43 protein-coding genes and 2 riboswitches are annotated in these 50,887 nt (G+C 70.5%); of the genes, 22 read left to right on the top strand and 21 right to left on the bottom strand.

Translation table 11 applies throughout. The features are described from left to right. Window positions 1-1,615: zinc-dependent metalloprotease (locus ACTH43_RS06745; protein WP_441444158.1), on the bottom strand; the 1,615-nt coding region annotated here is incomplete at its 3' end. A 101-nt stretch (window positions 1,616-1,716) separates the two neighbouring features. Between ACTH43_RS06745 and ACTH43_RS06740 the strand changes: the two genes are divergently transcribed. From ACTH43_RS06740 to ettA, 3 genes are all read left to right on the top strand, one after another. Continuing rightward, window positions 1,717-2,850: a YlbL family protein gene (locus tag ACTH43_RS06740; protein ID WP_441444157.1), complete on the top strand. Its 1,134-nt coding sequence runs from the start codon at window positions 1,717-1,719 to the stop codon at window positions 2,848-2,850. Next, window positions 2,847-3,539, top strand: a complete 693-nt coding sequence (locus ACTH43_RS06735) for an HAD family hydrolase (RefSeq protein ID WP_441444156.1) — start codon at window positions 2,847-2,849, stop codon at window positions 3,537-3,539. The genes ACTH43_RS06740 and ACTH43_RS06735 overlap by 4 nt, the downstream gene beginning before the upstream one ends. A 342-nt stretch (window positions 3,540-3,881) precedes the next feature. Further along, a complete protein-coding gene (gene ettA / locus ACTH43_RS06730; RefSeq protein WP_441444155.1) occupies window positions 3,882-5,564 on the top strand; it encodes an energy-dependent translational throttle protein EttA in 1,683 nt (560 codons plus the stop codon). Between the two features lie 94 nt (window positions 5,565-5,658). On the opposite strand, the gene ACTH43_RS06725 is transcribed toward ettA, so the two are convergent. Next, a complete protein-coding gene (locus ACTH43_RS06725) occupies window positions 5,659-7,215 on the bottom strand; it encodes an RNA polymerase sigma factor (protein ID WP_441444154.1) in 1,557 nt (518 codons plus the stop codon). Between the two features lie 299 nt (window positions 7,216-7,514). Here ACTH43_RS06725 and glgP point away from each other — a divergent pair, with 299 nt between their 5' ends. From glgP to ACTH43_RS06690, 7 genes are all read left to right on the top strand, one after another. Beyond that, a complete protein-coding gene (glgP, locus tag ACTH43_RS06720; protein ID WP_441444153.1) occupies window positions 7,515-10,079 on the top strand; it encodes an alpha-glucan family phosphorylase in 2,565 nt (854 codons plus the stop codon). A 37-nt stretch (window positions 10,080-10,116) separates the two neighbouring features. Beyond that, window positions 10,117-11,436 (top strand): extracellular solute-binding protein, encoded by a 1,320-nt coding sequence (locus tag ACTH43_RS06715; protein WP_441444152.1) that lies wholly within the window; start codon window positions 10,117-10,119, stop codon window positions 11,434-11,436. A 64-nt stretch (window positions 11,437-11,500) separates the two neighbouring features. Next, window positions 11,501-11,594: riboswitch (TPP riboswitch) on the top strand. Then, complete coding sequence (locus ACTH43_RS06710) at window positions 11,586-13,220, top strand: bifunctional hydroxymethylpyrimidine kinase/phosphomethylpyrimidine kinase (RefSeq protein ID WP_441444151.1); 1,635 nt, start codon at window positions 11,586-11,588, stop codon at window positions 13,218-13,220. Its footprint overlaps the riboswitch before it by 9 nt. Then, window positions 13,217-14,605 (top strand): MFS transporter, encoded by a 1,389-nt coding sequence (locus ACTH43_RS06705; protein ID WP_441444150.1) that lies wholly within the window; start codon window positions 13,217-13,219, stop codon window positions 14,603-14,605. Before ACTH43_RS06710 ends, ACTH43_RS06705 begins: the two co-directional genes overlap by 4 nt. Beyond that, the gene (gene thiM / locus ACTH43_RS06700) at window positions 14,602-15,378 is read left to right on the top strand and encodes a hydroxyethylthiazole kinase (protein ID WP_441444149.1); all 777 of its coding nucleotides are present in this window, start codon (window positions 14,602-14,604) and stop codon (window positions 15,376-15,378) included. Before ACTH43_RS06705 ends, thiM begins: the two co-directional genes overlap by 4 nt. Beyond that, window positions 15,375-16,016: a thiamine phosphate synthase gene (locus tag ACTH43_RS06695; RefSeq protein ID WP_441444148.1), complete on the top strand. Its 642-nt coding sequence runs from the start codon at window positions 15,375-15,377 to the stop codon at window positions 16,014-16,016. The genes thiM and ACTH43_RS06695 overlap by 4 nt, the downstream gene beginning before the upstream one ends. 63 nt (window positions 16,017-16,079) lie before the next feature. Continuing rightward, the gene (locus ACTH43_RS06690) at window positions 16,080-16,421 is read left to right on the top strand and encodes a TfoX/Sxy family protein (RefSeq protein ID WP_441444147.1); all 342 of its coding nucleotides are present in this window, start codon (window positions 16,080-16,082) and stop codon (window positions 16,419-16,421) included. A gap of 120 nt (window positions 16,422-16,541) precedes the next feature. On the opposite strand, the gene ACTH43_RS06685 is transcribed toward ACTH43_RS06690, so the two are convergent. After that, entirely contained in the window at window positions 16,542-17,471 is a 930-nt protein-coding gene (locus ACTH43_RS06685; protein WP_441444146.1) for an acyl-CoA thioesterase, read from the bottom strand. A 40-nt stretch (window positions 17,472-17,511) separates the two neighbouring features. On the opposite strand from ACTH43_RS06685, the gene ACTH43_RS06680 reads away from it, so the two are divergent. Then, window positions 17,512-18,042 carry an acyl-CoA thioesterase gene (locus tag ACTH43_RS06680; RefSeq protein ID WP_441444145.1) on the top strand — a complete coding sequence of 177 codons (531 nt, stop codon included), beginning with the start codon at window positions 17,512-17,514 and terminating at the stop codon, window positions 18,040-18,042. A 7-nt stretch (window positions 18,043-18,049) separates the two neighbouring features. Here the strand turns inward: ACTH43_RS06680 and ACTH43_RS06675 are convergent, their stop codons facing one another. The 6 genes from ACTH43_RS06675 to ACTH43_RS06650 all read right to left on the bottom strand — a co-directional run bounded on the left by ACTH43_RS06675 (window position 18,050) and on the right by ACTH43_RS06650 (window position 26,115). Further along, window positions 18,050-18,499 (bottom strand): globin, encoded by a 450-nt coding sequence (locus ACTH43_RS06675; RefSeq protein WP_441444144.1) that lies wholly within the window; start codon window positions 18,497-18,499, stop codon window positions 18,050-18,052. Between the two features lie 54 nt (window positions 18,500-18,553). Next, entirely contained in the window at window positions 18,554-19,504 is a 951-nt protein-coding gene (locus ACTH43_RS06670; RefSeq protein WP_441444143.1) for a mechanosensitive ion channel family protein, read from the bottom strand. A gap of 163 nt (window positions 19,505-19,667) precedes the next feature. Then, on the bottom strand, window positions 19,668-22,217 hold the full coding sequence (gene pepN, locus ACTH43_RS06665) for an aminopeptidase N (RefSeq protein WP_441444142.1): 2,550 nt from the start codon (window positions 22,215-22,217) through the stop codon (window positions 19,668-19,670). 70 nt (window positions 22,218-22,287) lie between these two features. After that, complete coding sequence (locus tag ACTH43_RS06660) at window positions 22,288-22,941, bottom strand: DUF402 domain-containing protein (protein WP_441444141.1); 654 nt, start codon at window positions 22,939-22,941, stop codon at window positions 22,288-22,290. A 139-nt stretch (window positions 22,942-23,080) separates the two neighbouring features. After that, a complete protein-coding gene (locus ACTH43_RS06655; protein ID WP_441444140.1) occupies window positions 23,081-24,214 on the bottom strand; it encodes a fatty acid desaturase family protein in 1,134 nt (377 codons plus the stop codon). Between the two features lie 62 nt (window positions 24,215-24,276). Further along, window positions 24,277-26,115: a sensor histidine kinase gene (locus ACTH43_RS06650; protein WP_441444139.1), complete on the bottom strand. Its 1,839-nt coding sequence runs from the start codon at window positions 26,113-26,115 to the stop codon at window positions 24,277-24,279. Between the two features lie 38 nt (window positions 26,116-26,153). Here ACTH43_RS06650 and ACTH43_RS06645 point away from each other — a divergent pair, with 38 nt between their 5' ends. Then, on the top strand, window positions 26,154-26,834 hold the full coding sequence (locus ACTH43_RS06645; RefSeq protein WP_441444138.1) for a response regulator: 681 nt from the start codon (window positions 26,154-26,156) through the stop codon (window positions 26,832-26,834). A 15-nt stretch (window positions 26,835-26,849) separates the two neighbouring features. On the opposite strand, the gene ACTH43_RS06640 is transcribed toward ACTH43_RS06645, so the two are convergent. After that, window positions 26,850-28,133, bottom strand: coding sequence for a serine/threonine-protein kinase (locus ACTH43_RS06640; RefSeq protein ID WP_441444137.1), 1,284 nt, complete (start codon window positions 28,131-28,133; stop codon window positions 26,850-26,852). Between the two features lie 111 nt (window positions 28,134-28,244). On the opposite strand from ACTH43_RS06640, the gene ACTH43_RS06635 reads away from it, so the two are divergent. Next, window positions 28,245-29,585 (top strand): hypothetical protein, encoded by a 1,341-nt coding sequence (locus ACTH43_RS06635; protein WP_441444136.1) that lies wholly within the window; start codon window positions 28,245-28,247, stop codon window positions 29,583-29,585. Here ACTH43_RS06635 and ACTH43_RS06630 read toward each other — a convergent pair. Then, complete coding sequence (locus ACTH43_RS06630; protein WP_441444135.1) at window positions 29,582-31,414, bottom strand: ABC transporter ATP-binding protein; 1,833 nt, start codon at window positions 31,412-31,414, stop codon at window positions 29,582-29,584. The genes ACTH43_RS06635 and ACTH43_RS06630 overlap by 4 nt on opposite strands. Next, window positions 31,411-33,240, bottom strand: a complete 1,830-nt coding sequence (locus ACTH43_RS06625; RefSeq protein WP_441444134.1) for an ABC transporter transmembrane domain-containing protein — start codon at window positions 33,238-33,240, stop codon at window positions 31,411-31,413. The genes ACTH43_RS06630 and ACTH43_RS06625 overlap by 4 nt, the downstream gene beginning before the upstream one ends. Window positions 33,241-33,336: 96 nt before the next feature. On the opposite strand from ACTH43_RS06625, the gene ACTH43_RS06620 reads away from it, so the two are divergent. The 5 genes from ACTH43_RS06620 to ACTH43_RS06600 all read left to right on the top strand — a co-directional run bounded on the left by ACTH43_RS06620 (window position 33,337) and on the right by ACTH43_RS06600 (window position 37,184). Beyond that, window positions 33,337-33,957 carry a mycothiol-dependent nitroreductase Rv2466c family protein gene (locus tag ACTH43_RS06620; RefSeq protein WP_441444133.1) on the top strand — a complete coding sequence of 207 codons (621 nt, stop codon included), beginning with the start codon at window positions 33,337-33,339 and terminating at the stop codon, window positions 33,955-33,957. A gap of 93 nt (window positions 33,958-34,050) precedes the next feature. Next, complete coding sequence (locus ACTH43_RS06615; RefSeq protein ID WP_441444132.1) at window positions 34,051-34,533, top strand: ribose-5-phosphate isomerase; 483 nt, start codon at window positions 34,051-34,053, stop codon at window positions 34,531-34,533. Continuing rightward, window positions 34,533-35,600: an Fpg/Nei family DNA glycosylase gene (locus ACTH43_RS06610; RefSeq protein ID WP_441444131.1), complete on the top strand. Its 1,068-nt coding sequence runs from the start codon at window positions 34,533-34,535 to the stop codon at window positions 35,598-35,600. Before ACTH43_RS06615 ends, ACTH43_RS06610 begins: the two co-directional genes overlap by 1 nt. Further along, the gene (locus tag ACTH43_RS06605; protein WP_441444130.1) at window positions 35,597-36,646 is read left to right on the top strand and encodes an alpha/beta fold hydrolase; all 1,050 of its coding nucleotides are present in this window, start codon (window positions 35,597-35,599) and stop codon (window positions 36,644-36,646) included. The genes ACTH43_RS06610 and ACTH43_RS06605 overlap by 4 nt, the downstream gene beginning before the upstream one ends. Window positions 36,647-36,656: 10 nt before the next feature. Continuing rightward, window positions 36,657-37,184, top strand: coding sequence for a GNAT family N-acetyltransferase (locus ACTH43_RS06600; protein ID WP_345077883.1), 528 nt, complete (start codon window positions 36,657-36,659; stop codon window positions 37,182-37,184). Between the two features lie 74 nt (window positions 37,185-37,258). Here the strand turns inward: ACTH43_RS06600 and ACTH43_RS06595 are convergent, their stop codons facing one another. Beyond that, window positions 37,259-37,687: an ankyrin repeat domain-containing protein gene (locus tag ACTH43_RS06595; RefSeq protein ID WP_345077886.1), complete on the bottom strand. Its 429-nt coding sequence runs from the start codon at window positions 37,685-37,687 to the stop codon at window positions 37,259-37,261. A gap of 52 nt (window positions 37,688-37,739) precedes the next feature. Between ACTH43_RS06595 and ACTH43_RS06590 the strand changes: the two genes are divergently transcribed. Then, a complete protein-coding gene (locus ACTH43_RS06590; protein WP_441444129.1) occupies window positions 37,740-38,186 on the top strand; it encodes a hypothetical protein in 447 nt (148 codons plus the stop codon). A gap of 93 nt (window positions 38,187-38,279) precedes the next feature. On the opposite strand, the gene ACTH43_RS06585 is transcribed toward ACTH43_RS06590, so the two are convergent. The 5 genes from ACTH43_RS06585 to ACTH43_RS06565 form a co-directional block, all read right to left on the bottom strand. Further along, the gene (locus ACTH43_RS06585; protein ID WP_441444128.1) at window positions 38,280-40,358 is read right to left on the bottom strand and encodes an ATP-binding cassette domain-containing protein; all 2,079 of its coding nucleotides are present in this window, start codon (window positions 40,356-40,358) and stop codon (window positions 38,280-38,282) included. Next, entirely contained in the window at window positions 40,355-41,002 is a 648-nt protein-coding gene (locus tag ACTH43_RS06580; protein ID WP_441444127.1) for an ECF transporter S component, read from the bottom strand. The genes ACTH43_RS06585 and ACTH43_RS06580 overlap by 4 nt, the downstream gene beginning before the upstream one ends. Window positions 41,003-41,047: 45 nt before the next feature. After that, a riboswitch (TPP riboswitch) is annotated at window positions 41,048-41,153 on the bottom strand. Between the two features lie 90 nt (window positions 41,154-41,243). Then, complete coding sequence (locus tag ACTH43_RS06575) at window positions 41,244-41,810, bottom strand: hypothetical protein (protein WP_441444126.1); 567 nt, start codon at window positions 41,808-41,810, stop codon at window positions 41,244-41,246. Beyond that, window positions 41,807-43,831 (bottom strand): M13 family metallopeptidase, encoded by a 2,025-nt coding sequence (locus ACTH43_RS06570; protein WP_441444203.1) that lies wholly within the window; start codon window positions 43,829-43,831, stop codon window positions 41,807-41,809. The genes ACTH43_RS06575 and ACTH43_RS06570 overlap by 4 nt, the downstream gene beginning before the upstream one ends. Window positions 43,832-43,905: 74 nt before the next feature. Continuing rightward, window positions 43,906-44,700 carry a hypothetical protein gene (locus ACTH43_RS06565; RefSeq protein WP_441444125.1) on the bottom strand — a complete coding sequence of 265 codons (795 nt, stop codon included), beginning with the start codon at window positions 44,698-44,700 and terminating at the stop codon, window positions 43,906-43,908. 81 nt (window positions 44,701-44,781) lie between these two features. Between ACTH43_RS06565 and ACTH43_RS06560 the strand changes: the two genes are divergently transcribed. Together ACTH43_RS06560 and ACTH43_RS06555 are read left to right on the top strand one after the other, a co-directional pair. After that, on the top strand, window positions 44,782-45,840 hold the full coding sequence (locus ACTH43_RS06560) for an ADP-ribosylglycohydrolase family protein (protein ID WP_441444124.1): 1,059 nt from the start codon (window positions 44,782-44,784) through the stop codon (window positions 45,838-45,840). Window positions 45,841-45,845: 5 nt separating this feature from the next. Next, a complete protein-coding gene (locus ACTH43_RS06555; RefSeq protein ID WP_441444123.1) occupies window positions 45,846-46,589 on the top strand; it encodes an endonuclease/exonuclease/phosphatase family protein in 744 nt (247 codons plus the stop codon). 67 nt (window positions 46,590-46,656) lie between these two features. Here ACTH43_RS06555 and ACTH43_RS06550 read toward each other — a convergent pair whose 3' ends face one another. Continuing rightward, window positions 46,657-47,526, bottom strand: coding sequence for a PIG-L family deacetylase (locus ACTH43_RS06550; protein WP_441444122.1), 870 nt, complete (start codon window positions 47,524-47,526; stop codon window positions 46,657-46,659). After that, window positions 47,523-48,857: a glycosyltransferase gene (locus ACTH43_RS06545; protein WP_441444121.1), complete on the bottom strand. Its 1,335-nt coding sequence runs from the start codon at window positions 48,855-48,857 to the stop codon at window positions 47,523-47,525. Before ACTH43_RS06545 ends, ACTH43_RS06550 begins: the two co-directional genes overlap by 4 nt. A 177-nt stretch (window positions 48,858-49,034) precedes the next feature. Here ACTH43_RS06545 and ACTH43_RS06540 point away from each other — a divergent pair, with 177 nt between their 5' ends. Then, window positions 49,035-49,634 (top strand): class I SAM-dependent methyltransferase, encoded by a 600-nt coding sequence (locus ACTH43_RS06540; protein ID WP_441444120.1) that lies wholly within the window; start codon window positions 49,035-49,037, stop codon window positions 49,632-49,634. A 54-nt stretch (window positions 49,635-49,688) separates the two neighbouring features. On the opposite strand, the gene ACTH43_RS06535 is transcribed toward ACTH43_RS06540, so the two are convergent. Then, window positions 49,689-50,774, bottom strand: coding sequence for an FAD-dependent monooxygenase (locus ACTH43_RS06535; protein WP_441444119.1), 1,086 nt, complete (start codon window positions 50,772-50,774; stop codon window positions 49,689-49,691). Window positions 50,775-50,887: the final 113 nt, after the last annotated feature.

The raw sequence follows: 50,887 nt of genomic DNA, 5'->3' as shown, positions 1-50,887 counted from the left end.
CGGAGCCCTCGGGGCCGTCGGAACCCTTGGGGCTGTCGGAGCCCTCGGGTCCGGCAGGGCCGGCAGAGCCCTCGGGTCCGGCAGGGCCGGCAGAGCCCTCGGGTCCGGCGGGTCCGGCAGAGCCAGCGGGGCCGGGGCCTCGCAGCCCGCCCTGCTCATCCTCACGTGGTGCCTGCTCCTGGCCATCACCGGAGAGCAGCTTCGCCAGCTCGGCGTCGAAGTCCTCCGGGATCGCGACCTGTGCAAGCCCCTCGGCCTCCTCCTCGGAGGCGGCCTGCTGGGGTGCCCGCGGGCGGCCGGAGAGCACCTCGGCGCTGGGCAGCAGGTCGGGATGATCCCACTTCGCCTCGCGTCCGGACTCGCCCTCGGTGGCCAGCACGCTGTCCCACCAGGAGAGGGCTTCGCGCACCCGCCGTGGACGCAGCTCGATGCCGACGGTCTTCGAGAGCATCTGCTCGGCAGGCCCGCCAGCGGCACGGCGCCGCCGCAGCACCTCGCGCATGGCCTCGAGATCAGGCAGCTTGCCCTCGAGCGCCTTGGTGGTCACGTGGTCCACCCATGCCTCGATCAGGGCCAGGGTGGTGGCGAGCTCCTCGAGAGCGCGCTCCTGCGAGGCGCGGCGGGTGAAGACGAACATGTCCTCGGGGCGCCGGGCCTGCATCGCGGCCGGGTCGGAGAGGTCCAGATCCCGGACCATCTCATCGAGCGCGTCGAGGTCCAGGGTGATGCCGCGGGAGTAGTCCTCGATCGCGGAGAAGAGCGCCTTGCCCAGCCAGGGCGCGGCGCTGAACAGCGCGGTGTGCGCGATCTCGCGGGCGGCGAGGAAGATGCGCGCAGCGGCAGGGTCCAGGGAATGCGCGGAGATCAGGTCCTCGACGTTCGCGGCGACCAGGGCGGGCTCCCCGTCCCGGCCCAGCGGCATCCCGAGATCGGTGGTGCCGGCGGCCTCGCGGGCCAGGGCGCCGATGGCGTGACCGAACTGGACGCCGAACATGGTCCCGCCGATCCGCTCCATCATCGCGGCCGGATCGCCACCGGGCAGTGGCATCCCAGCACCCATGTCACCCATCTGCCCCAACTGGGCGGCGATCGCCTCGCCGATCGCGCCGGCCATGTACTTCGCGACCGGTTCGACGATGGGCTTCCAGTGCGGAAGGGTGCGATGCAGCCAGGTACCGCGGCTGTAGACGCCGAGCTCCGCGGTGGGCACGTCGATCGCGATCACCGGATCCAGCCACAGCCGCGCCACCTGCGCAGCCTGCCGGAGGTCCGCGATCGCGGTGTCGCCGGGCGAAGGATCGCCGGGAGTCCCTGCCGGCGACTCGGCGCCGGGGATCCCGGCCTGCCCGGCGGCGGTGCGCCGGGCGATGTCCTCCGCCATCTGCCAGTTCACAGGGTCATCGCCCTGTGCGGCGAACATGTGCTGCATCTGGGCGGCAGCCGCCCGCAGCTGGGCGGGGTCCTGGGGGAGATCGGCCTGCTGCGCGAGCGCAGAGAGGTCCAACCCGTCCAGGGCACCCTCGGGGAGGGCGTCTCCGAACGTCTCTTTCAGGAAGCGCTTCAGCGCCTCCTCGTCCATATCACCGGGTCCACCCGGGATCGGGGAATCACTCATGGCCACCTCCAGCTGTGCGTGGGTCCCCAGCCTACCGACCGCGCCTGATCGTCGCTCCGCGCGCCGCGAGGAGCATGCGGACGGTGGGGCACAATGTCGGGGTGACAGAAGACCCCACCGCCCCGTCGCCCGCCCGCAGGGTGCGCAAGCTGCTCGCCCGGTCCGTCGACGACGCGCAGCTCGCACGCCCGGTGCTGGCGCTGGTCTCGCTGCTGCTGCTGTGCGTGATGATCCTGGGCGGCTCCTTCATCCCGGTGCCCTATGTCATCGAGCGTCCGGGGCCCGCGATCGATGTGCTCGGCGAGTACGACGGCGAGCAGATCCTGGTCATCGACGGGGCGGAGACCCATCCGACCGATGGCGCGCTGATGATGACCACGGTCTCCGTCGACGGCGGGCCGGGATACCGGGTGACTCCGGTGGAGGTCGTCGCCGCCTGGTTCGACCGCTCCAAGATGGTGCTGCCCAAGGAGGCGGTGTTCCCCGAGGGGCAGACCCGCGAGCAGACCGTGCTGAACAACACCGCCGCGATGAGCACCTCCCAGCAGGGTGCGGTCGCCGTGGCGCTGGACGAGCTCGGTCTCGAGTACGAGTCCGTGGTGATGATCGCGGGAGTCGAGGAGGGGGCGCCGGCCGACGGCACCCTGGAGGGCGGGGACGTGATCGTCTCCGTCGGCGGCGAGACGGCGAGCTCCCTCGAGGGCTACCGCGAGCTGATCCGGGCCACGCCCGAGGGTGGGACGGTCCCGATGCGGGTGCGGCGCGCCGGTGAGGAGCTGGACCTCGAGGTCCCCTCCGAGATGGCCGACGGATCACCCCGGATGGGCGTGGTGCTCGCCGCAGGCTATGAGTTCCCGATGGACGTCCAGATCGCGGTCGGGGACATCGGCGGACCCAGCGCCGGAATGATCTTTTCGCTGTCCGTCTATGACGAGCTCACCCCCGGCGCCCTGACCGGCGGCCACCAGATCGCCGGCACCGGGACCATCGCCGTGGACGGCGCGGTCGGCCCCATCGGAGGGATCCGCCAGAAGATGGTGGGCGCCGACGAGTCCGACGCCGAGTTCTTCCTCGCGCCGAGCGCCAACTGCGACGAGGTCGTCGGCTACGAACCCGAAGGGCTCGAGGTCGTCGCCGTGACGGACTTCGAGGACGCGCTCGACGCCACCGAGACCATTGCCGAGACCGGCAGCGCCGAAGGCCTGCCCACCTGTGAGGACGTGAACAACGAATGAGCAAGCGCAATCGACGCCGCACTCCGCCGAAGCCGACAGTGGTGTTCGACTACGGGGGTGTGCTGAGCGCCGGGCATGACCCGGTGCCGGACCTGCATGAGCTGCTCGGCGGCGAGCCGTCGGTCCTCGAGGAGGCGCTGTGGCGTGAACGGGGTGCCTACGACCGCGGGGACACCACCCTCGCCGAGTACTGGGCCGCAGTGGCCGCCGCCGTCGGGGTCGAGGAGCTCTCCGAGGACGAGATCGCCGAGCTGCAGAAGGCGGACAACCGCTACTTCCTGCGGATGGACCCCGAGTCGAGGTCGCTGATCCACGATCTCGCCCGCAACGAGGTGCGCCTGGCCCTGCTGTCCAACGCGTCGGTGTCCTTCGCGGAGGAGGTGCGCCGTGCGGACTGGTTCGAGGCGTTCACCCTCGCCGTTGTCTCCGGCGAGGAGCGAGCGGCCAAGCCGGAACGCGAGATCTACGAGGTGATGCTCGACGTCCTCGCCCACGAGACCGGGGGAGTGTCCATCCCCTCGGCCGTCATCTACTTCGACGACCGCCAGGAGAACGTGGACGCCGCGAAGGAACGCGGCATCGACGCCCACTTCTGGCCCCGCAACGGCGATGTGCACCCCGAGGGGACCGAGCACGGCGCGGTGACGGCACGCCGGCTGCTCGCCGAACGCGGCGTCCCGCTGGACTGAGCGCTTGGACCGAGCGCTTCCGACTGGGCTGAGCTCTTGGATCGAGCGCTTCCGACTGGACTGGGCGCTTGGACCGAGCGCTTCCGACTGGGCTGAGCTCTTCCGCCTGGACTGCTCGACTGGACTGTTCAACTGGACTGAGCGCGTGCGACCCGTGTCCGACGGGGACCGATCCGGCGCCGCACGGGCGTTACGGGTGGCACGCGTCTATCTCGGCCCCGCCATCGGGGGTCAGAGGCCCGGATGCGGGTAGAGTCGGGCAGTGCGACACATCCCGTGCGGCACCGCTCTGCGGCGCGCCGGTGAGAATCCCCAGAACCCCTCTCCGAACAGGAACACGAGTTGGCTGAATTCATCTACTCCATGTACAAAGCCCGGAAGGCCGTGGGCGAGAAGGTCATCCTCGATGACGTCTCCATGAGCTTCTACCCCGGTGCGAAGATCGGCATGGTCGGCCCCAACGGCGCCGGCAAGTCCACGATCCTGAAGATCATGGCGGGGCTGGACCAGCCCTCCAACGGCGAGGCGAAGCTCTCCCCGGGCTACAGCGTCGGCATCCTGCTGCAGGAGCCGCCGCTGGACGAGTCCAAGACCGTCCTGGAGAACGTCCAGGAAGGCATGGGCGAGCTGTTCCAGAAGGTCCAGCGCTTCAACGCCATCGGCGAGGAGATGGCGGAGCCCGACGCCGACTTCGACGCGCTGATGGAGGAGATGGGCAAGCTCCAGACCGACATCGACGCCGCCAACGGCTGGGACCTCGACTCCCAGCTCGAGCAGGCGATGGACGCCCTGCGCTGCCCGCCCGGCGACGAGAAGGTCACCCACCTCTCCGGTGGTGAGCGCCGTCGCGTGGCGCTGTGCAAGCTGCTGCTGGAGAAGCCCGACCTGCTGCTGCTGGACGAGCCCACCAACCACCTCGACGCCGAGAGCGTGCTCTGGCTCGAGCAGCACCTCAAGCAGTACGAGGGCGCCGTCATCGCCGTCACCCACGACCGGTACTTCCTGGACCACGTGGCCCAGTGGATCGCCGAGGTCGACCGCGGCCACCTGTACCCCTACGAGGGCAACTACTCCACCTACCTGGAGAAGAAGGAAGAGCGCCTCAACGTCCAGGGCAAGAAGGACCAGAAGCTCGCCAAGCGCCTCAAGGAGGAGCTGGAGTGGGTGCGGTCCAACGCCAAGGGCCGCCAGGCGAAGTCCAAGGCCCGTCTGGCCCGCTACGAGGAGATGGCCACCGAGGCCGAGCGCACCCGCAAGCTCGACTTCGACGAGATCACCATCCCGCCGGGCCCGCGGCTGGGCAACCAGGTCATCGACGCCAAGGACCTCAAGAAGGGCTTCGGGGAGCGCGTGCTCATCGACGGGCTCTCCTTCACCCTGCCGCCCAACGGCATCGTCGGCGTCATCGGCCCCAACGGCGTCGGCAAGACCACGCTGTTCAAGACCATGGTGGGCCTCGAGCCGCTGGACGACGGCGAGCTGAAGATCGGCAAGTCCGTCCAGATCAGCTACGTCGACCAGAACCGCGAGAACATCGACCCGGAGAAGAACCTCTGGGAGGTCGTCTCCGACGGGCTGGACTACATCCAGGTCGGCAAGGTCGAGATCCCCTCACGCGCCTACGTCAGCCAGTTCGGCTTCAAGGGCCCGGACCAGCAGAAGAAGGCGGGGATCCTCTCCGGCGGTGAGCGCAACCGCCTGAACCTCGCGCTGACCCTCAAGCAGGGCGGCAACGTGCTGCTTCTCGATGAGCCCACGAACGACCTGGACGTGCAGACCCTCGGCTCGCTCGAGAACGCGCTGCTCGAGTTCCCCGGCTGCGCCGTGGTCGTCTCCCACGACCGCTGGTTCCTGGACCGGGTCGCGACCCACATCCTGGCCTATGAGGGCACCGAGGAGAACCCGGCGAACTGGTACTGGTTCGAGGGTAACTTCGAGTCGTACCAGACCAATAAGGTCGAGCGCCTCGGCGAGGACGCCGCACGTCCCCACCGCGTGACCTACCGCCGCCTGACCCGCGACTGAGACAGACGCTCCGACAGACGATCTGCCGGACGCGCCCGCACGACACGCCGCCCCGCTCGCCATCGCGAGCGGGGCGGCGTCATGCTCAGAAGGATCAGACCCCGGAGACGGCGGGGTCCAGGCTCGCCACCACACGCTCGGAGGGTGTCCCGGACTCATTCCCAGGGGGCATCTCGCGGGTCACGAAGAGACGCTCATCGCTCTCCTCGGTGGTGAACCTGATAGAGCCGTCGTCGGCGAGATCAAGCACCCCCAGACTGCGCTGCACCCCATCGGTCTCGCCCCAGAGCTCGAGGACCTCGTCCTCCCAGCCCACGACCCCTTCGGCGCGCAGTGAGATGCCGTCCTCGGTGATGACCGCGCGCCAGGTCCCGTTGTCGCTGACTCCGGGGACCAGCTGGGCGCCGGCGGTCATGGTGTGGTTCGCCCAGGCTGAGGCGAGGCGCTCGGACTCCTCGAGCTGATGGTGGACATCCGACAGCAGATAGCCGAGCACCAGCAACGCGGCCACTGCAGCTGCTGCGACGGTGCGGGAGAACCACGGGACGCCGCGGCGCCCCTGCTCAGTGCGCCGCTTCTCGCGCCGGCGGTCGCGACGCGAACGCTGCTTCTCATCGGTGGCGCGGAAGGAGAAGGCGGGGGACGAGGCGCCCTCCGGAGCGCCCGTCGGCAGAGCCGCCTCGCTGCTGGCGGCCATCGACGAGCCGTCCTGTGGCTCCACGGCGCTGGAGTGGCGTCCGCCCGCCATCGCCGGCGGGCCGACCATCCGACGCTGCGAGTCGGTTCCGAGCACCGGAGTGGCGTAGTCGCCCCGATAGCTGGGCTCGGGCTCTGCGGCGCCTGCAGGACGGGCCGAGAGCGGACTCGAGCTGGCGCCATCGGTCCGCACTGCACCGAAGCCCTCGAGCACGGCGAGGCGCAGATCGCGAGACGGCGGGACCGTGGTCAGCAGCGCGAGACGCGCCGCGGCCTCGATGGCATGGCGATGAATCCCTGCCGTCTCCGGATACCGGGTCAGCTCGCGCAGTCGGAGCCGCTCACCCTCCTCGGCGAGGGCCAGGGCATCGAGTGCGGCCAGCGCTCGAGTCTCCACATCGGGCGGACCGCCGAAGGGGACCAGCTGATCCAGTGCCTGGGAGAGGATCACGGCGTTCTGCTGGCGAGGCTGCCCCGTGTAGGAGAACCGCCCCTGGGCGGCGGATTCGACCAGCGCACGATGTGCCGGCGGCAGCTCCAGCAGCACGCGCAGCACCTCCACCTCCCGTCGGTCGCGGGTGCGGTCGTTGACCAGGTCCGGTGCGACCAGGGAGCGCACGTCACCGCTGGGGTTGGTGGCCACTGCGGCCCGTCGGGCCCGGTCCAGCACCGCCGCCTCGCCCGGCAGCCCGCTCGCGGCGAGATCGCCGGCCTCTCGAAGGCAGGAGCGCAGCACCGTCACGGCGAGCTTCTCCGCCCGCGCCGAGGAGCCCGTCACATGCACGGAGAGGCCGTGGATGCGGGGCCCGAGCACGTCCACCAGTGCGGCCGCGGCACGCTGATCCCCACCGGCTGCTCGCCGCAGCAGCGTGCGCGTCGGATCGAGGCGCTCTCCGAGGTCGATGGTGTCCTCCGGGATCGCGGGCATCTCCCCGGTCCGTATGTCGCTCCCCATCGGGCGCCTCCGTGCGTTCTGCTCTCGTCGTCGGGGCACCGTCCCCCACGGTGCCGCACCATTGTCGCAGGCAGTGACGCCGGTGAGGGGCGAATGCCGCTGTCGGCGCGGGAACGGGCGGCCCCACCGGGAGGAAAGCTCTTGCAAGAATGTTGCACAGCGAGGGAGTTCTGCGTGTCGGACGATCTGGCAATCGGGCATCTCCCCTGGTAGGGCGGCGGAAAATGCGGGCAGAACATCGTCGTCCGAAGCGCAAGAAATGTGCAAGACCTGTCAACGTCCTCGGGTACCGTGGTGCCATGAAGCCGATCTCCACGATCACGGTCTCCTCCGACCTCCCCAGCGTCCTCGAGCCTCTGCGCGACCTCGCGCTGAACCTGCGCTGGACCTGGCGCCGTCAGACCGTCGACCTGTTCCGCTCGCTCGACCCGCAGGTGTTCGCCGCCAGCGGGGAGAACCCGATCGCGATGCTCTCCCGGGTCCCGGCGGGGCGTCTGGCCGAGGCGGCCCGCGACGAGACGTTCCTCGCGCAGATGCGTTCTGAGGCTGGTGACCTGCGCACCTACCTCGACTCCGGTCGCTGGTTCCAGCGCACCGTCCCCGGGGCACAGGGCGCCGGTGACGGCTCCTCGATCGCATATTTCTCCATGGAGTTCGGGATCACCCCGACCCTGCCGATCTACTCCGGGGGCCTCGGCATCCTCGCCGGTGACCACCTGAAGTCCGCCTCGGACCTCGGGGTGCCGCTGGTGGCCATCGGCCTGCTCTACCAGTGGGGCTACTTCTCCCAGTCGCTGGACCCCAGCGGGTGGCAGCAGGAGAACTACCATCACAACGATCCCGAGCAGCTGCCCATCTCTCCCGTGCTCACTTCCGCCGGAGAGCAGCTGACCGTCTCGGTCACGATGCCGGGCGGCCGTGAGGTCGCCATCGCCGTCTGGAAGGCGCAGGTGGGCCGGGTCCCCCTGCTTCTGCTCGACACCAACCTCGAGACCAACGACGAGGATGCCCGCCAGATCACCGACCGGCTCTACGGCGGCGACCACGAGCACCGCATCGTCCAGGAGATCGTGCTGGGGATCGGCGGCGTCCGCGCCGTCGAGGCGTACGCCCAGGCGACCGGAGCTCCGGCACCCACCGTGTTCCACCTCAACGAGGGCCACGCGGGCTTCTCTGGCCTCGAGCGTGTAGGCCGCCGGATCGACGCCGGGGCCAGCTTCTCCGAGGCCGTGGCCGAAGTGCGGGCGGGCACCGTGTTCACCACCCACACCCCGGTGCCGGCCGGCATCGACCGCTTCGACGCCTCCCGGCTGCGCAGCTACCTCGACGCCGACGAGACGGGCCTGTCCCGCCTGATCCCCTCGCTGCCCGTCGAAGCCGCACTCGCCCTCGGGATCGAGAAGGGCGGGGACGTGTTCAACATGGCCCAGCTCGGATTCCGCATCGCCCAGCGCGCCAACGGCGTCGCGAAGCTCCACGGCGCGGTCTCCCGCGGCATGTTCCAGGACCTCTACCCGGGCTTCGACGTGCCCGAGGTGCCGATCGGCTCGGTCACCAACGGCGTGCACCGCCGCACCTGGACCTCGGCGCACATGGATGACCTGTACAAGAAGGCGCTCGGCGACGTCGACATCTCCTCGCTGAGCGACTGGAGCGCCCTGGCGACCCTCACCGACCATGAGCTCACCGAGACCCGCAACGCGCTGCGCGCGGATCTCGTGACGATGGCTCGGGATCACGTCAAGGAGTCGTGGCTGCGCCGCGGTGCCGACGAGGCAGAGCTCGCCTGGACCGAGCACATCCTGGATCCCAACGCCCTGACCATCGGCTTCGCCCGCCGCGTCTCGACCTACAAGCGCCTCACGCTGATGCTCTCGGACCCTGAGCGTCTCAAGAAGATCCTGCTGGACGAGTCGCGTCCGGTCCAGATCGTGGTGGCGGGCAAGTCGCACCCGGCCGACCGCCCCGGCAAGGAGTTCCTCCAGCAGCTGGTGCAGTTCGCCGATGACCACGGCGTGCGCCATCGCATCGCCTTCCTGCCCGACTACGACATCCGCATGGCCTCGGTGCTGATCGCCGGCTCGGACGTGTGGCTGAACAACCCGGTCCGACCGGAGGAGGCCTCCGGCACCTCCGGCATGAAGGCCGTCCTCAACGGCGGGCTCACCTTCTCGGTGTCCGACGGCTGGTGGGACGAGATGAAGGACGACGAGGCGGGATGGACCATCCCCACCGCGGAGGTCCCCGACCAGTCCGAGCGCAACCGGATCGAGGCCGAGGCCCTCTACGAGATCCTCGAGCAGTCGATCGTCCCGCTGTTCTACGAGCGTGACGCGCGCGGCATGCAGCGTGGCTGGATGACCAAGGTCCGCTCCTCGCTGGTCAAGGTCGCCCCGCAGATCGTCGCGGCACGCATGGTGCGTGACTACGTCACCGACCTCTATCTGCCTGCCGCCCGGGCTGCGTCCGCCTTCGCCTCGGATCCGGCGCTGGCCGGCGAGTTCACCGAGTGGAAGGCCGCAGTGCAGCAGGCCTGGTCTGCGATCGCCGTGAGCGGGGTGACCCTCGAGGGCACCGACGGGTCGACGGTCTCCACCGGCGCCGAGGTCACGCTGGTGGCAGACGTCGAGCTGGGCGGCCTTCGCGACACGGACGTGCTGATCGAGGCGGTGCTCGGTGAGATCGGCGCGGATGATGAGATCATCGATCCTCAGCTGATCCCTCTGCAGCGCGGGGACGACGGCCGCTGGGCCGCACGCTTCGCGCTCGCCGCTCCCGGCGAGGTGGGCTACACCGTGCGGGTCACGCCGCAGCACCCGGTGCTGGCCTCCCGCGCCGAGCTCGGGCTGGTCGCCACCGCCTGAGCGACCCGCCGCACCACCACTGAAAGGCCCCGACCCCGTGCCGACCCGCCGCCAGCTCCTGCTCACCACCGCTGCGATGGGACTGGCCGGGGCCGGGGCGCTCAGCGGCTGCTCCTCGGATCGGTCCGTCGAGCTCGAGGACGGCGACACGCTGCGGATGCGGGTGTGGAGCGAGGCGGCAGCGGCGGCGTACGAGGAATCCCTCGCGGAGTTCACCGACAGCACCGGGATCGCGGTCGAGGTAGAGGTGCTCGGCTGGGATGACTACTGGACCCAGCTGCCCTTGGACGTGGCGGCGAAGAACCTGCCCGACGTGCTGTGGATGAACACCGCGAACCTCGCCCAGGCTCATGCCAGCGGGCGGCTGCTCGAGATCGGCGAGATCGTCGGCGAGACCTCCTCCCGGTGGGAGGGCGTCGCGACGGACCTCTATCGGCTCGAGGACGGGCTGTGGGGTGTTCCCCAGCTCTGGGAGCAGAGCATCCTGGTCGCGCACGAGGGCCTGGTCGCCGCGGCCAAGGGTGACGCGACCGCGCTGAGCTTCGACCCCGGCGCGCCGACGGACCCGCTGCGGGACCTCTCCCGCGCGATCACCGTCGACGGGGAGGGCCGCCACCCCGGGGACGAGGGCTTCGACCCCGGCACCCGGGCGACGTTCGGCTTCAGTGCGCATCCCGACCGTACTGCGGTGCTGGGACCGTTCATCGCTGCTCAGGGCGGCAGCTGGCAGGACGAGGACGGGACGATGTCCTTCGCCTCCGACGCGGGCACCGCTGCGGTCCAGTACCTCGCCGATCTCGCCTCTTCGCACCTCGGCCCGGCGGGGTCGGAGACCACCGCGGACCCGACGCTGTGTCGGAACCTCTTCCTCCAGGGCAAGCTCGGTCTGCTGCAGACGGGCACCTACGATCTGCACACCCTGGCCGAGGAGATCGGTGGCAGCTTCGACTGGGGCATCCATCCCGTCGTCGCCGGCTCCCAGGGCCCCCGCCCGCTGGTCCACGCGATCGCCGCCGTCGGCGTCGAGGCGAAGAAGGATGAGCGGGCCGCAGCGATCGCCGAGCTGCTGAACTGGCTCGGTGGCGCGGACGGCCAGCGCGTGCTCGCGGAGAACCGCCTGGGCATCCCGGCCCATCGCGATCTGCGCGGCGCCTGGGAGGAGAGCTGGGCGGAGGCCGGGGTGGACGTCTCGGTGATCGAGGCGCCCGAGTCCGCGGCGCGCCCCGAGACGGGGGATCGTTCGGCGATCGCCACCGGCACCGCTCTGCAGGGCATCGCGAAGATCTTCCGTGGCGAGGCCACCGCCGCCGAGGCGCTCCCCGAGGCGCAGCAGGCCGCCCGGGAGGCGATGGGCTGAGCAGGGCTCGACGGAGCGGCGAGGGCTGCACGGAGATCTGAAGCGAGAGCTGGGTCTATACTCGGCCGCGGACACGGGGTGCGTCGTACGACGCTGAGATCACACCCGTGGAACCTGATCTAGTTCGTACTAGCGAAGGGATGTCCTCCATGGCTCCGTCGTACCCTGCCCGAATTCCCCGTGTGCTCTCGATCGCCGGCACGGACCCCTCCGGGGGAGCCGGCACCGCCGCGGATCTCAAATCCATCACCGCCGCAGGCGGTTACGGCATGAGCGTGGTCACCGCGCTCGTCGCCCAGAACACCCGCGGCGTGCGGGAGATCCACGTCCCGCCGGCCCCGTTCCTGGACCGGCAGCTCCGCGCGGTCAGCGACGATGTGGTGATCGATGCGGTCAAGACCGGCATGCTCGGCACTGCCGCGCTCATCGCGACGGTCTCCGAGTGGCTCGACGAGCATCCCCCGCAGATCCTCGTCGTCGATCCGGTGATGGTCGCGACCAGTGGTGACAGCCTCCTGGCGCCGGACGCAGAGCAGGCCATGATCACCTTCTGCTCGCGCGCCACCGTCGTGACCCCGAACATCGAGGAGCTCGCACGCCTGACGGGGAGCGAGCGCGCCCGTGATGAGCGGGCCGCCCTCGAGCAGGCCCGAGGATGGGCCGCACGGACAGGTGTCGCCGTCGTGGTGAAGACCGGACATCTGGACTCCGCGACGGTGACGAACACCTGGGTGGGCCCCGACGGCATCTGCCTCCCGGTCCCCTCGACGCGGGTGAGCTCGACCAGCACCCACGGCACCGGATGCTCCCTCGCTTCGGCGCTCGCCACCCGATTGGGCAGCGGGGAGTCGCCGCAGGAGGCGCTCGCCTGGTCCACCCAGTGGCTGCATGAGGCCATCTCCCACGGGGAGGCGCTGCGGGTCGGGAGCGGCCACGGTCCGGTGGACCACTCCCACCGCGCCCGCCGTCTGCAGGCCGCCGGGGAATCCACCCCCTGGCTCGGTCCGGGAGCTGTCCCACCCATCCTCGACTCCCCGGACCAGATCCTTTCGGCGCTCGGTGCCGCGCTCCCGGCAGCGGCGCGGATCGAGCCTGCCGTCGCCCCGGCCGGGCCATGGACGCAGGCGCTGTGGGCTGCGGGGGAGCCCATCGCTCGCAACATCGCGGAGTCCGACCTCGTCCGTCAGCTGGTCGACGGCAGTCTGCCCCCGAACGCTTTCGCGTTCTACCTCGCCCAGGACTCGCTGTACCTGCGTCGCTACTCCCGCGCGCTCGCGGCGCTCTCGGCCGCTTCGACCGATGTCGTGGCCCAGGTGTTCTGGGCCCGCGGTGCGAGCAGCTGCCTCACCGTCGAGTCCGCGCTGCACCGTGGCCGGCTCGGTGAGCAGGAGGAGATCGGGGTCTCCCCGGTGACCAGCGCCTACACCGACTTCCTGCTGGCCACCACCCTCGGGGAGGAGCGTGCTGTGGGAACCGCCGCCGTGCTGCCCTGCTACTGGCTGTACGCGCAGACGGGGGCCACACTGCCCTCCGTCCCGAGCGATCACCCCTATGCGGACTGGCTCGACACCTACCGTGACCCGGGCTTCGTCATCGCCACGCAAGGAGCACTGGAGCAGGTCGAACGGGAGCTCGCCACAGCCTCCCCAGCGGTCCGCTCCGCAGCGGTCCGTGCCTATCTCCTCGCCAGCCGGCATGAGCTGGAGTTCTTCGACCAGGCGCTGCGCCTGGCGGCACCGGTTCCAGCGGACCAGCACGAGACGATCCTGGAGGGGGCGCTGTGAGCGGGACCCATATGCTGCCGGGGACCCCGATCGCGACCACCGATGAGCGCCTCCCCCCGGCCGGCCGGGCCGCCCTGCGCGCCGGCGTCGTGGGCAACTGGGTGGACAACATCCACGTCTTCCTGCCGCTGACCGCGCTGGCCCCGGCGATGGTCGTGCTCGCCGGGCCCGCGGCAGCAGCTTCGACGGGGTCCCTGATCGTCGTCGCGATGCTGTTCGGGCGGCCCGTCGGCGGGATCGTGTTCGGGCGCATCTCGGATCGTCTCGGGCGCACCCGCACCACCCGGGTCGCGATCGCCGGAACCGCCGCCTGTGCGCTGGCGATCGCCATGACGCCCACCCACGAGATCCTCGGTGCGGGGACGATCGCCCTCATCCTCGCGCTGAGGTTCCTCGGCGGAATCTTCGTGGCGGGGGAGTACTCGGCTGCCATCCCGCTCGCCATGGAATGGTCCCGGCCCCGACGGCGCGGCCTCATGAGCGGATTGATCCTCTCGATGGCGCCGTGGGCGCAGGCGAGCATCGCCTTCTCGGTGGCGATGCTGCTGATGATGCTGGGCCCCGATGCCTACGCGGCGTGGGGGTGGAGGCTGCTCTTCGTGCTCGGAGCACTGGCCTCGATCGGCATGCTGATCTACTACAGCCGCCAGGTCACCGACGCCCCGGTCTTCCACCGACGGGCCCGGACCACGTCGGTGCGCCCACGAGCGGGCCTGCGGGATCTGCTCACCGGCCGCTGGGCCTCGTCGTTCTGGCAGGTCTTCCTCCTCATGACGGGGCTCTGGCTGCTCACCAACACCACGGTGCTGCTGCTGACCGGCCGACTGGGGACCGACACCGGACTGCCCGCGACCGGCGTCTCGATGGCGATCGGGATCGCCTCCATCGCCCAAGCGGTCGTGATGGCGCTCGCCGGTCACCTGTCGACCCGAACCGGTCGACGCACCCTGTTCATGGCCTGGGGACTGGTCGCTGCGGTGGCCGGCCCGCTCGTGTGGTGGCTCGCAGTCACCTCGCAGTCCTTCGGCCGAGCGGCAGTGCTCGCGGCCGTGCTGCAGGTCATCACCGTCTCTGCCTACGGCCCGGTCTCGGCGTACCTCTCCGAGCGGTTCCCGACCGAGGTGCGCTCCACCGGCTACGGCATGGGCTACAGCCTCTCCCTCGTCCTTCCCGCGCTCTACCCCTTCTACCTGCCGTGGCTCGAGGCGCTGCTCGGGCGTCACGGGTCGGTGATGGCGCTGATCAGTCTGGGCGGCGGGCTCCTCGTGCTCGGTGCCGCGCTCGGGCCCCGACTCTCCCCACGGGACACCGACGCTGACATCGATACCGTTGCCGACGGGGTCCGCGAGCACGGGCCGGTGCAGACGACGGAAGGCGCACGATGAGCCCGACGGACCCGGACCTCGCCCCGGTGGCGCACGTGCTCGCTGCCGTCCGCCGGCGCCAGCCGCTGGTGCACTGCCTCACCGCGACGGTCTCCATGGGGATCGTCGCCGACGGGCTGCTCGCCGCCGGCGCACGCCCCATGATGACCGAGACCCTCCAAGAGGCCCCCACCCTCACGACGCTGGCCGATGCGCTCGTGATCAACCTGGGCACCCTCAGCACCGACGCGATGGACGGCATCCCGGCGACCGTCGCCGCCGCCGTGCGGGATGCCCGCCCCTGGGTGCTGGACCCGACCGCGATCGGGATCGCCCCGGTGCGGACCGCGCTCGCGCGCACCCTGCTCGACTCCCACCCCTCCGTGGTGCGAGGGAACGCTTCCGAGGTGCTCGCCCTGGCCGGAACCGGGCGTGGCGGGCGCGGCGCGGACTCCCAGACGGATCCCGGGAGCGCCGAGGACGCCGCTATGCAGATCGCAGCGCACACCGGCGGCGCCGTCGCGGTCTCGGGCCCCGCCGATCTCGTGCTCTGCGGCGACCGGCGGACCCGCCTGGCGAGGGGGAGCGAGCTGCTGACACGGGTCACCGGCACCGGGTGCCTGCTCGCCGCGCTGACCGCGACCTGCCGGGCCGTCGAACCCGACGCCTTCACGGCCGCGCTCGCCGCGACGACCTGGATGGCCCTCGCAGGAGAGACGGCCGAGCGCTGCTCCACCCGGCCGGGCTCCTTCCGCATGCATCTGCTGGACGCACTGGACGAGGTGGGACGATGACCCTGGATCTGCGCTGCTATCTGGTGACCTCGGGGACTGGCCGGCGCACGGTCGAGGCCGCGGCGGCTGCCGCCGCGGGCGGTGCCGGGGTGATCCAGGTCCGGGCCAAGGACGCCACGACCACCGAGCTGCTGGAGCTGACCTGCGCCGTCGCCGCCGCCGTGCACGAGGCGCGGCCCGCCGCCCAGGTGCTGGTCGATGACCGCGCCGACGTCGCCTTCGCCGCACGCCGCAGGGGCGCCGCGGTGCACGGCGTGCATCTGGGGCAGGACGATCTCCCAGTCGCCGCGGCACGCGCGATGCTGGGCCCGGAGGCGATCATCGGCCTGACCACGGGGACGCTGGAGACGGTCCGCCGGGCGGAGGAACTCCATGAGCTGCTGGACTACGTCGGCGCCGGACCGTTCCGGCCCACACCGACGAAGGACTCCGGTCGTGCTCCCCTCGGCCTGGCCGGCTACCGGAGCCTCGTGGCGGCGACCAGGCTCCCCATCGTCGCGATCGGCGGCATCACCGTCGAGGACGTCCCGGCGCTCGCACGGACAGGGATCGCCGGGATCGCGCTGGTGCGGGGCCTGATGGACGCCGACGATCCGGAGCGCGCCGCTCGGGACGTCGTCACCGCGGCCGGGCCGTGACAGACCGGCTCCGGTGAGGAAGACTCAAGACCGACCATCCGCGTGCATCGAGGGAGGGATCCCATGGCCACTGTCGCCCACCCCTCTCAGGAGGCGCTCCTGAATCGGATCCGCAGCCTGCTCCCGCCCGGGCGAGCTGTCCGAGAAGTCTCGATGTTCGGCGGCAGAGCCGTCATGCTCGAGGACGCGATGCTGGTCTCCGTCGGAGGTGACGGCTCGCTGCTGGTCAGGGTCGAGCCCACGCGCCACACCGAGCTGCTGACGCAGGATGGTGCCCGGCAGGCGGTGATGGGGACGCAACGGTCGATGGGGGAGGGCTGGATCGACGTCGAGCCCCGCGCCCTGGCCGAGGACATGGCCCTCGGCCGGTGGCTCCAGGACGCACTCGAGTTCCACGACCGCTGAGCGGTGGAACGCTCCCGGCCGCTGGATCCGGGTGCTGCTGGCGCTGCTCCTCAGCGCCCGCCGGACAGCACCCGCCGTTCAGCGCCCGCCGGTCAGCGCCTGCCAGCAAGCACCCGCTGGTCAGCGGGCCTGCTTGGCCCGGATCATGCCCTCCTGGGTGACGGTCGCGACCAGGTCACCGCTGCGGTCGAAGAGCTGGCCGTGGGTCAGGCCGCGCCCGCCGCTCGCGGAGGGGGAGCGCTGGACGTAGAGCAGCCAGTCGTTGGTGTCGACGTGCTTGTGCCACCAGATGGCGTGGTTGATCGTCGCCATCTTCAGGCCGGGCGTCATCCAGCTCAGCCCCTGACGGCGCAGGATCGGCTCGAAGGGCGTGTAGTCGCTCGCGAAGGCGAGGATCGCATCATGCGTGAGCGGTTCCGCCTCGATCGGGGCGAGCATGCGCATCCACACCATCTGCGACTCCGCACCTGCCGCATCCGGGCGCAGATAGATCGGATCGGTGACGTGACGGATGTCGATCGGGCGCTGGGTGGCCCAGAAGCGCGCCACCGGATGATCGATCCCGTCGAGCACCTCGGCGGTGGTCGGCAGCCCCTCGGGATCCGGCGCCTCGGGGGCGCGCTCCTGATGCTCGAGCCCGTCCTGGTCCTCCTGGAACGACGCCGTCATCGCGAGGATCGTGCGCTCCTCCTCATCAGCCTCCTTGCCGGGCTGGGTGGCCAGCACCCGGCGCACGGAGAACGAGCCGCCATCGCGCAGCGCATCGACCTGGAAGCGGATCGGATGCGAGGGATCGCCCGGGGCGAGGAAGTAGGAGTACATCGAGTGGATGCGGCGATCGGGGGAGACCGTGCGGCCCACCGCCGTGACGGCCTGGCCCATCACCTGCCCGCCGAAGACGTGCCCGCCGGGATGAGGGGAGGAATCACCCTGATATGCGGCGACGGTAGCCGTCGTCGAGAACTCGCCGAAGGGGGCGCTCTCGCGCAGATCCAGCAGATCCACGAGACCGGCGGCGATCTTCGAGGGGTCGGTGTGCGCAGAGGTCATGCGGCCGATCGTACTGGCGATGACGCCTACGATGAGAACCATGGCACCTCATTCCCTCGCCGATGCACCCGATCTCACGCCGGGAGAGCCGCAGCCCCTGGATATCCCGGTCGCGGTCCGCTGGACGGACCTCGATGCCTACGGCCACGTGAACAACGCCGCGGTGGTGCGCCTGCTCGAGGAGGCGCGCATCGCCGCCTTCTGGCAGCCGCCAGCCGAACAGGTCGAGCTCGGTGCGCCGCAGCCGCCGGCAGCGCTTCCGGTCGGCGGGGCCGGGGCGGCGGTCAGCACGGTCATCGCCTCGCAGCGGATCGAATACGCGCGGCCGCTCGGCCATCGCCGCGACGGCGTGGTGGTGCGGCTGTGGCTCTCCCGGATCGGTGGAGCCAGCCTCAGCGTCGACTACCTCGTGCTCACCCGCGACGATCCCGACGCAAGGACTCCCTACGCCCGGGCACGCACCGTGGTGGTGCTGGTCGACGCCGAGTCCGGCGCGCCCGTCCGCCTGGAGCAGGAGACCCGCGACCAGCTCCAGCAGTTCTCCGGCGAACCGCTGCGCTTCCGCGACTGAGCCCAGCTCAGCTCAGCTGATCGGGGACGGTCTGCCCGGCCGCCGGTGCCTCGCCGCCGTCGACCGTGTTGAGCAGTGAATGCGCGGCCCGATCCAGGTAGTCCCACAGCGTCTGCTCGTGCAGGGGTGCGAGGTCCAGGGTGTCGAGGGCGGCGCGCATATGTCGCAGCCACGCATCGCGGGCCGAGGGGGAGACCGGGAAGACGGCGTGCCGCATCCGCAGCCGCGGATGGCCGCGCTCCTCGCCGTAGGTCTTCGGACCGCCCCAGTACTGCTCGAGGAAGGTGCACAGCCGGTGGCGCGCCCCGGTGAGGTCCTCCTCCGGATACATCGGACGCAGTTCGGGATCCTCGGCGACACCCTCGTAGAAGCGGTCCACGAGCCGTACGAAGGTCTCATGGCCGCCGACGGCTTCGTAGAAGCTGATCTGCTCGGGCTGGGGGGACGGGGTGGTCATAGCTGGCGCTCTCCGGTCTTGGGGGTCACGAAGGTGGGAGTCATCTGCGGGCTGTCACTTCTGGACGGTCTCGACGAAACGGGGCATGGCGAAGGCGATGTCCGCGGCGGCGAAGCCGTCTCGGATCCGGGCGCGCAGCTCTCGCTCCACGCCCCACTGCTGACCGGGAGGGGTCTGCATCACGACACGGCGCTGGTAGCGGTTCGCATCCACGGCGAGCATGCCGGTGATGCTCGCGGCGGCGAGGATCTGGTCCTCGAATTCGGGATCCGCGGCCAGCTCGGCGGTGACCGACTCGAGCACGGTGGTCACCTGGTCGTCATCCGCCGCAGCGTCGATGTCGAGCACCACCACGGCATTCGAGAAGCCGCGTGCGTAGTTGCCGACCCGGATGATCTCGCCGTTGCGCACCGTCCACAGCACCCCGTCGATGCCGCGCACCTGGGTGGCGCGCAGGTTGATCGACTCGACGGTGCCCTCGGCGTACTCGATGTCCACCCAGTCGCCGACGGCGACGATGTCCTCGAAGAGCATCACCACGCCCGCGACCACGTCCTTGATGATGGTCTGGGCACCGATGCCGGCCGCCAAGCCCACCACCCCGAGACTCGCGATGACCGGGGCGATGTTCACCCCGATCTCGGAGAGGATCATCACCGAGGCCACGGCCCAGATCATCACGTGCGCGATGTTGCGGGCCACGTTAGACAGGGTGTGCGCACGCTGTTCGCGACGGGCCTGGGCCGCCTTCTGCGAGCGTGGATCCCGTTTGATCACGGTCCCGGCCACGGTGGAGAGCTTCGATCCGGACTGGACCATGGTGCGGAAGAACCGGCGCAGCAGCCAACCGGCCAGGAGACTCGCGATCGTGGCGGCCAGCAGGATGACGACGATCTTGACGCCGCTGGTGGCCAGCCAGCGCAGCAGCTGATCCATCAGGCTCAGCGCCTCATCGGTGGTGGGTGAGGTCAGCAGCGGTTCGAGATCCAGGGGGTCGTCCAACATACTTTCGACGATATCGCCCGGGCCGCCAGAAGTCTGGAGGAGTCCAGGGCGAGGTGGGTCACCGACCCGCCTCGCCCCGGCCCCGTTCGCGGGCTCACAGCGCGTCGCTCAGCGGCGTCTTTTGTGCTGTGCTCCTGCCGTTCGCGGGCTCACAGCGCGTCGCTCAGCCGATGTCCGCCGCGCGGACGCGCTCCTGGCGGGCGACGGTGTCGCGGCCCTCGATGATGATGCGGCGCAGCCCGAAGGGGGCTTCCTCGGCATCGGCGAGCCACTGATCGGCGGCATCGAGCACGGCCTGACCGCCATAGCTGTGCGGGAAGTAGCCGCCCACGAGGCGGGTGGCGATCTCGTTCGAGCGCTCCTTCCACACCTGGTCGATCATCGAGAAGTAGCGCTGTCGGTAGGGGGCCAGCAGCGACTCGTCGACCACTCGGCGGAATCCCTGGATCACCGCGGTGACCGACTCGTTGGCCAGGGTGTCCTTCTCCACCGTGCGGCGCCAGGCCTTGGCCTTGGAGACCTCGGTGGGCAGCGCCGCCTTCGCGGTGAGCGCATGCTTCCGGCCGGACTGGGTGTCGTCGGCGGCGAGCTGCTCGTCGATGCCGGCGACGTCGATCCCGCCCAGCACCGCGAGGGCGATCACGAGCTTCCAGCGCAGATCGGTGTCGATCTCTCGGCCCGGCAGGGTGACCGTCCCGCCGAGCAGCCCCTCGAGGGTGTGGCGGTGCTCCTCGGTGCGGGCCAGATGCGCGAAGCTCTCGACGAACTGCAGCTGGGCATCGGAGCCTGCCTCAGCCGCGACCGCGAGCTCCCAGACGGCGCTCGCGGCGGCCTCGGTGCGCTGGGCCCGCTGGTCGACGGCGGCATAGGGGCCCGCGACGGTCTCCAGCTGCTGCAGCAGGGTGCGCACCACCGAGGAGGAGTCCTCCCCGGTGAGGTTCGCGAGGACCAGCTGCTGGTAGCGGCGGCTGGGCAGCTCGCCGTCGCGGACCATGTCCCAGGCGGCGGACCACAGCAGGGTCCGTGCCAGGGAGTCGTCCAGATCGCGCAGGTGCTCCATCGCGACGGCGAGGGACTTCTCGTCGAGGCGCACCTTCGAATAGGTGAGGTCACCATCGTTGAGCAGCCACAGGTCGGCGCGCTTCCCGGTCAGCGCGGGCACCTCGGTGAGCTCCCCGTCCACGTCCAGCTCGACGGACTCGGTGCGCACCAGCGCCCCGTCCTGGAGCGAGAAGCCGCCCACCTGCAGGCGGTGCGGGCGCAGGGTCTGGTGCTCCGCCGGAGCGGTCTGGGAGATTGCGAAGCGGGTCACGGCACCGGTGGCGTCACGTTCGATCACCGGGCGCAGCGTGTTCACCCCGGCGCGCTGGAGCCACAGCTCGGCCCAGCTGCTGAGGTCACGGCCGCTGGTGGCCTCGAGCTCGACCAGCAGATCCGTCAGCTCGGTGTTCCCCCAGGCGTGCTTGGCGAAGTAGGCGCGGACCCCGGCGAAGAACTCCTCCCGGCCCACGTAGGCGACCAGCTGGCGCAGCACCGAGGCGCCCTTGGCGTAGGTGATCCCGTCGAAGTTCGTCTCGACGGCTTCGAAGTCGACCATGTCGGCCACCACCGGATGGGTGGAGGGCAGCTGGTCCTGCTGGTAAGCCCAGCCCTTCTCCGACAACGCGAAGGTGGTCCAGGAGCCGGTCCAGCGGGTGGCCTCGGCGCTCGCGAGCGTGGAGGCGTACTCGGCGAACGACTCGTTCAGCCACAGATCGTCCCACCAGCGCATGGTGACCAGATCGCCGAACCACATGTGAGCCAGCTCGTGGAGGATCGTGAGGTCGCGTCGCTCGCGCACCGCGTCGGAAACCTCGGAGCGGAAGACGTACGCCTCGACGTAGGTGATGGCGCCGGGGTTCTCCATCGCCCCCATGTTGTACTCCGGCACGAAGATCTGGTCGTACTTGCGGAACGGGAAGTCCTGGTCGAACGCCTCCTCGTAGAAGTCGATGCCGGCCTTGGTCACGTCGATGACGTTCTGGGCGTCGACATGCTCGGCGAGCGAGGCGCGGGCGAAGACGCCCATCGGGATGGTCCGGCCGTCGCGGGTGGTGATCTCCCCGGTGCCGCCCTGGTAGTTCCCGGCGATCAGGGCGAAGAGATAGGTGGAGATGCGCTCGGTGGGCTCGAAGGCCCAGGTGGCGATGCCCTCCCCGGCGGGGGTCGAGGCGGGGGTGGGGGAGACGGAGATGACCCGCCAGTGCGCCGGGGCGGTGACCGTGAGCTGGTAGGTGGCCTTGAGATCGGGCTGCTCGAAGCAGGCGAACATGCGGCGCGCATCGGAGACCTCGAACTGCGAGTACAGGTAGACCTCGTCGTCCACCGGGTCCACGAAGCGGTGCAGGCCCTCACCGGTGTTCATGTAACGACCGGTCGCCAGGATCCGCACGGTGTTCGCGCCCTCGCGGAGCGCGGGCAGGCGCACCCTCGCTCCGTCGAAGTGCGAGGCGGGATCGGACAGCAGCTCACCGTTGAGCTCGATCTCCTCGACGGATGCTGCGATGAGGTCGACGAAGGTGTCTTGGGCGGAGGTGGACGAGAAGCGGATCGTCGTCTCGGTGAGGAATGTCCGCTCGTCGGTGGTCAGATCAAGACGGATCTCGTAGGAATCGGTGCTGAGGAACGAGGCACGGCTGCGGGCCTCGTCGCGAGTGAGGTTCTCGGATGACATGGGCTCCATCCTGCCACCGACCCTGCATGCCTCGGAACTGAAGCGGCTCCCTGTGCTGAAGCAATCCTGCTCAGCGCTGCGTCAGGTCCAGATCCCAGGTGTAGTGGGCGGGCAGCGTGGGCAACGGCCACTTCGGATCCGGGAAGAAGTACTCATAGCCCGCCGAGAAGGGGTAGGTCCAGTCGGCGATGTGCTGTTCGGCCCGGTGGCCCGCGGCGCGGATCGAGGCGATCTCCTCGGCGGAGAAGTACCCGGTGCGCTCCGCGCCTTCGAGCTCGTCCTCGTCCTTGTAGTGCCAGTCCCGGCGAGGCAGCACCACCAGGTCCAGCACCAGGTCCCGGGTGCAGATGCCCTCCGCGGTGCGCTCGTAGGGCGTCTCGAGGTTCACGTAGTAGCAGCCCAGCGAGCCGTCGTCCTTGTAGAACAGCCAGATCGAGTAGGGGGAGTCCGGCAGCCCGATCATCAGGATGCCGTTGCCGGTCCACAGCTGCTTGGACTGGATGCGGGGCGCGGTGAACATGCCCTCGTCCCCGGCACGGCGCAACGCTGCACCGGATTCCAGCACGGGCAGCAGCACCTCGGTGCCGGGCGCGATCCAGACCACAACACCGCGGTCATCGTCCAGCACGACTGTGCCGGGGCGGACGGTGCGGGTGGGGTGCTGTGGGGTGTAGTAGGTCCAGGTCACCTGGTCGCCGGGCGACCAGCGCGGGGTGGAAGACATGGTGGTGATCCCGGCCGGATCGGCCTCCACGGACGCCCCGTACCGACCGGCCACCGAGCCGGGGCTGCACTGCCCGTGAAGGGGTAGGCGTATGGAGCGACCATACCGCCTCCCTCTCCGCGGGAGGTGCGGCGCGCCGTCAGGAGGCCAGGGGTGCGCTCCGCAGCTGCGAGGAGGGCAGGGGCGCGCCGCGCAGCTGTGAGGCGAGGGGGCAGTCGAACGGGTCCGCGTAGCCCAGGCCCACCTTGTTGAGGTAGCCGATGATGACTCGGTAGGAGGCGATCAGGTTCGTCTCGGTGTAGATGATGCCGCGCTCGGCGCAGAACTCCCGGACGATCGGCCGCACCTTGCGCAGGTTCGCCGAGGGCATCCGCGGGAAGAGGTGGTGCTCGATCTGCAGGTCCAGCCCACCCATCGCGATGTTCATCAGGCGACCGCCGGTGATGTTGCGGCTGGTGAGCACCTGGCGGCGCAGGAAGTCGACCTCCATGCCCTGCGGGATCAGGGCCATGCCCTTGTGGTTCGGGGCGAAGGAGCCACCCATGGTGATGCCGAAGACGGCCAGCTGCACGGCGAGGAACGCGGCACCGAGGACCGGCCCGAGGGTCACCAGGACGATCACGGGGAAGCCGATGATCCGGATGAGGACCAGGGTCAGCTCGAACGCACGGTGCTTGACCTTCTTCTGACGCAGCAGCGAGGAGATCGCCTCGTAGTGGAGCACGAAGGCGAACAGGCTCAGCAGCGGGATGAAGGCGTAGCCCTGGCGGCGGAGGAGCCAGCCCATGAACCCGGTGCGCTCCTGCGCGTCGCCGGGCACGAACACCAGCCAGCCGGGGGCGATGTCGCCGTCGCGGCCGATGGTGTTGGGGTGGGCGTGGTGCTTGTTGTGCTTGCGATTCCACCAGGCGATGCTGAGCCCCACCACGAGGTTCCCGATGATCCGGGAGAACCATTCGTTGCGGCGGCCGTTGGCGAACACCTGCTGGTGCGCGGCGTCGTGGCCCAGGAACGCGGCCTGGGTGAACAGGACCCCGAACAGGACGGCGACGGCCAGCTGCCACCAGGTGTTCCCGAGGGTCAGCAGCAGGGTGAAGGCGCCGGCGAACACTGCGGCGAGGATCGCGGTGCGGACCATGTAGGAGCGCACGTTCCGGCCCATCAGTCCTGCGGCCTTGACGCGCTCGGAGAGCTCGAAGTAGTCGCGGGTGTGGTCCGCAGCACGGTACTGAGCGGTGCTGGGAGCGGTGCTGGGCTCGACAGTGGTGGTCATGGTCACGACGTTACGAGGCGCGGCGGTGCGGCGCGTCCCTCGTCGGAGCGAACTTCCACCCCCTACCCGGGTAGGGGGTCGGCCAGCGGGATCCGTGCTCGCAGCAGGAAACCACCGGCCGGCGTGGGCCCGCTCTCGACGGTCCCGCCGAGGGCGCCGACGCGCTCCCGGGTGCCTACCAGCCCCATCCCGGCCCCGGGGAGCGGGTCGTGCAGGACAGCCGACGGCGGGGGAGCCTGGTTGCGGACGCTGATCTCCAGAACGCCGCCGAGACGGAGGATCCGGACCTCTATCGCCGCGCCGCGGGCATGCCGCAGGGCATTGCTCAGGCCCTCCTGCACCACCCGGTAGGCGGTGAGGCCGGTCGTCGGCAGGACTTCGACGTCGTCGAGCTCGGCACTGATCTGCGCGCCCGCGCTGCGGCTGGATTCGACCAGCTCCTCGATCTGGGAGAGGCCCGGCATCGAGACTTCCGCGATCGACTCGTCGGTGCGCAGGATCGTCAGCAGCGAACGCATCTCGCCCAGCGCCTGGCGGGCCGACCCGGCGATGTCCTCGAACTCGCTGACGGTCTCGGCATCGAGATGCTGCAAGCGGTACTTCGCGGTCCCCGCCTGCACCGTGATCACGGACATCGAATGCGCGACCACGTCGTGCAGCTCGCGAGCGATCCGGCCCCGTTCCTCGAGCTCCCGGCGGCGACGCATCTCCTCCACGCTCACGCTCTGCGCCTGCTCGGCCTGCCCTCGAGCCAGGATCCACTGCCGGGCGGTCAGCCCCAGCAGGACCACGCCGCCGCTGATGGCCACCAGCACCACCCCGTTGGTCGTCACCGCGCGCAGGGTCCCTTCCGGCAGCTTCGCCGGGTCGGTCACCAGCAGCACCAGCAGGGTCAGGATCGCTCCTGCGGACCACGCCGACAGTGCCCAGTACCAGCGATGGAAGATCGCGAGGACGGCCAGGGTGAGGCAATGGGCCAGCAGCGCGGTCACCGGCCATGGCCAGGGCGCTGTCCCGTGACCGGGCGCGGTCACCAGCAGCACCGCGAGCGCGGCAACAGCAGAGAGCGCGAGGCCAGCCCAGGGCCAGCGCGCTCCCAGCAGGGCTGCGGCGCCGGCGGCTGCGGAGACCACCATCGCCGCCGCAGGATGCACCTCGTAGACCACGGTGGTGACCGGCCATCCGACGACCACCAGCACGAAGGCGAGGTAGGCGATCGTCATCCGGCTCCACGCGTTCTCGCGCAGGCGGTGGTCGGAGGCGGCGAGCGGGGAGATCCTGGCCGCCCCAGCAGGGACGCCCCCGGGGAGGCGGGCGCCGGGGGCTGCACCACCGAGCAGGGATGCGGTGACTACCGCGTCGAGGCGGGCCAGCAGATGCACGCCGGCAGGGAGGGTCAGCGCCAGGATCAGACCGGTGACCGCGGCCAGCGCCCACTGTCCCGGCACCTCTCGGGTATCCGGAGGCAGCAGCCGTCCCCATGCCCAGTGCGTGAGCCCGCTGAGCGATCCGAGGATCCAGAGCAGGGCGAGCGTCCCGGTGAGTGCGCGCACCGGCAGGGCGATCAGCCCCTCGAATCCGAGGTCGAGCCACCGGCGCGGATCGGTGACGCGGCGCAGCGGACCGGCGGCGCCGGGTCCCGCCGGTCGGTATCGCGGGGTGGAGACCTCGAGTCCCCAGCGGAGGAGCCGAGCCCGGTCCCAGCGGGCGAAACCGGATGCCAGGGTCAGCGTCAAGGGCAGCAGCAGGACGCCGATCCAGAGGACCGCCAGAATGGCGGAGACCGCGGTGAGCGGGACCAGCACCAGCACGGAGAGCAGAGTCAGCCCCAGCCCGGAGAAGAGCAGCGCCAGATCGGGGCCCAGCTGGCGCAGGCTGCGCCGGTCAGGGACCAGGAACATGGCGGGGACCTCTCATCGAACGGGGATACGGTGTGCTCATGGAACCCGCTGCGCACGACACCCTCCGGGTGCTGGTCGTCGATGACCAGTCGATGATCCGCGGCGGCTTCGAGGCTCTGCTGAACGCCCAGGACGGGATCGAGGTGGTCGGCACCGCGGACGATGGTGCCGGGATCACGGACGTGGTCGCGCGCACCCGTCCGGATGTGGTGCTGATGGACATCCGGATGCCGCACGTCGGGGGGCTCGAGGCGACCCGTGAGGTGCTCGGGATGCCGGGGACACCGCCGAAGATCATCATGCTGACCACTTTCGATGCGGATGAGTACGTCTTCGCGGCGCTGCGGGCCGGAGCCAGTGGATTCCTGCTCAAGGATTCCACACCCCAGGAGCTGGTCCACGCCGTGCGCGTGGTCGCCGCGGGCGAGTCGCTGCTCGCCCCGCGGGTGACCCGTGCGTTGATCGCGGATTTCGTGGCTCGTCCCGAGCGGCCCGATGGCGCTGATGCGAGCCTGTCGGTGCTCACCGAGCGGGAGCTGGACGTGCTCCGGCTGGTCGCCCGCGGGATGGCGAACCGCGAGATCGCCGCGGAGCTGGTGATGGCGGAGCAGACCGTCAAGACGCACGTCTCCCGGGTGCTGGGCAAGCTCATGCTGCGCGATCGCACGCAGCTGGTCGTCGCCGCCTACGAATCCGGACTGGTCCGTCCCGGCGACTGACCGACCAGGACGGGCTCAGCCCAGCGCCGACCACAGCAGGACCCCGGCGCCGACGAGGCACAGCACCGAGATCACCAGCAGCAGCACGCCGGTCCACGTCACCCGGCCGCGACGCGGAGACGGAACCGGTGGCGCAGGTACCGCGGGCTGCCCCAGCGGTTGCTGCATCGCAGGATTCCGCCTGGTCGGATCGTGCACGAAGCGCTCCGTGGTGTTTCCCGACGAGCCCGTCGTACTCCCCGAGGAGCCAGAAGGCTGCTGTGGCTGCTGTGGCTGCACGGGTGGCGCTGGAGGAGCGCCCGCAGAGGACGCCACTGGTGGCGAGCTCGCGGACCGGGACAGGGCCGTCAGGCGCTCGTGGAGGCCCGGCGCGAGTCCGGCCAGGGTGCCGGGCCCGTCGAGAGGTACTTCCTGCAGAGAGTCCGACGTCTCGACCTGGTCGGTGACCACGAAGAGGGCGCCGTTCGCGGCGCGCGACCACGAGGTCGCCGGGGACGACGGCGGCGGGATCCGGTCCCGGGCCTGCGCTGCGCTCGGGCGTGCCGGCGGGTCGGAGGAGAGCATCTCCTGGAGCAGCTGCTCGAGCGGCCCCGAGGCCGGGTCCAGACTGGTGGCGAGCACTGTGCGCAGGCGCTCAGGGAGCTCGGCAGGCAGCAGCCGCTCCCGCGGCCGCGACGGTGCGAGGGCCTCGAGGGCGCAGGCCGCGGCGGCCCACACGTCCTGGGAGGCCGAGGTGCCCATCCCCTCGAGGACCTCCGGTGCCATGAAACCGGGGGTGCCGTGGGTGAAGCCGGTCTCCGTCAGCCGCACATCCGTGTCGTGCAGGGCGATCCCGAAATCGGCCAGCAGCAGGTGCGGGGCACCGTCGCCGGACGGCTGCAGCAGCAGGTTGGCGGGCTTGACATCGCGATGGACCCAGCTCGCCTCGTGCATCGTCGCCAGCGCGTCCAGCAGCTGGCGCAGCAGCTGGGCGACCAGGGAGGGCGAGAGTGCGCCGTGCTCCGCGAGGGCTCCGGCCAGCGTGCCGCCGTGCGCCAGCGGCATCACCAGCACGATCGTGTCGTCCTCTGCGACCCAGGTGTAAGGAGGTAAGAGGTGAGGGTGCTTGCCCAGACCCTGGGCGGAGCCGACCGTCTGCTCCCGCACGAAGCGCAGCATATCGGCGCCGTCGCGCTGACGCATCACCTTGGCCGCGCAGACCGCTCCATAGCGACGGTCGATCGCGCGCCACAGGGAGCCCGAGGCGCCCCGGGCGAGGGGAGTGAGCAGTTCGATACGACCAGCGATGACATCGGACATGATGGACGTCATGCTAGGGCACGCCACCTGCAGCGGTCGGTCCGAGGGCACAGGGTCTGGCACTCTGTCGTCTGAACAGTTCCGCCCCGTCCGCCGACCTCAGGAGAACGCATGAGCCGCACAGCGCGCGACCGCGGCAGACGGGATGCCTCCGTCCCTGTCTCCGGGATGGCTGTGCTGATGTTCGTGGCAGCTCTCGTGCTGTGGGGAGGGCTCACTGCAGCGTGGGCTGAGCCGACGCAGGAGCCGGCAGCAGCGCCGGACCATGCCTACCAGGCCATCGGCCCGGCGGTCGTCGGCGCGGGCTCCCAGGCTCAGGCGCCGCTGCTGCTGCCGGGGATCCATCTGGACACCTTCGCCCTCGGGGCGCAGAGCGACGAGGAAGACTCCGGCACCACGAAGTACTACCGCGTCGCGGTGGCGAACGGGCAGCGGGTGCACGCCGCGGCGACGATCGCCGCTCCGCCGTACGTCGATGGGGTGCCCGGAAGCACTGACGAGCTGGGGCTGGGAGTCACCTTCCTCACTGCGGGCGGTGATGCGTGCGAGGACAGCGGGATCGATGACGTCGGTCAGTGGCAGACGGGCGACGGCCCAATCACCTCGAGCGTCGTCTCCGGTGTGATGAGCTTCGACGGCTGCCCGGGTGAGGAGCTCTTCCTGCGGGTCACCCGCACGGGATCGCGGGCGAACGACAGCCCCCTCCCGGTCGAGATCCAGATCGCGATCGAACCCGCCGGGGTGGGCGGCGGTTCCCCCGCGGTCACCGAGGAGGTCGAGGACGCGGGTGCTGCCCCGGTGCCGCCGACCCAGGACGAACCGTTCGAGGCCGGCCGTTCCTTCGCGACGGCGCCTGAGGTGGCCCCCGGCTCCTACGTCCTGGAGCTGGTACCGGGGGAGGCGGACCTGGTGCGGATCCCGGTCCAGGAGGGACAGCGCCTGCGCTGGCGCGTCGAGGTGACGTCCCAGCCCGAGGGTGCCGGTGAGCTCGCCCTCGGCGTCTCCAACGCCGTTCGTGAGCAGGTGACCGTGGGTGGCGGCAGCTGGCGGATGACCTCTGATGACCGGGTGGCAGGAGGGGGAATGACCACCCCGGTAGATCGCGGGAACCGCAGCTCCGAGCTGTCGTCCGTCGCCTCGGCCTGGCTCCCGGGCATGCACACCGTCACGCTGCAGCGACTGCAGCGCGCTGCCGATGCGGAGCCGGCCGGGGACGAGCCCGTCACCGTCGTGCTCACCCTCGAGGTGGAGGGCGACCCGGCCGAGAACGCGCCCGAGGGCTCAGTGCTCGAGCTCGGGGAGACCACCCTCGAGCACGGCCCTCTGGCCGCTCTCGGGATCGAGACCTCATGGGGACGACTGGCCCTGTTCGCCGGTGCCGGGGTGCTCACGGTGCTGGGCCTGCTGTCGGGTATCGCGGGCGTGCTGGTGCTGCGCCTGCGGAGGCGTTAGCTGCTCCACGCCTCCCAGAGCCGTGCGTAGTCCCCGCCGCGGGCGACCAGCTCGTCGTGGGTGCCCTGCTCGACGACCGCGCCGTCGGCCATCACCAGGATGCGATCGGCGATCCGTGCCTGGGAGAGCCGATGCGCCACGATGATCGTGGTGCGTCCCCGAGCCACCTCGAGTGCGGCGCGCTCGAGCACCCGGGCTCCTGAGGAGCCCTCGTCGGCCGTGGCCTCGTCGAGGATCAGCACCGCGGGATCGCGCAGGGCGATCCGGGCCAGGGCCAGCTGCTGGGACTGTTCGGCGGTGAGCCGGGCACCCTTCTCGCCCACCTGGGTCTCCAGGCCCTGGGGGAGCCGGTCCACCCAGGTGAGTGCATCGACCCGGCCCAGCGCGTCCCGCAGCTCCTGATCAGTGGCCTCGGCAGCCGCGAGCTTCAGGTCCTCCCGCAGTGTCCCGCGGAACACGTGGACGTCCTGGCTGACGATCGAGGCGTGGGACCTCATCGCCTCGAGGTCGGCGTGCACGAGGTCCGCACCGCCGTGGAGCACCCGGCCGTGACGCGGCTCGAGGGTGCCGGCGAGGATCGCGGCGAGCGTGGACTTGCCGGCACCGGAGGCGCCCACCAGCGAGATCGTCTCCCCGGGGGCGATGTCCAGATCGAGCGGCTGCAGGATGATCCGTTCGACGCCCTCCTCGTCGGAGGTGTAGGCGTGGGACACCTGCTCGAGCCGGATCGAGGCGTCGGCGGGGCGTTCGGTGCCGGGGGAGGCGGCGGGATCGATCGAGGTGATCACCCCGACCATCCGGGACAGGCTCGCGAGCGCCGACTGCACCTCATCGAGATTGAAGATCACCGACATCATCGGCCAGAACAGGGTGACCAGGTAGATCGCGGCGGCGGTGACCAGACCCACCGGCGCCCCACCGACCTGCACCATCACGAAGCCCAACAGGAGCACCATCGCCAGTGCCAGGTTCTCCGGCACGTTCAGGCCCATCACCAGACGGCCCACCAGGTACATCACGCGCATGTTGAGCACCGAGGCGGTCTCCGAGAGCACCGCCACGTGGCGGGTCTCGCGCCGTTCGATGCCATAGGCATGGACGGTGGGGATCCCGTGGATCGCCGAGAGCAGGCCCTGGGCACGGGCCCCCATCGCGATCCGCTCCCGCCGATAGATCGGGGCGGTGCGGCGCAGGTACCAGGTCGCGGCGAGCACGTACATCGGCACGATGATGACCACCATCAGCAGCAGCCAGGGCGACAGGGTCGCCATCCCCACCAGCGTGATCAGGACCAGGAAGCCGAGCTGGATCAGGTTCGGCACCAGGTTGTTGACCGCCCGCGCGGCGACGTCGACGTCGTCGGCCACCCGTGAGAGGGCATCGCCGATGCCGGTGCGCTCCATGGTCTGCGCGGGCAGGTCCAGCGCCCGATCGATGACGTCCTCGCGCATCCCGGCCAGGATGCGCTGGCCGAGCGCCGAGATCATCGCCCAACCGAGCGCCATGAGTACGGCCTGGATGATGCCGACGCCCAGGATCTGGCCGCCCAGCATCCACACCTGGTCCTTCGACCCGCCGTTGACCACCACGTCCACGGCCGCGCCGATCAGCCGTGGCAGGAACGCGGCGGCGACCGCGCCGCCGACGGTGATCAGGAGGGTGAGCAGCGCCGAGGCCCAGTGCTCCCGCAGCCGGGCGGCGATGAACCGCAGGGAGGTGCGGGCGTCGGCGATCGGCAGCAGCTGCGCATGCTCGGCGAGCTGCCGTCGTGCAGTCGCGTCGTCCCCCAGCACCTCATCCAGCGGACGCTTCCAGTCGATGTCGCTCATCGTCGCACCACCTCCGCATAGGCCTCGATCCCCATCAGGTCGGTGTGCGCGCCCTCAGCGGCGACCGCTCCGTTCTGCATGAACACGACCCTGTCCGCCTCGCGCAGCAGCGCCGGTGCGCGGGTCACCAGCAGGGTGGCCCGGTCGGTGCGACGGCGCGCGGCGATCAGCGCCTCCGCGATGTTCTGCTCGGTGACGGCGTCGACTGCGGTGGTGGGGTCGTGCAGCACCAGCACGGGTGCATCTGCCGCCACCGCCCGGGCCAGGGCGATGCGCTGGCGCTGCCCTCCGGAGAGGTTCGAGCCGCGGTCCAGGATGCGGGTGTCATAGCCGTCGGGCAGGATCCGCAGCAGATCCTGCGCGCCGGCGGCATGCAGGGCGTGGTCAGCCCAGGTGCCGTCGGCGCCGTCCGTGGTGCCTGCGGGCGCGCGGGTGGCCAGCTGCTCGCGCAGGGTGCCGTCGAAGAGATCCACGACATGCGGCTCGACCAGCAGCTCGGAGCGCAGCGTCAGCCGGTCGGCAGGCGTGATCGGCGTGGTTCCCACGCGCGCCCCGGCATCGACCCGGCCGCTGACCGCATCGATCGCGGCCTCCGCATCACGGGCATCCGCACAGGCCAGCGCGACGACCTCGCCGTCGGCGACGGAGAGCTGCGGTAGCTGCAGGCCACCCGCGGCGCCCCGACGGCCGACGTCGGTCCCGGCGGCAGTGCTGGCGACATCGCCGCGATCATCGCGCTGGACGGTGAGCACATCCAGGCCCAGCTCCGGATCGTCGACCGTGCGCCGCAGGTCCGTGTACAGATCCCGCACCCGTCGCGCCGAGGTGGACATGCTCGCCCACCACACCGGCGCGCCGGACAGCCCCTGGAGCATGCCCATCACGTAGCGGGCGACCCCCACGACCGCGATCAGCACCCCGAGGGCGAGGGCACCGTCGAGGGCGCGGAGCGCGGCGAGCACCACCACGGCGGCGAGCATGGTGCCGGTGACCAGGGTGGTCAGGCCGGAGGAGATCCCTGAGTAGCGGGCATTGACCAGTGCCGCCTGCAGCGCGATCTGGGAGCGCCGACGGTAGGTGGCCCGGGCGCGGCTCTGCACGCCCAGCCCCTGCAGCACCCGCAGCCCGTGGACCAGGTCGGTGGCGGTGGCGGCGGCCTCCGCGGCCTGGGACTGCTGATCGTCGTAGCGGGCGGACAGGGTCGGGGTGATCACCCGGATCACCACCACCATCACCACGATGCCGCACAGCATGGCCAGCCCCAGCCAGAGATCCGACACTGCCAGGTACACGGAGGCCGCGAGCACCGCGATGGTGGAGGGGACCACCCAGGGGAGCATGTCCAGCAGATCGGAGGCCTTGTCCGCATCCGACGTGGCGATCGAGAGCACCTCGCCGGCGGGGCGCTGCACCGCACGCGATCGAGGGTCGAGCACCGCCCCGGTCAGGCCTACGCGCAGGCGATGACGCTCGAACATGCACGCCTTCTGCGACTGCAGGAACGTCCAGACCCACAGCAGCACGCCGAGGATCCGCATCGCGATCAGGCCCAGTGCGCCGAGCACCGTCAGGCGCAGATCCCCGGCCAGGACGCCGTGATCGATCACCAGGCCCAGCACGATCGGCATCAGCAGCTCGATGCCCTCGGAGAGCGTCGCCAACGGCAGCACCACCGACAGCATCCGGCGATGGTTGCGGACGATCGAGCGCATCACCCCGGGCGCCGAAGCACGGGGCAGAGCGGGGGCCGCGACGGAGGCGGGACGGGAATCGAGCACGCATTGATCAAACCCGTCCTCCCAGCGCAGTGCAATGTTTTTTGGCATGCAGGAGGTGTCGCCCCGGTCACCTCTCTGACGTTTCCGCACAGGTCGACCGCGAATGACAGAATGGTGGCATCGCACCCGAGTCAAGGAGACCGTATGAGTGAGCGCACCGTCGAGCTGTTCGTCGACCCCGCCTGCCCCTTCGCGTGGATGACCAGTCGCTGGCTCGGCCACGCCGCCGAGGTCCGTGACATCACCCCGCGCTATTCCGTGATGTCGCTGGCAGTGCTCAACGAGGGCCGCGACCTCGATGCGGATTACCGGCGCAGCACCGATCAGTCCTGGGGCGCCGCACGACTGTCGATCGCGATCGATGAGGCCGAGGGGAATGCCGCGTTCGCCCGCTGGTACACCGCGTGGGGCGAGCGCTACCACGTGGGCGGGGACCAAGACGATCGCCGCCGCGTCGCAGAGCAGGCGCTGGCCGATGCCGGGCTGCCCGCCACCCTGATCGAGGCCTACGACAACGTCCCCGGTGACGCCGTCGACAAGGCCCTGCGCGCCTCGCACGAGCGCGCCATCTCGCTGGTCGGGGACGATGTCGGCACCCCGGTGATCTCCTTCGGGAAGGGCACCGCCTACTTCGGTCCGGTCATCTCGCCCGCGCCCCGGGGTGAGGATGCCGGGAAGCTCCTCGACGCGATGGAGGCCCTCTCCACCATTGACGGCTTCTACGAGCTCAAGCGCACCCGCACCGGCGGCATCGACTTCAGCTGACCCGTCCCGTCCTCCGTGTCTTCCCCGACCTCCCACCGGTCAGCTCGGCCGGCGCCGGCAGTCCCTGCAGAAACTCCGAAAGCGAGACCCTCCATGCGCGTGCACATCGGCACCGACCACGCCGGATTCGACCTCAAGAACCGCCTCGTGGCGGTGCTTGAGAACAAGGGGCACGAGGTCACCGATCACGGTGCCCACGAGTACGACGCCGTCGATGACTACCCGCCGTTCTGCACCGACGTCGGCCTCGCGGTGGTCGCGGACCCGAAGTCCCTGGGCATCGTGATCGGCGGCTCCGGCAACGGTGAGCAGATCGCCGCGAACAAGGTGCAGGGCGTGCGGGCGGCGCTGGTGTGGAACGAGGACACCGCACGGCTGGCCCGCGAGCACAACGACGCGAACGTCATCTCCGTCGGCGCGCGCCAGCACACCGAGGAGGAGCTGGAGACCCTGATCGACATCTTCCTCGCCGAGCCCTTCTCCGGTGAGGAGCGCCATCAGCGACGGATCGATCTGGTGGGCCTCTACGAGCGCACCGGCGGCTACGAGAAGTCCGCTGCTCCTGCTGCCGACTGATGCCTGAGGGTCACACCGTCCACCGACTGGCCGCAGCCTTCGACCAGGCCTTCGGTGGGCAGCGGGTGCGCACCTCGAGCCCGCAGGGACGATTCTCCGACGCCTCGCAGCTGGACGGGATGGTGCTGCTGGGCGCTGAGGCGGTCGGCAAGCACCTCTTCCTGCCCTTTGCACCGACGGAGGACGTCGACCGCGACTCCCCGGCGGTTCGGCACGTCCATATTCATCTGGGGCTGTACGGCTCCTGGACCTTCGCCGGTGAGCCGGGCTTCACCGACGCTCACGCGATCGGCGCGCCGCGACTGCGGATCGGTGAACAGGAAGAGCAACTGGACGGAGAGGAAACGGGCCGCGGGGGCACCGCCGACTGGCGCCGCCTGGTGCCGCGGCCGACGGTCCGGCTGCGGATCGCCGGGCCGCAGGGCCTCGCGGACCTCACCGGGCCCACGGCCTGCGAGATCATGGACGCGCAGGAGCGGCAGACGGTCCTGGACCGGCTGGGCCCGGACCCCTTGAGGGCCGACGCGGACCCGGCGCGCTTCATCGGCGCCGTGCGCCGCTCCCGCACCACCATCGGCGCGCTGCTGATGAACCAGAAGATCGTGGCCGGGATCGGGAACATCTACCGTGCCGAGCTGCTGTTCCGGGCTCGCCTGGACCCCTTCGTGCCCGGGAAGGATCTGAGCACCGGGATGCTCGAGGAGATGTGGGAGGACCTGGTCGCGCTGATGACCTACGGCGCCCGCACCGGCAGGATCGTCACCACCCAGCCCGAGCACCGCGACCTCGAGGCCCGCATCGTCGAGCGCTCCCGTGGCACCCGCCAGAACGGGGACGAGGACCCGGACGTGATCTCCCGCGAGCGGTCCTTCTACGTCTACCACCGCCAGACTCTGCCCTGCCGGCTGTGCGGCACCACGGTGCGCTCGACGGATCTCGCCGCCCGGACCGTGTTCTGGTGCCCGCGCTGTCAGAGCGTCCGCAGCCGCCGCGCGAGCTGGAGCCGTGAGCACCCGGCGGCGCCCTGGGCGCTCACCCCCGGGAACGCAACCGAGGAAGCTGCATGAGCACCGCGATGCCCCCGCCACCCGCCGCGACCGCCGAGGGGATGCTCCCCGTCGGCGACGTCCACGAGATCTTCTGGGAGGAGTCCGGCACCGCCGAGGGCGTCCCCACCCTCTACCTGCATGGCGGCCCGGGAGGTCGGCTCACCCCCGGCTACCGACGGAACTCTCCCGCGGACCGGGCCAGGATCATCGGCCTGTGCCAGCGTGGCGCCGGCTGCTCCACCCCGTCGCCTGGGGTTCCCGGCCCGGTCGATCTCACGGGCCACACCACCGCCCACCTGGTGGCCGACCTCGAGGCGCTGCGTGAGCACCTCGGGATCGACGCCTGGATCGTGCAGGGCGTCTCCTGGGGCAGCACCCTCGCCCTCGCCTACGCCCAAGCTCATCCCGAACGGGTGCTCGGCGTGGTGCTGTTCGCCGTCACCTCCACCTCCCGGCGCGAGATCGAGTGGATCACCGAGGGAGTCGGCGCCCTCTACCCCGAGGCCTGGGACACGGTCGCCGCCCTCGCCGAGCACCACACCGGCTTCGACCGTCGCGACCACGGCTCGCAGCGGCTCCGACTCATCGAGGCGTATCGGCAGATGCTCACCGGAGCGGATCAGAACCTGGTCGACGACGCCGCCCGCGCCTGGATGACCTGGGAGGACGCGCACATCGGGATCGGCGGGGGAGGACCCTCCACCGCGCATGCCGGGGCCGGTCACGAGCCGATGACCGAGTACGAGCGCGGCTTCGCCCGTCTGGTCGCTCACTACTGGGCGCACGACGGGTTCGTCGCCGACTGGGCCGTGCCATGGGGCGGCGAGCCCGGCAGCGGCCTCCTCGGCGGGATGGCTCGGCTGGCGGGCATTCCCGGGGTGCTGATCCACGGGCGCCGCGATGTGTCCGGCCCTGCCCTGACCGCTTGGGAGCTCCACCGCGCCTGGCCCGGCAGCGAATTGATCATCATCGAGGACGAGGGCCACGGCGGACCGCTGATGGTGGAGCACTGGCGCACCGCCGTCACCCGGATGGTCGACGCACAGCAGGTGCCGCCGCAGTAACCTTTCTGCCATGCCAGTTCCCGACCCCTCAGGTGCCGTGCTGCGCCACGCCGCGCTCGCCGATATCGACCCCTGCACGCTGTATCTGCTCGTCAAGCTCCGCCAGGACGTCTTCACCCTCGAGCAGCACGCGACGGATGCTGATCTGGATGGTCGGGAGCTCGACCCCACCACGACGCTCATGTGGCTCGAGCGTGCGATCCCGCGTGCCCCGGCCGCAGAGGTTGCCGCAGAGGTGTTGGGAGCTCCGGGTGAACCGGTGGCGCACCTGCGGGTGCTCAGGGAGCCCGGCGGCACGGTGCGGATCGGCCGGGTGGCAGTGCGCGCCGATTACCGACGCGGTGGTTACGGCCGTCAGCTGATGGCCGGGGCGCTCGCGCATGCTCGGGAGGTCGCGCCGAGGGCCGAGGTGCACATCGACGCCCAGGCCTACCTCGAGCAGTGGTACGCCGCGATGGGCTTCGAGTCCCTCGGCGGGCTGTTCATGGAGGCTGGGATCGAGCATGTGGCGATGGTGCTGCGGCCGGATCGCGGCTGAGGCGTCGGGCGCGGCGTTCGGGCAAGCGTCCCGTCCCTGCCTACTTCCCGCGCGACTCAATCTTCTCCCGCGACTCAGTCTTCTCCCGCGGCTCGGCCTTCCCCCCGTGACTCGATCAGCGCCACGATCTCCTCGCGCTCGAAATATCTCGCGGTCTCCAGGGCGCTCGGGGTGCCCAGCCCCGGATCGGCGCCAGCGCCGAGCAGGACCTCCGCGACCGCGGTGAAGCCCTTGAAGGCGACGCCCGCAAGCGGTGACTGACCGCGATCATTGCTCAGGTCCACGTCCGCCCCGCGGACGGCCAGCTCACGCACCAGCTCGGCATGGCCGTGATAGGCAGCGAGCATCAGCGGAGAGTTTCCGGCGCCATCGCGGAGATCCACCGGGGCGCCCTGGTCGATGAGCGAGAGCAGGGTCACGGAGTCGCCGTTGCGGGCAGCATCGAGCAGGGAGTGGGCCAGCTCGATCACGGCGTCATCGGTGGCAGAGTCGTTATCCGTCATTGCACGAGAGTACTGCGGGCCGCCAGAGGACGCCGCGGGCTACCATCCGCTCATGGAGGCAGAATCGAGTGAGCGTGCGGCGGGGACAGGGGCGCTGCGACCCCTCACGCCGGCTCTGGCGGAGCGCTACGGGGTGAAGCCCCGGAGGCGAGTCAGTACGTGGCTGATCGGGTTGGCGGCGGTGCTTGCTGCCGGGGTCGCCATAGTCGGCGAGGCAGGAGCAGCCGGCGTGCTGGCCGCGCTCTCCTGGGCGCTGCTGCTGGCCTGGGCGGATCGGCGCGCACGACGGCCGCTGGTGTTTCTCCTTGGAGCTCTGCTCGCGATGCTGGTGGCACTGCTGCTTCCGCTGGGACGCCACCTGCCCGAATTCTTCGCCGACCCGCAATGGATCCCCTTTGCTGTCATCTACATCCTGTTCGCTTTCGGCGGCGTGATCCCTTGGATCGTGACGCCCGTGGTGACGTATCTGTGGTTCGCTCGCACGAGGCGTATTCGATAGCTCAGGCCTGCAGGTCGATGTGTCACGGGCCGGATGTGTCCTGGTCGTCCGTCGGTCTTCTCGGCAGCTCAGAGGCACAGGCTCGCGCAGCGCTCACCCCACCAGCATCTCCGCGAGCAGCGGCCATACGGCGAGCCCGAGCGCGATCGTGACGCCCAGCAGGTCCGCGCGCCGCAGCGGGCTCGGCAGCGCCCAGGTGCGGGTGGTCGCGGTCGCGAAGCCTCGTGAGTCCATGGCGAGGGCCTGCTGCTGGGCGCCGCGCAGGGCATCGACCAGCAGGGCCAGGGTGGCTCCGGCCAGCATTCTCGGGGAGGTGCGGGTGCCGATCCCGCGCAGCACCCGGGCATGGGTGATGATCTCCCACTGCCGGCCCAGATGGCCGGCGCGGACGAGCCCTGCGACCGAAGCGGCGATCATGCGGGCGGGCATCCGCAGCCTGCCTCCGAGGGCGTCGCCCAGCGCCGTGGGGTCCACGCTCCCGAGCGCCAGCACCCCGGGCGCGACGAACACGGTGATGCGTGCGGCCTCCTTGGCGCCGAGCAGCCAGGCCTCGGCGGAGAGGGAGGGGGCGTCGCCCAGCAGAGCGGAGGTCCAGGCCAGGCCTGCGGCCGAGAGCAGGATCGGAGTCAGCCGCAGCAGACCCCCGCGCACGGACCGCACCGCAAGTGGCGCCAGCAGCACGATCGGGAGCAGGGCCAGGAGCCCGCCCTGCCAGGACTGCACCGCGAAGGAGCCGATCGCGGCGAGGATCCCGATGAGGCTCAGCACCAGCGGATTCAGTGCGTCGGCGGGAATCGTGCGAGCGCGGGGGACCGGGCCGATGGTGCGATCGGGGCTCTTGCTGCCAGATCCGCCGTCCTCAGCATCCGGCCCGCTCAGGCGGTGCTCGACGTCTCCCTGCGCGATCAGCTCTAGGTCGTGGGTGGCCGCCATCACAGCGCAGCCCTCGGCTCGCGCGGCGGCCAGCAGCTCGAGCACCGCCGCATGGCGCGCCGCGTCCAGTCCCACGGTGGGTTCGTCCAGCACCAGCAGGCGAGGCTTCTGGGCGAGGGCGGCGATGATCGCGAGGCGTCTCTGCTCCCCGCCGGAGAGGGTGTGGGGGTTGGCCTGGGCGAGGTCGCTCAGGCCCGCTCGCTCCAGGAGCTGATCGGCGAGCTGCTCGTCGCGTGCCCAGGGGGAGGCGAGCACCTCCTCGCGCACGCTGCCGGCGACGAAGGAGTGCTCGGGGTTCTGGGGCACGAAGGCGACGTGCTCGGGCGCGGGCCGCTCCACGCTCCCAGCGGACGGGGCGGTCAGACCGAGCAGCATGCGCAGCAGCGTGGTCTTGCCGCTGCCGCTGGGGCCGGTGATCACGCACAGCTCTCCGCTGCGCAGCTCGAGGGTCAGATCGTCGAGCACGGCCAGGCCGCCCCGCTGGGCATCGATGCCCCGCAGGGCCGCGATCACGGCGCCCTCGTGCTGCGCGCGGGGAGCCGAGCGGGTGGGTGCGGCGGGGGAGGCGGTCATGCCGGCTGCGATCTCGTGGGGCGGGCCGTCGGCCACGATCTGTGCCTGCTCACCGAGCACGATCAGGCGCTCCACGTGGTCCAGCCACGGTGCGAGCCGGTGCTCGGCGACCACCAGGGTGCGGCCCGCCGCGGTGGCCAGGATCGACTCGCGCACCGCAGCGGCGGTGGCTTCATCGAGCATCGACGTCGGCTCATCCAGCAGCAGCGCCGAGGGATCCAACGCGAGCGATCCCGCCAGGGCCAGGCGCTGCTGCTGCCCGCCGGAGGCATCCAGCGGCGCACGGTCGGAGGGGAGATCCACCAGCGCCGCATCGAGCGCCGCGGTGGTGCGGGCCTGGATCTCCGCACGTGGCAGGGCGGCATTCTCCGGGCCGAAGGCCGCCTCCCGGCCGACGGTCGCCGCGACCAGGGCGTCCAGAGGGTTCTGCAGCAGCAGGCCCCGCTCGCCGGGGCGGGCGGGGCCGGGCGCGCTGCCGGTCAGCTCTCCGGTCTCCTCGTCCAGGAGACCGGCCAGGGCCCGCAGCACGGTGGATTTCCCGCTGCCGCTGGCCCCGGCCAGCAGCACGCGCTGCCCGGCGGGGATCTCCAGGTCGAGGTCGAGGACGGTGGGCTCGGCCCGCGTGTACGGCTGCCAGGTGAGCCCTCGCAGGGACAGGTCCGTCACGCCCGGGCGTCGTCCGGTGCCATGCGCTCAGCCTGTGATCCAGCAGATCCTCCGGAGGGCGATGCGGCTCGTACCCGCTGGGCGCGCTCCCTGCCCGCCGGCATCGAGTCCAGAGCCCCGGTGGCGGCCAGGGCACGGCTGGCGGCCCATCCCAGCACGCCGCACAGCAGCGCCCCGGAGAGCAGGAAGAAGCCGAGCATCACGAGGGAGTAGGTCCAGCTCATCTCCTGGTAGTAGGCGAACTTCTCCCAGCCCCACTCCAGCAGGGCCGAGAGCATCCCGCCCAGCATCGCGACCGGCAGCGTGAAGCGCTGGTAGCGGAAGGCGAGGAACGCGAGCTCCACCCCGCCGCCCTGCATCAGGCCGGAGATCGCCGTGCCCCAGCCCCACTGGCTGCCCAGCAGCATTGACAGCACGGCGGCGATCATCTCGGCCAGCAGCGCAGCGCCGGGCTTGCGCACGATCAGGGCGGCCAGGACGGCAGGCAGGAACCAGATCCCGGCCAGGAGTCCCTCGGCGGGTTTGAAGGCTGCGGTGAGCGGCCCGATCAGGGTGTACAGCTGGCCGTACCCCAGGAATGCGACACCGAAGGCGGCGCCGATCAGAACCGTGACCAGCAGATCTACGGTGCGGAAACGAATCATCACTTCTCCTTCCTCAACGGAAGGGGCGTCCAGCACCGATGGTGCCGCACGGATATCCCGACTCCCTACGCCGGTGTGAGCCGGATCAGGTTCGAGGGTCTGCGCCTGGTGCGCACTCTCAGCACCGCTCGGTGCTCCCCTGTCAGTGGATGACAAGGAGCCACTCTACCCCAACGGGCGCCCTGACCGGGGCCGCGGGGGCATCACCGAGCAGCAGCCCCGGCGCCGTGGCGGCACCCGCTCAGAGGCGGGCGCGGATCGCCTGGTCGACGGCCTCGGCCGTCGCCTGAGGATCGACCGGCGAGATGATGAAGTGGGTGGAGCCGCGGCCGATGATCTCGACCATCAGGCCGGGCCGGGTGGCCATCACCCGGTAGGCGGCGCGCGGCTCGTCCACGGTGAAGACCTTCCGCTTCCCGACAGGGGTGAGCTCCTGGGCGTGGGGTGTGAGCACGGTGCCGCGCCGCCACCCGTAACCGCCGAGGGTCACCCCGGCGCGTGACGAGGGCAGCTCTCGCAGCTGCACGGTGCGGAACTCCGACAGCGGCCACGGCCTGCGCGGCAGGAAGCCGCCCAGGCTCACGGTGAGGCCGTGCTCATCCACGATGAAGCGCGTCCACTGCCCCATCCAGGTCCACACCGCCAGGGCGAGGAACAGCGCCGCCACCAGGAGAACTCCCGGCAGGCTGGAGCGCTGGGACATCAGCAGCACAAGGATCACGCCGAACAGCAGGGTGATCCCGATCCTGGTCCAGCCGATCCAGGAGGGCCGGGTGCGCCCCACATAGAACGGAGGTTCGGGCCTCACCAGATCGTCACCCGCTCCTCCGGCGCGCGGTACATGGCGTCACCCTCAGTCACCGCGAAGGCGGCGTGGAACTCCTCGAGATGGCCCACCACCGTGTTGCAGCGGAACTCCATCGGCGCATGGGGGTCCACAGCCAGCCGACGGATCGCCTCCTGGTCACGGTTCTTCCCGCGCCACACGGTGGCCCAGGACCAGAACACGCGCTGCAGCCCGGTGAATCCGTCGAGCTCGACGTCGATGTCAGCGGCGTCGTGACTTGCCAGGTAGGCCTTCACAGCGATCGAGAGACCGCCCAGGTCGCCGATGTTCTCGCCTATCGTCAGCGCGCCGTTGACGCGATGGGACTCGTCGAGATCACGGGGGGAGAGCTCGGAGTACTGGGCGATGAGCTGTGCGGCACGGGTGTCGAAGGCCTCGCGGTCCTCGGGAGTCCACCAGGAGATCAGGTTGCCGTCGCCGTCGTACTTGGAGCCCTGGTCATCGAAGCCGTGGCCCACCTCATGCCCGATCACCGCGCCGATCCCGCCGAAGTTCACCGCGTCGTCCGCCTCCGCATCGAAGAACGGCGGCTGCAGGATCGCGGCAGGGAAGACGATCTCGTTCCGGCCGGGGTTGTAGTAGGCGTTGACCGTCTGCGGAGTCATGTGCCATTCGGTCTCGTCGATCGGGCCGCCCACCTTCGCGTACTCGATGGCCGCCTCGAAGCGGCGGGAGGCGCGGGCGGTGGCCACCAGGTCGCCGGGGACGATCTCGAAACCGTCGTAGTCGCGCCACACCTCGGGATAGCCGATCTTCGGCGTGAACTTCTCGAGCTTGGCGAGCGCCTTCTCGCGGGTCGCCGGAGTCATCCACGGCAGCTGCTCGATGGAGTCGCGGTAGGCGTCCATCAGCGCCTCGACCAGCTCGGTCATCCGCTCCTTGTGGGAGGTGGGGAAGTGGCGGGCGACGTACTCGCGGCCGACGGCGAAACCGGCGGCACCTTCGACGAAGGCGACGCCGCGCTTCCAGCGCTCCCGCAGCTCCTCAGCACCGGAGAGCACGCGGCCGGAGAAGGCGAAGTTCTCCTCGACGAGCGCGGCCGGCCCGTAGGGCGCGTAGGAGGAGACGGCGTGGAGGGCGAGCCAGGTGCGCAGCACCGCGAGGTCCTCTCCCGCCAGCAGCTCCGCCGCGGCGGAGACGTACTCGGGCTGGCTCACGGAGACCACCTCGAACGCCCGCGCCGGAGCGCCGGTGCCCTCGATGTAGGCCTCCCAGGGGAAGGCGGGGGCGAGCTCGCGGCGCGCGGCGGAATCCATCGGGTTGTAGGACTTCTCCCGATCGCGCAGACGGACCACGTCCACGTGGCAGCCGGCCAGGCGAGTCTCGAAATCCATCACGGCGCGGGCGAGGTCCTCGGCGCCGCCGGCGACCAGCCCATCCCTGCCGGGCAGTCCGGCGAGATCGCAGAGGCGGGCGAGGTGGCCCTCGTACGCCTCGCGGATCTCGGCGTAGCTGTCCTCGCGGTAGTAGGACTCATCCGGCAGGCCCAGCCCGCCCTGATGGATCTTGACCTGGTAGTTCGTGGAGTCCCGGTCGTCGGTCCAGACGTAGGACAGCAGCGCCGAGGCCCCTGAGTCGGGCGCGGCCATGGTGCGGGTGACGGCCTCGAGGTCGGTGGTGGAGGTGATCGTGTCGAGCAGCTCGTCGAGCACCCCGAAGCCGGCCTTCTCGATCGCGTCGGTGTCCATGAACATCCGGTACAGGGCGCCCACACGGCCATGGTCGGTGGTCGGGACCTCGCCGCTCGGCGCGTCGGTCGCATCCGTCGCCGCCTCCTCGATGATCTCCCGCACCCGCTCCTCGGAAAGATCCCGGAGGGCATGGAAGGCGCCGTCGCTCGAGCGGTCCGCCGGCATCTCGTGCTCGCGCAGCCACCGCCCGTTCACGTGACCGAACAGGTCGTCCTGGATGCGGACGGACTCGTCGACCTGGTCCAGGGAGAGGCCCGAGAGGCGGGTCGTGGAGGTGGGGGCAGTGGTCATCATCGGCTCCTGCGAGGGGTGAGGGGTACGAGTGAAATGCGAAGTGCGGGGAAAGATGCTCAGGGAGCAGGAGCTCAGAAAGCACCCATCCCGAGCGCGGCGAGGGCCACGGTCAGGACTCCGAGGGCGAGCGGAGCATAGGCCCAGGGGGTGCGAGAGCGTTCAGCGGGGGCACGGCGCTGGAGCACCAGGGTGGACAGCCCGGTGCCGATCGAGAGCACCGCAGTGCCGATCACCAGCACCGGTGAGAGGATCACCAGCACGGTCGCGCCGACCTGGAAGAGCACGGTGCCGAGCACGTCCAGCAGCCGCATGACCACCGTGGAGCGGGCTCCGACCCGCTGCGCCAGCAGGGTGGAGATCGCAGCCTTCGACCAGTCACCGGGGCGGGCGATCCGCTGCCGGGTGGTGATGGTCTGCGCGGTGGCGAGGACCAGCCAGACCAGCGCGCAGCCGGCACCGATCCAGATGCCCAGCTCAGTCCGGATGTCCCCCGGCCACAGCAGTATGGCCAGCAGCACCGTGGCGACGCGCAGCAGCTCGTCGACGACGCTGCGCACGGCGAGCAGGCCGGGGTTGATCGCCAGCTGCTTGCGGGTGCGCGCCACGAACAGGCTGGTGGCGACCAGCGAGATCAGCTGGAGAGCGCCGAGGGCGAATCCGAGCAGGAGCGGAGCGGGGCTCACGGGCGCGAACGGCAGGATCGCGACGAGCAGCAGGATGCCGAGTGCGGGGATCAGCAGCGCCTGGATCGACAGACCCTTGACGAGATCCCGGACCAGATCTGCACCCGTGGGCGGGTGGTCGTGGCCGGTGTGGTCGTGGGGGTCGTCACAGTGCGGTGCGGGCGCTGCGGGCGAGTCGGTCATGAAGCTCCTTCTGGGTCCCCACCAGGGTAGCGGGATGGACGCAGGTGAGGTCGTCCAGCGGGGGTGTGGAACCATGGGGGCGTGGCGACGGATGCGATGAACACCAGCGAGGCGGGCCTGTCCGCCGCTCAGCGGCAGCGTGCGATCGGCGCTGTCGTGGCGGCCGCGACGGGCGATGCGCTGGGCGCCCCGTACGAGTTCCAGCCGCCCGTGCTCGACTCCGAGGAGATCGGCATGATCGGCGGCGGCGTGCTGGGCTGGCAGCCGGGGGAGTGGACCGACGACACCGCGATGGCGATCGTGGTGCTCGAGGCGTCCGTGGCGGCGTCGGACCGACATGACCTGCGTATCGACACGGCGCAGGACCACATCGCGCGCGAGTGGTACTCGTGGTCGCTCGGCACCCCCGACATCGGCACCCTCACTTCCCAGGTCGTGCGCGCCGCTGCTGATCTTGCCCGGGTGGACGGCCACTACGCCCCGCGGGCCAAGGATTTCCGCGCGGCCGCTGCCTCGACGTTCGAGGAGCTGCCGGCCTCCGCCGGGAACGGCTCGCTGATGCGTGCGCACGCCTCGGTGCTCCCCTATCTGCTCTCGCCTGTCGAGGATGCGGTCGAGGCCATCGAAGCAGTGTGCTGCTTGACACACGTGCATCAGGACACGATCGAGGCCTGCGTCCTGTGGGGGCTGGCCGTACGGCACGCGGTCCTCACCGGCGAGGTCGATGTGCGCGTGGGCCTGTCCGAGCTGCCTGAGGAGAGCCGCCAGCAGTGGGTCGAGCGGATCGAAGAGGCCGAGGAGTCGACGCCCGCGATGTTCCGCCGCAACGGATGGGTGGTCGGTGCCTTCCAGGCCGCCTGGGCGGCGATCTCGGGAGTCTCGCCGATTCCTGAAGGGAAGTTCGATCAGCGCGATGCCCTGGTCGCAGCCCTCGAAGCGGCCGCACGCTCCGGTTATGACACCGATACGGTCGCCTGCATCACCGGCTCTCTGATCGGCGGCGCGCTCGGCTACAAGGCGGTGCCGCCGGAGTGGCGACGCACGCTGTTCGGCTGGCCCGGGTACGAGATGGATGAGCTCAAGGGCCTGGTCGAACGGGTGATCGCCCCGATGGTCCCCGACCACGCGGAGGACGTGTGAGGCCGGTGTCCGCGACTTCACGACCGGCGGCTTCTCAACAGGCCCCCTGGGCTCTGCGGATCCTCACCTGGAACCTGTGGGAGCTGCGAGGGGACCTGTCCGCTCTGATCGAAGCCGTCCAGGATCTGCAGCCCGACGTGCTGCTGATCCAGGAGGCTCCGCGCTTCGTGCTGCCGACGGCGCGACTGCGCTGGTTCGCACGGCAGATCGATCGCCGGATCCTGGTCGGCGGCGCAGGCGGCCGCGGGCTGGCGATCCTCGCGACCGACGAGGTGGCGGCGCAGGTGATCCGGCGCGGTGCGCACCCGGTCGCGCAGACGGTGTCGGACCTGAACTCCACCTACCCGCGCGGGGTCGCTGCGGTGCGGCTCTCCGTGCCGGGCGGAGGAGCGGTGGTGCTCTCCTCGACGCACCTCGCGCTCCAGGAGGACAACCGGATGCGACATGCCGAGCATCTCGCGGCACTGGTGCGGGGAGCGGGAGCCCCCGTCATCGTGGGAGGGGATCTCAACGAGACGGCCAGCGGCAGTGCACGGCGCTTCCTCGCGCCGCTGCTGACTGATCCGGCTGACCAGGCCGAGCACACTTTCCCTGCAGCCTCCCCGGCGAGGCGGATCGACGCGATCCTGACCACCGCTGGGGTGACCGTGCAGGAAGCGCGTGCAGTGCGAGCCACCGAGCGGGTGAGCGAAGAGCGGCTGTCGGGAGCCTCCGATCACCTGCCGACGCTGCTGAGCATCTCGCTCTGACGCCGGGAGGCTGACGCTGAGCGTCAGCGACCCACCGCAGCCCCTCCCGCGGCCCAGCGCAGCCCCGTCAGCGGCCCAGCCGTAGCCCCGTCCGCAGCTCGACGACATCCTCCTGGCCCCCCACGTGGCGGATGGCGATGCCCCCGGGGACCTCACCCACGACGGTGAGCTGGGTCCGGTAGGCATCAACCGCACGGCGCACAGACTCAGCGGATGCCGGATGCTCGCGCCAGAAGAAACCGTCGGCCCCGGTCCTGGCCCCGTCCCCGCCTCCGGACCCGGCAGACACAGACGCTGCCTGTCGGTCGCTCGGTTCCGCCGGGGCCCCGCTGGCGACCTCCACCATGGGCGTGCCGGTGCGGGCGCAGGCGCCAGCGGTGACGTGGTGGGCGCGCACGTGGTCCGGGTGCCCGTAGGTGCCGGCGTCGTCATAGCCGATGACCGCATCGGGCTGCAGCTGGGTGATGAGTGCCGCGAGGTCCTCGACGGCGTGTTCGAGGGGGCGATGGGAGAAGCTGTCGGCACCTGCGGTCTCGGAGGGGCCGGCCAGGCCCTCGCGCACCCACTGCATGCCTGAGTCGCGGTAACGCCGCGGCTTCGCCCCTGAGGCGAGAGCGGGGGCGGTGCCGAGCCAATGCCGCTCGAGGATCCCCAACGCGCGGGTCGCCGCCTCGATCTCGTGCTCTCGGATCTCCTCGATCGGGCGGGGGTCGTCGGCGGCCACTGATCCCGTGACGATCTCGCCCTCCTCCCCGCGTGTGGCCGTCACCAGCACCACCTGAGTGCCGGCGGCGACCAGGGAAGCGAGCAGCGCGCCAGTGGAGAGGGACTCGTCATCGGGATGGGCGTGGACCGCGAGGACCAGCCGAGCCGAGTCCAGCAGCTCCCAGGGGTCGACGGCGAGGGCAGCGGCGGGGAAGGCAGCGGGAGCATTCATGACGTCTCCTCGGCGGCACGATCTTCGAGCAGCCGGGAGTACTGCGACTCGAGGATCCGGGCTGTGGCCTCCCAGGTGCGGGTGGCGGCGAACTCGCGGGCGGAGCTGACGGCATCGCGGTAGCCGTCGGCGTCCCGCAGCAGGGACTGCAGCGTCTCAGCCCAGACATCGGGGTCACGGCTGTCCAGCACCAGCCCTGCGGGGTCGACGGCCTCCTGCACTCCGCCGGCGAAGCGCCAGGCGAGCACCGGGGTACCGCTGGCCTGCGCTTCGAGGGCGACGAGTCCGAAGGTCTCCGACCAGCTGGTCAGCAGCAGAGCTCCCGCGCAGCGCATCGTCTCGGCGAGCTGGTCACGATCCAGCGATCCCACGAAGTCGATCTGGTCCTCGATGCCGAGGTCCCGAGCCTGAGCTCGCAGCTGCTCGGCATAGCCCGCGAAGTCCTGCGAGACGCCCCCCGCGAGCACCAGGCGGGCTCCGAGCTCACGAGGCAGATGCGCGAGGATCTCGAGGGCGAGATCCGGACCCTTGAGCGGCTGCAGACGTGCGGTGAACAGCAGCGTGGGGCGCTCCCGCCGCTCGGTGAGATCCGAGCAGGGACGGAACCGATCGATATCCACCCCGGGGCGCACGACGGTCAGCCTCGATCCCGGCACGCCGTAGCGCTCGCCGATCGTGCGCGCCTCGGCCTCCGAGACGGCGACCACCAGATCAGAGCCGGTGGCGACGAACTGCTCTCCCGGGATCCTCCCGGAGGACTCAGCAGGCTCACCGGCCTCCAGCGTGCTGGATCCCTCGGGAGCGGCCACGGAGTGGAAGGACTGCAGGTGGGGGATGCCCAGCTCACGAGTAAGGGGCAGCGCGGCGACCCCGCTGAACCAGTGGTGGGAATGGATGAGGTCCCAGTCCACTGCGCGTGGTCCCTCACTCGCGTCGCTGCTCCCGTTCCCGTTTCCGTTCCTGTTCCCGTTCTCGTCCGGGTTCCCGCTACCGCTCCCGTCCCTTTCCTGGCCAGGTGCACAGTCGGTGAGGGCTTCGCGCAGGGCCGCACGGAAGGGGGTGATCGTCTGCTCCATCTCGCTCTTGGCGAGAGGGGAGGCAGGGCCCGCGTCGAGGTGGAACAGACGAACCCCGTCGGCGATCTCCACCACGGCTGGGGCGGCGGGGTCGGTGCGGCGCGTGAACAGATCGACGTGATGGCCCAGACGGGCGAGTGCCAGTGACTGCTCGAGCACCACAACGTTCATGCCGCCGGCGTCCGCTCCTCCGGGAGCCTCGAGCGGCGAGGTGTGGAGGGAGACCGCAGCGATGCGCAAAGAGGTGGCCGACATGCCCGCCATCCTAGGCGCGCCGGACGGTGCTTTCTTGTTCGAGCTTGTTCTAGTGCACAGCGGCGGGGCGGGGGAGCAGTGGACACGAGGGCCTTGTGTTCGCCCTAGACGAAACTTGGGGCGGCTTGCGTCACGGGAAGTTGAAACGGGCAACAACAAGGTGGGAGTCTGAAACGCATGGAGACGGCGGAGAAGGTTGACTGGGCTGCGTTGAACGCCCACGCGGCGGGCCGTCCTGCCCGCCGATTGGTGTCGAAGGCGATCGCTGCAGCGGGGGGTTCCCGGAGGCCGGGGACCGTGCTCGACCTCGGTGCCGGCGCGGGAGCGGATTCTCTTCAATTCGCACGCCAGGGCTGGACCGTGCACGCCTACGACAGCGACGACACTCTCGCCGCCCGGCTCGTGGAGAACGAGCGGATGACCGGCTCGGTGCAGTTCCACCACAGCGATATCGCGACCGTCCCTGCCTTCCCTTCTGCTCAGATCGTCTACTCGACGTACACGCTCGGCCTGCTGGGTCCGGCCGCGCTGCCGGGAGTCTGGCGGAAGCTGGTCGATGCGCTGCCTCGCGGAGGCGTGATGGCGGTCGACTTCTTCGGCACCAACGATTCGTGGGCGGAGCGCCCGGACGTGGCGACCCTGCCGCTCGAGCAGATCGACGCGATGTTCCGCGGCTTCCAGGTCATGGACCGTTCGATCCGCGACGAGGACGGACGATTCCTGGCCGACAAGAAGCACTGGCACGTCATCACGACCCTCGCTCGCAAGCTGCACTGAGCCAGTTCTTCTGGGGTAGCTTTTCTGGGCCGGTTGCACCGGGCCAGCCGAGGGTCACCGCGCGGGAGAGGATCTCGCGCTGAGCATCCCGACCCCATCGAGCACCCGGTCACGCAGATCCGCGTGCTCGTTCGTCATCGCGAGATCCATCATCAGCTCCGACGCCACGCGCCACCCTTGCCCAGGGAGGGCCCGGCGCAGCTTGTAGAGATGCAGTGCGCGCCGTACCAGCACCGGCGACGTCGCACGAGCTGCGGTGCGACCATGCAGCGCCTGGCGCAATGACGTTCCCAAGGCGTCAGCATCATGGAGCGCTGTATTCGCCCCGTGCCCGAGGTTCGGCGCCATGGCATGCGCGGCATCGCCCAGCAGCACGACGTTCTCCCGCACCGGACTGAGCGCCGGTGCGGTGTGGATCCCGTGGACGAGTGTGCAGTGCGCAGTGGCGGCTCTGAGAACCGCATCGATCTCCTCGCGATGACCGCCCACCACGTCGTGCAGGTGCGCGAGGTCCTCGGCACGCGAGTCAGTGCGATGCTCCGGCACGCAGGCGAACCAGTTGGTGCGATTGCCGGGCAGCGGGGTGATGCCGAACAGCCATCCGCGACCCCAGGTCTCGGAGATCTCCGGCGGGGAGAGCTCTGTGATGCCGCGCAGGACGGTCATTCCGTGCGATCGAGCCTCCGGGGTGCAGGGCCATCCAGAGCGGCGTACCAGGGAATGGACGCCATCTGCGCCGACCAGGAGGTCCGCTCCCGCGCGCAACGGACGGACGTCCTCGATACGCCGACGTACGAGGTGCACGGTGGGTGGGAGCGCCTCGAACAGGATCCGCACCAGATCGGAGCGCGAGATGAGCACGGCGTCACCAGCGGGCATCGTCAGCAGGATGCGCCCGTCGGCCGCTCGCAGCGTGCCGGATTCGGGGGCTGCGGCCACGGCTGACACCTCCTCCCACACCCCGAGACGTTCAAGCGCCCGTCGCGCCGCGCTGAACAGGACCAGCGCTGTGCCGACAGCGGGGATCGTGAAGCTCTCGTCGACCAGCTCTACGCGGTGACCGTCTGCAGCGAGCCGGATCGCGGAGGCCAGCCCGGAGACTCCCGCACCGAGGATGCGGACCGTGAGCACTGGCGGCATGGAAACGACTCCGGAGTCGAGGGAGGGCAGGTGACATCCAGCCCCATCGTAGAGAGCTGGGTCAAGTCCCGGGAAGTGGTGTAGCGCTCCTTCGATGAGAGGGGTCAGGCTGT

Origin of the sequence: Brachybacterium sp., assembly GCF_052095815.1 — a bacterium.
GTDB lineage: Bacteria > Actinomycetota > Actinomycetes > Actinomycetales > Dermabacteraceae > Brachybacterium.
The sequence above is the reverse complement of the archived record's forward strand: the minus strand, read 5'-3'. Positions and strand labels throughout refer to the sequence as shown.

Excerpts from the sequence above, each read along its gene's own strand:
- ACTH43_RS06695 (WP_441444148.1), top strand. The coding sequence starts at position 15,375 with ATGACCCTGGATCTGCGCTGCTATCTGGTGACCTCGGGGACTGGCCGG.
- ACTH43_RS06710 (WP_441444151.1), top strand. The coding sequence starts at position 11,586 with ATGGCTCCGTCGTACCCTGCCCGAATTCCCCGTGTGCTCTCGATCGCC.
- ACTH43_RS06540 (WP_441444120.1), top strand. The coding sequence starts at position 49,035 with ATGGAGACGGCGGAGAAGGTTGACTGGGCTGCGTTGAACGCCCACGCG.
- ACTH43_RS06725 (WP_441444154.1), bottom strand. The coding sequence starts at position 7,215 with ATGGGGAGCGACATACGGACCGGGGAGATGCCCGCGATCCCGGAGGAC.
- ACTH43_RS06545 (WP_441444121.1), bottom strand. The coding sequence starts at position 48,857 with ATGTCGGCCACCTCTTTGCGCATCGCTGCGGTCTCCCTCCACACCTCG.
- ACTH43_RS06565 (WP_441444125.1), bottom strand. The coding sequence starts at position 44,700 with ATGACCGACTCGCCCGCAGCGCCCGCACCGCACTGTGACGACCCCCAC.
- ACTH43_RS06630 (WP_441444135.1), bottom strand. The coding sequence starts at position 31,414 with ATGAGCGACATCGACTGGAAGCGTCCGCTGGATGAGGTGCTGGGGGAC.
- ACTH43_RS06620 (WP_441444133.1), top strand. The coding sequence starts at position 33,337 with ATGAGTGAGCGCACCGTCGAGCTGTTCGTCGACCCCGCCTGCCCCTTC.
- pepN (WP_441444142.1), bottom strand. The coding sequence starts at position 22,217 with ATGTCATCCGAGAACCTCACTCGCGACGAGGCCCGCAGCCGTGCCTCG.
- ACTH43_RS06610 (WP_441444131.1), top strand. The coding sequence starts at position 34,533 with ATGCCTGAGGGTCACACCGTCCACCGACTGGCCGCAGCCTTCGACCAG.
- ACTH43_RS06605 (WP_441444130.1), top strand. The coding sequence starts at position 35,597 with ATGAGCACCGCGATGCCCCCGCCACCCGCCGCGACCGCCGAGGGGATG.
- ACTH43_RS06660 (WP_441444141.1), bottom strand. The coding sequence starts at position 22,941 with ATGTCTTCCACCCCGCGCTGGTCGCCCGGCGACCAGGTGACCTGGACC.
- ACTH43_RS06655 (WP_441444140.1), bottom strand. The coding sequence starts at position 24,214 with ATGACCACCACTGTCGAGCCCAGCACCGCTCCCAGCACCGCTCAGTAC.
- thiM (WP_441444149.1), top strand. The coding sequence starts at position 14,602 with ATGAGCCCGACGGACCCGGACCTCGCCCCGGTGGCGCACGTGCTCGCT.
- ACTH43_RS06650 (WP_441444139.1), bottom strand. The coding sequence starts at position 26,115 with ATGTTCCTGGTCCCTGACCGGCGCAGCCTGCGCCAGCTGGGCCCCGAT.
- ACTH43_RS06590 (WP_441444129.1), top strand. The coding sequence starts at position 37,740 with ATGGAGGCAGAATCGAGTGAGCGTGCGGCGGGGACAGGGGCGCTGCGA.
- ACTH43_RS06690 (WP_441444147.1), top strand. The coding sequence starts at position 16,080 with ATGGCCACTGTCGCCCACCCCTCTCAGGAGGCGCTCCTGAATCGGATC.
- ACTH43_RS06615 (WP_441444132.1), top strand. The coding sequence starts at position 34,051 with ATGCGCGTGCACATCGGCACCGACCACGCCGGATTCGACCTCAAGAAC.
- ACTH43_RS06625 (WP_441444134.1), bottom strand. The coding sequence starts at position 33,240 with ATGCCAAAAAACATTGCACTGCGCTGGGAGGACGGGTTTGATCAATGC.
- glgP (WP_441444153.1), top strand. The coding sequence starts at position 7,515 with ATGAAGCCGATCTCCACGATCACGGTCTCCTCCGACCTCCCCAGCGTC.
- ACTH43_RS06735 (WP_441444156.1), top strand. The coding sequence starts at position 2,847 with ATGAGCAAGCGCAATCGACGCCGCACTCCGCCGAAGCCGACAGTGGTG.
- ACTH43_RS06570 (WP_441444203.1), bottom strand. The coding sequence starts at position 43,831 with ATGACCACTGCCCCCACCTCCACGACCCGCCTCTCGGGCCTCTCCCTG.
- ACTH43_RS06645 (WP_441444138.1), top strand. The coding sequence starts at position 26,154 with ATGGAACCCGCTGCGCACGACACCCTCCGGGTGCTGGTCGTCGATGAC.
- ACTH43_RS06550 (WP_441444122.1), bottom strand. The coding sequence starts at position 47,526 with ATGAATGCTCCCGCTGCCTTCCCCGCCGCTGCCCTCGCCGTCGACCCC.
- ACTH43_RS06675 (WP_441444144.1), bottom strand. The coding sequence starts at position 18,499 with ATGACCACCCCGTCCCCCCAGCCCGAGCAGATCAGCTTCTACGAAGCC.
- ACTH43_RS06640 (WP_441444137.1), bottom strand. The coding sequence starts at position 28,133 with ATGTCCGATGTCATCGCTGGTCGTATCGAACTGCTCACTCCCCTCGCC.
- ACTH43_RS06680 (WP_441444145.1), top strand. The coding sequence starts at position 17,512 with ATGGCACCTCATTCCCTCGCCGATGCACCCGATCTCACGCCGGGAGAG.
- ACTH43_RS06685 (WP_441444146.1), bottom strand. The coding sequence starts at position 17,471 with ATGACCTCTGCGCACACCGACCCCTCGAAGATCGCCGCCGGTCTCGTG.
- ACTH43_RS06535 (WP_441444119.1), bottom strand. The coding sequence starts at position 50,774 with ATGCCGCCAGTGCTCACGGTCCGCATCCTCGGTGCGGGAGTCTCCGGG.
- ACTH43_RS06580 (WP_441444127.1), bottom strand. The coding sequence starts at position 41,002 with ATGATTCGTTTCCGCACCGTAGATCTGCTGGTCACGGTTCTGATCGGC.
- ACTH43_RS06600 (WP_345077883.1), top strand. The coding sequence starts at position 36,657 with ATGCCAGTTCCCGACCCCTCAGGTGCCGTGCTGCGCCACGCCGCGCTC.
- ACTH43_RS06635 (WP_441444136.1), top strand. The coding sequence starts at position 28,245 with ATGAGCCGCACAGCGCGCGACCGCGGCAGACGGGATGCCTCCGTCCCT.
- ACTH43_RS06595 (WP_345077886.1), bottom strand. The coding sequence starts at position 37,687 with ATGACGGATAACGACTCTGCCACCGATGACGCCGTGATCGAGCTGGCC.
- ACTH43_RS06670 (WP_441444143.1), bottom strand. The coding sequence starts at position 19,504 with ATGTTGGACGACCCCCTGGATCTCGAACCGCTGCTGACCTCACCCACC.